The 57671-nt window shown below is 47.8% G+C and carries 61 protein-coding genes (2 of these 61 only partly in view); 20 read left to right on the top strand and 41 right to left on the bottom strand.

Going from position 1 to position 57671, the window contains the following annotated elements; genetic code table 11:
- The 3 genes in view from GL2_RS12565 to GL2_RS12555 are tightly spaced (at most 11 nt apart) and all read right to left on the bottom strand, a layout consistent with a single transcriptional unit that may run on beyond the window.
- Positions 1-407 carry the 5' portion of a murein L,D-transpeptidase family protein gene (locus GL2_RS12565; RefSeq protein WP_143730979.1) on the bottom strand. It extends 298 nt beyond the left edge of the window, so 407 of the gene's 705 nt are visible here — the first part of the coding sequence; it begins with the start codon at positions 405-407; its stop codon lies off the left edge, out of view.
- An 8-nt stretch (positions 408-415) separates the two neighbouring features.
- Positions 416-715 carry a hypothetical protein gene (locus GL2_RS12560; protein ID WP_143730978.1) on the bottom strand — a complete coding sequence of 100 codons (300 nt, stop codon included), beginning with the start codon at positions 713-715 and terminating at the stop codon, positions 416-418.
- An 11-nt stretch (positions 716-726) separates the two neighbouring features.
- On the bottom strand, positions 727-1149 hold the full coding sequence (locus GL2_RS12555; RefSeq protein WP_172621136.1) for a DUF4259 domain-containing protein: 423 nt from the start codon (positions 1147-1149) through the stop codon (positions 727-729).
- A gap of 332 nt (positions 1150-1481) precedes the next feature.
- Here GL2_RS12555 and GL2_RS12550 point away from each other — a divergent pair, with 332 nt between their 5' ends.
- Entirely contained in the window at positions 1482-1961 is a 480-nt protein-coding gene (locus GL2_RS12550) for a transposase (RefSeq protein WP_197736448.1), read from the top strand.
- A gap of 475 nt (positions 1962-2436) precedes the next feature.
- Here the strand turns inward: GL2_RS12550 and GL2_RS22355 are convergent, their stop codons facing one another.
- From GL2_RS22355 to GL2_RS12530, 4 genes are all read right to left on the bottom strand, one after another.
- Positions 2437-2634 carry a GNAT family N-acetyltransferase gene (locus tag GL2_RS22355; protein WP_143730976.1) on the bottom strand — a complete coding sequence of 66 codons (198 nt, stop codon included), beginning with the start codon at positions 2632-2634 and terminating at the stop codon, positions 2437-2439.
- 231 nt (positions 2635-2865) lie between these two features.
- Positions 2866-3069 (bottom strand): cold-shock protein, encoded by a 204-nt coding sequence (locus tag GL2_RS12540; protein WP_143730975.1) that lies wholly within the window; start codon positions 3067-3069, stop codon positions 2866-2868.
- 133 nt (positions 3070-3202) lie between these two features.
- Positions 3203-3598 carry a ribonuclease E inhibitor RraB gene (locus GL2_RS12535; protein ID WP_143730974.1) on the bottom strand — a complete coding sequence of 132 codons (396 nt, stop codon included), beginning with the start codon at positions 3596-3598 and terminating at the stop codon, positions 3203-3205.
- A gap of 342 nt (positions 3599-3940) precedes the next feature.
- Positions 3941-4270 (bottom strand): hypothetical protein, encoded by a 330-nt coding sequence (locus tag GL2_RS12530; RefSeq protein ID WP_232053610.1) that lies wholly within the window; start codon positions 4268-4270, stop codon positions 3941-3943.
- Between the two features lie 266 nt (positions 4271-4536).
- Between GL2_RS12530 and mutS the strand changes: the two genes are divergently transcribed.
- From mutS to GL2_RS12510, 4 genes are all read left to right on the top strand, one after another.
- Positions 4537-7143 (top strand): DNA mismatch repair protein MutS, encoded by a 2607-nt coding sequence (gene mutS / locus GL2_RS12525; protein ID WP_143730972.1) that lies wholly within the window; start codon positions 4537-4539, stop codon positions 7141-7143.
- 139 nt (positions 7144-7282) lie between these two features.
- Complete coding sequence (gene fdxA, locus GL2_RS12520) at positions 7283-7606, top strand: ferredoxin FdxA (protein ID WP_020411359.1); 324 nt, start codon at positions 7283-7285, stop codon at positions 7604-7606.
- 69 nt (positions 7607-7675) lie between these two features.
- Positions 7676-8344 (top strand): polysaccharide deacetylase family protein, encoded by a 669-nt coding sequence (locus tag GL2_RS12515; protein ID WP_143730971.1) that lies wholly within the window; start codon positions 7676-7678, stop codon positions 8342-8344.
- Between the two features lie 91 nt (positions 8345-8435).
- Positions 8436-8603 carry a DUF1328 domain-containing protein gene (locus GL2_RS12510; RefSeq protein WP_143730970.1) on the top strand — a complete coding sequence of 56 codons (168 nt, stop codon included), beginning with the start codon at positions 8436-8438 and terminating at the stop codon, positions 8601-8603.
- Positions 8604-8649: 46 nt separating this feature from the next.
- On the opposite strand, the gene GL2_RS12505 is transcribed toward GL2_RS12510, so the two are convergent.
- The gene (locus GL2_RS12505; protein ID WP_143730969.1) at positions 8650-9195 is read right to left on the bottom strand and encodes a carboxymuconolactone decarboxylase family protein; all 546 of its coding nucleotides are present in this window, start codon (positions 9193-9195) and stop codon (positions 8650-8652) included.
- Positions 9196-9293: 98 nt separating this feature from the next.
- Between GL2_RS12505 and dinB the strand changes: the two genes are divergently transcribed.
- The 5 genes from dinB to GL2_RS12480 all read left to right on the top strand — a co-directional run bounded on the left by dinB (position 9294) and on the right by GL2_RS12480 (position 12704).
- Complete coding sequence (gene dinB, locus GL2_RS12500) at positions 9294-10370, top strand: DNA polymerase IV (protein WP_143730968.1); 1077 nt, start codon at positions 9294-9296, stop codon at positions 10368-10370.
- 306 nt (positions 10371-10676) lie between these two features.
- Positions 10677-11204 carry an RNA polymerase sigma factor gene (locus tag GL2_RS12495; RefSeq protein ID WP_143730967.1) on the top strand — a complete coding sequence of 176 codons (528 nt, stop codon included), beginning with the start codon at positions 10677-10679 and terminating at the stop codon, positions 11202-11204.
- 13 nt (positions 11205-11217) lie between these two features.
- Positions 11218-11667 (top strand): hypothetical protein, encoded by a 450-nt coding sequence (locus GL2_RS12490; protein ID WP_143730966.1) that lies wholly within the window; start codon positions 11218-11220, stop codon positions 11665-11667.
- Between the two features lie 125 nt (positions 11668-11792).
- Positions 11793-12371 carry a hypothetical protein gene (locus tag GL2_RS12485; protein ID WP_143730965.1) on the top strand — a complete coding sequence of 193 codons (579 nt, stop codon included), beginning with the start codon at positions 11793-11795 and terminating at the stop codon, positions 12369-12371.
- A gap of 12 nt (positions 12372-12383) precedes the next feature.
- Positions 12384-12704 (top strand): hypothetical protein, encoded by a 321-nt coding sequence (locus tag GL2_RS12480; protein WP_143730964.1) that lies wholly within the window; start codon positions 12384-12386, stop codon positions 12702-12704.
- Between the two features lie 26 nt (positions 12705-12730).
- Here the strand turns inward: GL2_RS12480 and GL2_RS12475 are convergent, their stop codons facing one another.
- The 6 genes from GL2_RS12475 to GL2_RS12450 all read right to left on the bottom strand — a co-directional run bounded on the left by GL2_RS12475 (position 12731) and on the right by GL2_RS12450 (position 17870).
- Positions 12731-13189: a MaoC family dehydratase gene (locus GL2_RS12475; RefSeq protein WP_143730963.1), complete on the bottom strand. Its 459-nt coding sequence runs from the start codon at positions 13187-13189 to the stop codon at positions 12731-12733.
- A gap of 86 nt (positions 13190-13275) precedes the next feature.
- On the bottom strand, positions 13276-14052 hold the full coding sequence (locus tag GL2_RS12470; protein WP_143730962.1) for an SDR family NAD(P)-dependent oxidoreductase: 777 nt from the start codon (positions 14050-14052) through the stop codon (positions 13276-13278).
- Position 14053: 1 nt separating this feature from the next.
- The gene (locus GL2_RS12465; protein WP_143730961.1) at positions 14054-14830 is read right to left on the bottom strand and encodes an SDR family oxidoreductase; all 777 of its coding nucleotides are present in this window, start codon (positions 14828-14830) and stop codon (positions 14054-14056) included.
- Between the two features lie 52 nt (positions 14831-14882).
- On the bottom strand, positions 14883-15938 hold the full coding sequence (locus tag GL2_RS12460) for a phosphotransferase (RefSeq protein ID WP_143730960.1): 1056 nt from the start codon (positions 15936-15938) through the stop codon (positions 14883-14885).
- Positions 15931-17163 (bottom strand): acyl-CoA dehydrogenase family protein, encoded by a 1233-nt coding sequence (locus tag GL2_RS12455; RefSeq protein ID WP_143730959.1) that lies wholly within the window; start codon positions 17161-17163, stop codon positions 15931-15933. Before GL2_RS12455 ends, GL2_RS12460 begins: the two co-directional genes overlap by 8 nt.
- A gap of 29 nt (positions 17164-17192) precedes the next feature.
- A complete protein-coding gene (locus GL2_RS12450; protein ID WP_143730958.1) occupies positions 17193-17870 on the bottom strand; it encodes a histidine phosphatase family protein in 678 nt (225 codons plus the stop codon).
- Between the two features lie 108 nt (positions 17871-17978).
- On the opposite strand from GL2_RS12450, the gene GL2_RS12445 reads away from it, so the two are divergent.
- Together GL2_RS12445 and GL2_RS12440 are read left to right on the top strand one after the other, a co-directional pair.
- Positions 17979-18872 carry a LysR family transcriptional regulator gene (locus GL2_RS12445; RefSeq protein ID WP_143730957.1) on the top strand — a complete coding sequence of 298 codons (894 nt, stop codon included), beginning with the start codon at positions 17979-17981 and terminating at the stop codon, positions 18870-18872.
- A 228-nt stretch (positions 18873-19100) separates the two neighbouring features.
- The gene (locus GL2_RS12440) at positions 19101-21137 is read left to right on the top strand and encodes an NADPH-dependent 2,4-dienoyl-CoA reductase (RefSeq protein WP_143730956.1); all 2037 of its coding nucleotides are present in this window, start codon (positions 19101-19103) and stop codon (positions 21135-21137) included.
- Positions 21138-21294: 157 nt separating this feature from the next.
- Here GL2_RS12440 and GL2_RS12435 read toward each other — a convergent pair whose 3' ends face one another.
- Entirely contained in the window at positions 21295-22470 is a 1176-nt protein-coding gene (locus tag GL2_RS12435) for an MFS transporter (protein ID WP_232053609.1), read from the bottom strand.
- Between the two features lie 649 nt (positions 22471-23119).
- Between GL2_RS12435 and GL2_RS12430 the strand changes: the two genes are divergently transcribed.
- Entirely contained in the window at positions 23120-27919 is a 4800-nt protein-coding gene (locus GL2_RS12430) for a CapA family protein (RefSeq protein ID WP_143730954.1), read from the top strand.
- 8 nt (positions 27920-27927) lie between these two features.
- Here GL2_RS12430 and GL2_RS12425 read toward each other — a convergent pair whose 3' ends face one another.
- The 6 genes from GL2_RS12425 to GL2_RS12400 all read right to left on the bottom strand — a co-directional run bounded on the left by GL2_RS12425 (position 27928) and on the right by GL2_RS12400 (position 37229).
- Positions 27928-28617, bottom strand: a complete 690-nt coding sequence (locus tag GL2_RS12425) for a TIGR02466 family protein (protein ID WP_143730953.1) — start codon at positions 28615-28617, stop codon at positions 27928-27930.
- A gap of 151 nt (positions 28618-28768) precedes the next feature.
- A complete protein-coding gene (locus GL2_RS12420) occupies positions 28769-29677 on the bottom strand; it encodes a transglutaminase family protein (protein ID WP_143730952.1) in 909 nt (302 codons plus the stop codon).
- A 12-nt stretch (positions 29678-29689) separates the two neighbouring features.
- The gene (locus GL2_RS12415; protein ID WP_143730951.1) at positions 29690-30910 is read right to left on the bottom strand and encodes an HlyD family efflux transporter periplasmic adaptor subunit; all 1221 of its coding nucleotides are present in this window, start codon (positions 30908-30910) and stop codon (positions 29690-29692) included.
- Positions 30911-30962: 52 nt separating this feature from the next.
- Positions 30963-33164, bottom strand: coding sequence for a type I secretion system permease/ATPase (locus GL2_RS12410; protein WP_143730950.1), 2202 nt, complete (start codon positions 33162-33164; stop codon positions 30963-30965).
- The gene (locus GL2_RS12405) at positions 33161-34591 is read right to left on the bottom strand and encodes a TolC family outer membrane protein (RefSeq protein WP_143730949.1); all 1431 of its coding nucleotides are present in this window, start codon (positions 34589-34591) and stop codon (positions 33161-33163) included. Before GL2_RS12405 ends, GL2_RS12410 begins: the two co-directional genes overlap by 4 nt.
- Positions 34592-34742: 151 nt before the next feature.
- Entirely contained in the window at positions 34743-37229 is a 2487-nt protein-coding gene (locus tag GL2_RS12400) for a BapA prefix-like domain-containing protein (RefSeq protein WP_143730948.1), read from the bottom strand.
- 269 nt (positions 37230-37498) lie between these two features.
- Here GL2_RS12400 and GL2_RS12395 point away from each other — a divergent pair, with 269 nt between their 5' ends.
- The 3 genes from GL2_RS12395 (at position 37499) to GL2_RS12385 (ending at position 40535) form a co-directional block, all read left to right on the top strand.
- A complete protein-coding gene (locus GL2_RS12395; protein ID WP_143730947.1) occupies positions 37499-39070 on the top strand; it encodes a carboxylesterase/lipase family protein in 1572 nt (523 codons plus the stop codon).
- Between the two features lie 12 nt (positions 39071-39082).
- On the top strand, positions 39083-39631 hold the full coding sequence (locus GL2_RS12390) for a histidine phosphatase family protein (protein ID WP_143730946.1): 549 nt from the start codon (positions 39083-39085) through the stop codon (positions 39629-39631).
- A gap of 445 nt (positions 39632-40076) precedes the next feature.
- The gene (locus GL2_RS12385; protein ID WP_232053608.1) at positions 40077-40535 is read left to right on the top strand and encodes a transposase; all 459 of its coding nucleotides are present in this window, start codon (positions 40077-40079) and stop codon (positions 40533-40535) included.
- A gap of 456 nt (positions 40536-40991) precedes the next feature.
- Here GL2_RS12385 and GL2_RS12380 read toward each other — a convergent pair whose 3' ends face one another.
- The 15 genes from GL2_RS12380 to GL2_RS12310 all read right to left on the bottom strand — a co-directional run bounded on the left by GL2_RS12380 (position 40992) and on the right by GL2_RS12310 (position 49650).
- Complete coding sequence (locus GL2_RS12380; RefSeq protein WP_143730945.1) at positions 40992-41435, bottom strand: hypothetical protein; 444 nt, start codon at positions 41433-41435, stop codon at positions 40992-40994.
- A gap of 148 nt (positions 41436-41583) precedes the next feature.
- Positions 41584-42471, bottom strand: a complete 888-nt coding sequence (locus GL2_RS12375; RefSeq protein WP_143730944.1) for an IS3 family transposase — start codon at positions 42469-42471, stop codon at positions 41584-41586.
- Entirely contained in the window at positions 42423-42776 is a 354-nt protein-coding gene (locus GL2_RS12370; protein ID WP_143730943.1) for a transposase, read from the bottom strand. The genes GL2_RS12375 and GL2_RS12370 overlap by 49 nt, the downstream gene beginning before the upstream one ends.
- Before the next feature lie 96 nt (positions 42777-42872).
- A complete protein-coding gene (locus tag GL2_RS12365) occupies positions 42873-43265 on the bottom strand; it encodes a DUF6228 family protein (RefSeq protein WP_143730942.1) in 393 nt (130 codons plus the stop codon).
- A 93-nt stretch (positions 43266-43358) separates the two neighbouring features.
- The gene (locus tag GL2_RS12360; protein ID WP_197736447.1) at positions 43359-43628 is read right to left on the bottom strand and encodes a hypothetical protein; all 270 of its coding nucleotides are present in this window, start codon (positions 43626-43628) and stop codon (positions 43359-43361) included.
- Between the two features lie 571 nt (positions 43629-44199).
- Positions 44200-44535: a hypothetical protein gene (locus tag GL2_RS12355; RefSeq protein ID WP_143730941.1), complete on the bottom strand. Its 336-nt coding sequence runs from the start codon at positions 44533-44535 to the stop codon at positions 44200-44202.
- 91 nt (positions 44536-44626) lie between these two features.
- Entirely contained in the window at positions 44627-45016 is a 390-nt protein-coding gene (locus GL2_RS12350) for a tetratricopeptide repeat protein (RefSeq protein WP_143730940.1), read from the bottom strand.
- 222 nt (positions 45017-45238) lie between these two features.
- Positions 45239-45598: a hypothetical protein gene (locus GL2_RS12345; protein WP_143730939.1), complete on the bottom strand. Its 360-nt coding sequence runs from the start codon at positions 45596-45598 to the stop codon at positions 45239-45241.
- A gap of 115 nt (positions 45599-45713) precedes the next feature.
- A complete protein-coding gene (locus GL2_RS12340; RefSeq protein ID WP_143730938.1) occupies positions 45714-46196 on the bottom strand; it encodes a hypothetical protein in 483 nt (160 codons plus the stop codon).
- A 98-nt stretch (positions 46197-46294) separates the two neighbouring features.
- A complete protein-coding gene (locus tag GL2_RS12335) occupies positions 46295-46642 on the bottom strand; it encodes a hypothetical protein (RefSeq protein ID WP_143730937.1) in 348 nt (115 codons plus the stop codon).
- 554 nt (positions 46643-47196) lie between these two features.
- A complete protein-coding gene (locus GL2_RS12330) occupies positions 47197-47553 on the bottom strand; it encodes a hypothetical protein (protein WP_143730936.1) in 357 nt (118 codons plus the stop codon).
- Between the two features lie 100 nt (positions 47554-47653).
- The gene (locus tag GL2_RS12325; protein ID WP_143730935.1) at positions 47654-48067 is read right to left on the bottom strand and encodes a hypothetical protein; all 414 of its coding nucleotides are present in this window, start codon (positions 48065-48067) and stop codon (positions 47654-47656) included.
- Between the two features lie 97 nt (positions 48068-48164).
- Positions 48165-48458 carry a hypothetical protein gene (locus tag GL2_RS12320; protein ID WP_143730934.1) on the bottom strand — a complete coding sequence of 98 codons (294 nt, stop codon included), beginning with the start codon at positions 48456-48458 and terminating at the stop codon, positions 48165-48167.
- A 107-nt stretch (positions 48459-48565) separates the two neighbouring features.
- Positions 48566-49003, bottom strand: coding sequence for a hypothetical protein (locus GL2_RS12315; protein WP_143730933.1), 438 nt, complete (start codon positions 49001-49003; stop codon positions 48566-48568).
- Positions 49004-49101: 98 nt separating this feature from the next.
- Entirely contained in the window at positions 49102-49650 is a 549-nt protein-coding gene (locus GL2_RS12310; RefSeq protein WP_143730932.1) for a hypothetical protein, read from the bottom strand.
- Between the two features lie 366 nt (positions 49651-50016).
- Between GL2_RS12310 and GL2_RS12305 the strand changes: the two genes are divergently transcribed.
- Positions 50017-50958, top strand: a complete 942-nt coding sequence (locus tag GL2_RS12305) for an IS110 family transposase (protein WP_143728875.1) — start codon at positions 50017-50019, stop codon at positions 50956-50958.
- 324 nt (positions 50959-51282) lie between these two features.
- Here GL2_RS12305 and GL2_RS12300 read toward each other — a convergent pair whose 3' ends face one another.
- Complete coding sequence (locus tag GL2_RS12300) at positions 51283-51561, bottom strand: hypothetical protein (RefSeq protein ID WP_143730931.1); 279 nt, start codon at positions 51559-51561, stop codon at positions 51283-51285.
- Positions 51562-51891: 330 nt separating this feature from the next.
- Between GL2_RS12300 and GL2_RS12295 the strand changes: the two genes are divergently transcribed.
- Positions 51892-52950 (top strand): integron integrase, encoded by a 1059-nt coding sequence (locus GL2_RS12295; protein WP_143730930.1) that lies wholly within the window; start codon positions 51892-51894, stop codon positions 52948-52950.
- A 59-nt stretch (positions 52951-53009) separates the two neighbouring features.
- Here the strand turns inward: GL2_RS12295 and aroC are convergent, their stop codons facing one another.
- Both aroC and prmB read right to left on the bottom strand, forming a co-directional pair.
- Positions 53010-54086, bottom strand: coding sequence for a chorismate synthase (aroC, locus tag GL2_RS12290; protein ID WP_143730929.1), 1077 nt, complete (start codon positions 54084-54086; stop codon positions 53010-53012).
- A 174-nt stretch (positions 54087-54260) separates the two neighbouring features.
- Positions 54261-55184 carry a 50S ribosomal protein L3 N(5)-glutamine methyltransferase gene (prmB, locus tag GL2_RS12285; protein WP_143730928.1) on the bottom strand — a complete coding sequence of 308 codons (924 nt, stop codon included), beginning with the start codon at positions 55182-55184 and terminating at the stop codon, positions 54261-54263.
- 118 nt (positions 55185-55302) lie between these two features.
- Between prmB and folE the strand changes: the two genes are divergently transcribed.
- Both folE and GL2_RS12275 read left to right on the top strand, forming a co-directional pair.
- A complete protein-coding gene (folE, locus tag GL2_RS12280; protein WP_020412734.1) occupies positions 55303-55845 on the top strand; it encodes a GTP cyclohydrolase I FolE in 543 nt (180 codons plus the stop codon).
- A 62-nt stretch (positions 55846-55907) separates the two neighbouring features.
- Complete coding sequence (locus GL2_RS12275) at positions 55908-56252, top strand: 5-carboxymethyl-2-hydroxymuconate Delta-isomerase (protein WP_143730927.1); 345 nt, start codon at positions 55908-55910, stop codon at positions 56250-56252.
- Here GL2_RS12275 and GL2_RS12270 read toward each other — a convergent pair.
- Both GL2_RS12270 and sixA read right to left on the bottom strand, forming a co-directional pair.
- Positions 56249-57118, bottom strand: a complete 870-nt coding sequence (locus GL2_RS12270) for an alpha/beta fold hydrolase (RefSeq protein WP_143730926.1) — start codon at positions 57116-57118, stop codon at positions 56249-56251. The genes GL2_RS12275 and GL2_RS12270 overlap by 4 nt on opposite strands.
- 154 nt (positions 57119-57272) lie before the next feature.
- Positions 57273-57671 carry the 3' portion of a phosphohistidine phosphatase SixA gene (sixA, locus tag GL2_RS12265; RefSeq protein ID WP_143730925.1) on the bottom strand. 54 nt of this gene lie beyond the right edge of the window, so only the last 399 of its 453 coding nucleotides appear in the window; the start codon falls outside the window, past its right edge; it ends in the stop codon at positions 57273-57275.

The following is a 57671-nucleotide window of genomic DNA, read 5'->3' as shown; positions in this document are numbered from 1 at the left end:
CCATGATAGCGGTCATATTCATTTGGGAAGCCAAGATTAAAGGACAAGTGGAATTGGCTCCATGGATTCAGCCTTTCTGGCGTCACATAGTAAAACCCTTCCGGGCTTTGGAAATCCCCCTCCTTCAATTTTGGTCCAAAATCACCGGAAAATGAACAAACGCTGTAGGTATTAAATAACGTGAACGAACTATCCCCTTTTTGAACCCAAAGCTCTAAAATAGCTGGATCTTTAAAAATCCGAATAAAGATCGGAGCCCCCAGTGAAAGTCCTTTTTTCTCGAGCCTTCTATCCAAAATACCGATATTTCTATCTATAGCACTCAAAGATCGCTGACTATTTGGAAGTTCGATTGCATTTGCCGACACTCCGAAAACAAGTGCCAAAATATTCATTATTTTAATCATGACATTACTTATAAATGTGCAAATACCAAGTATACGGGCGTTCGAAGCACAACATAGGCCATCCCGCGAAGACCCGTAGGGCCAGAGAAAACCTCCTGCGATTGCTTTGTTTTATAAAACTCATTTTCTTGATGCATCGCTTCTTGAGGGATTTTTTCTTCATCTCTGACCGATCGCTCTTTCTTTTTCTGGAGTCGCTTTCTCAGTAGTTCCTGCTTCTTTTTGTAATAGCGCTTATCCAACTGCCAGATAATGAGCCACACGATGAAAGCTACACCGAGACCATAAAGGTAACCTTTACCGTACATTGACCTGCGCTTTATTTTACACTACTTAGTTTTTCGATAAGATTTCTCTGAATAGATAGCCATTTAGCAAAATCTTCCGTTTCTGCCCAGAGCTCTTTAAGTTCAGAATTGTCTATTATTTTTTGTACACATTGCCTAGCCATAGATCCATGCTCAGTTTCAATCTGTGGCTTTTTACCAAATAATCCAGGTTTTTTATTTAGCCAATCTAAGGCTTCCTTGGGTATTGAAGAAGAGTCGCCTGTTAGTCCTGCTGCAACGACCTCTGCCGCGGCAAGTGCTTCACTACAGTCCGGTGACTCAAGATACTCATCATTTAAAATGATAGTTTTGATTGGAAGCAATAGCGTATCAGTTCCTTTTGATCTTTCTAATTCGTAAATCCAATCACCAGCATCATCATTGCCAAAATTTTCTTCACTCCACGCTCCCACGTTCGATTCTCCTTTTTGTATACGCCGCTAGCAGAGGCAGATTACCTTGTATGGTTGTTCTTGTCTGATTCCGGTGCCGAAAATCCTTTTCGCTAACGGGTAAAATTAGACCCACCTTCGGTGGCCACCGAATGCCTTGTTTATCACAGTCCGCTGCCTGGCAGGTTCATTTAAGAACATAAAAAGTATGAATGTGATAAGCACTCACTAGATATAACTCAAATAGTCATGTGGACCTCGATCCCGAATAGCAAGGCGAAGATAGCTTATCTTATCGAACCTCAAGAGATCAATGTCGGTATCGATACTAGCAACACACGCTCGATATTTTTGTGAGACCAACTGACCAATTCCTTAGTATTACTAATGATAAAGATGGTATTAAACAACTACAATTTGAAAAATTCGCCAGCAGCATTGTTAAATGGCGACAAAAATGTGACCCATTCTTAAGCACTAAAGGGGCTGGAAATGTATTGGCCTACACTCTGATGAGCAAACTACCCGAATTAGGAAAACTGAACCGAAAAGAGATTGCTGCACTCGTTGGTATCGCCCCTATGAACCGCGATAGTGGGAACTTTCAAGGTAAACGCTATATTCGTGGTGGGCGGCATCGTGTGCGCACGGTCCTATTTGTTTCCATAATGTCGGCTATCCAGTGCCATCCTAAATTAAAGCCAATGTATAAACGCTTAGTCGACGCTGGCAAACCTAAAAAAGTGGCCCTCATTGCATGTATGAGAAAGCAACTTACCATCCTGAATACCATGGTGAAAAATAACACCTACTGGGATGAAAATATGGCTTAAAAGCTTGACGAGCAACCATAGTCACTTGTTATGTTTTTGTACATGCTAAGTCCTTTGCCACCGCTAACCTAACTTGATTACTTTTACTTAGCCCGTACATATAGGATTTTAATTCGCTTCTCTCCACTATTGGGGGTTGGAGTTGTCGTACTTGGCGATCTCTACGTCAACTAAGTAAGATCCAGTTATTAATACTGTGTATAAATCTTCGAGCTGCTCTGGTATCCAATGGAGAACATACGCAGTTTTAGTATCATGGCCTTCAGCAGCCAATGCCTTCCGAAGTATTGAGCCAGGTTCTTGGAGCGCATCGCTGGATTGTGTCAACTCTTTGAGAAAGTCACTTTCCATTCTACTTCCAATTAGCTTCATCTACTCGGTGCCTCGTGAAACGTAACATCGTAGTAACCGGCGACCTGCGGCGAAAGCCGCGTTTAGGCGATCCGGCGCCGATGGCATGAAGTTCACCACCTTGCTATACCTCCTCCTGCTCCCAAACTAGATAATTTAATTTGGACTCACTAAACCCCAGCTTCTTGTAGAACTCAGTCGCATCAGCCGTTGCCAATGTAAACCGTTTAATTCGCCTCAACTGTCTCGATGCGATAATGGCTTCCATAACTTTTGTGCCTACCCCGCACCCCTTTTTTGAGGGATCCACAAATACATCCATTACATAGGCAAATGATTGGATAAATAGCTGCGAACAAAGTCCACGTCTATTTTTTCTTTATCAGTGGAAAATTCTAGCCCCACCTCAATCTCCATATATAAGAAGCATAACGTCCGCAGCAGGCGGCTGTATACAGGTGATTGGTTTTTATGCCAGCATAGCGACCGGCATGAAAACAAAGCGCCGCAATACAGGTCGCCTGCCTACGTTTGTTATATGTTTTTAACTTTCTTACAGAGGCTTTACATTGTTAGCACAAGGCCCTTTTTGACCCTGCCCCACAACATATTCTACTTTTTGCCCTTCATCTAAAGATTTGAAACCACCCATTTGAATTTCTGAATGGTGAACAAATAGATCTTTGCTTCCATCATCCGGAGTAATGAAACCAAAACCTTTATCACCATTGAACCACTTTACCGTACCTGTACTCATACTAAATAGACTCTTTTTTGGTGATTGCTATTACCTGTTTTCGTTATCACCATCACGAAAAAGGTTTCTTAACTACTTTTGCACATAACGCCGCAATCAGCCGCGGCTTACTTGTTAGGTGGATCGCGGCCCCTTACCTTACAATCGGGGTTCCCCAGCCGTCGTACTCTCCACCTGCAGATGATGCCAGCTCAGTTAATTGTTGCCGTATTTGGATCATTCTTTCTTCAGTAGGAACTAAGTTTTTCTTTGAGTAGACCAGCCACGTATTACTATTCTCAGTTTTCTCAACTACTGATACAAAACCATTGCCTGTAACTTTCTCTGCTATTTTTTCTGCCGACTCTCTGGTTGGTACGTAGATGAAGAACTCAACCGGATGCTCCTTTGAAAGATCTGATCCAGCACTTTTCAATTGACTAATAACTTGGCCATCTGGTGATGTACTTTGATTTTCGGTACTGCTTGTGCAACCGAGAACAGCCGCCATGAAAGATATGATAATGAAGCAATGCAGAGTACGAATCATGGTTCCTCACCTAACAGTTTATTAAATAGCCAGTGGCTCACTAGCCATTTGGCGCCTATATTCTGACGTAGCCCCTTCACGCTATTTAAAAAAGGTCGTATTTACAGTAGGTTATAAATTTTCGTTCAAATATTAACCAAAGTTAGTAAGCCATCGGCTCAAGTTGCCTGGTTCAACGCTCTTGAACACATTTTACCCATAATTAAATCAATAAGTTAGGGGGGATTTTCTGTGGATGTCAGCCATGGCTCTATAATTCGGGCCTTCGTACCGGCGATACATCCACTCCACCACTGAAAACAACGGCCAGTATTACCCGCTCGGAATCACCATAGCCGCAATCTAACTATGCACAACCAGGCGGTTGACCACTTCGACAATACAATCAGATACCAGGCTAGGCACATGGCCGGCAAAGTTTACCGCTTCGCCGCCATCGGTCTGCCGAGTTTTGATAGTGACATAAACGCTGGACATTGGATCGCCAACACCGTCAATTTGTACCGTGTTCTGATCATCAATCACGGCGGTGGTGCATTTCAATACCGCGACTGCTGGGATTTCAGGAGTTGCCGCTTCGGCTTTCTGGGTTACCGTTGCGCGCACAATATTGCCGGCGCTGTGGCCGTCGTCGATTGTGTAGACGAATTGCCTGGCCTCCAGGCTCTGCAAGGTTTTCGGGGAATAGCTGGGTATTGTTTCAGCCTCCTATGGCTTATGGATTCCGTTATGGGTAATTACCCGGTGTAATGGATTCAGGCGAGCAGGTAAAGGTGCACAATTACTGGCGGGGCACGTTAGTCCAGCAATGACAGAGCGGTACATTCGTCTACGCGAAACTGATAATGTAGCCGGCCTCAGTCTTAGACAGCTTTTAGACAATAGGCAATAAATTGGCAAAAAACGCAACAAAATCAAAGGCTTCAGAACACACCCCCATGATGCAGCAATACATGCGCATCAAAGCCCAGCATGCACAGGAGCTGGTGTTCTATCGCATGGGGGACTTCTACGAGTTGTTTTTTGATGACGCCAAGAAGGCGGCGGAACTGCTGGATGTCACCCTCACTGCACGGGGTAAGTCCGGTGGTGAGCCAATCCCTATGGCTGGTATTCCCTATCATGCGGCTGAAGGTTATTTAGCACGGCTGATCAAGGCCGGGGTATCTGTCGCGATTTGTGAGCAAATTGGCGACCCGGCTACCAGTAAAGGGCCTGTCGAGCGGCAGGTTGTGCGTATTGTTACCCCCGGTACCGTCACCGATGAGGCACTGCTTAATGATCGCCGCGATAATCTGCTGGCAGCAGTATCCCATGTAGGTGATGTGTTTGGCCTGTCCCTGCTGGATCTGGCCACTGGTAGATTTGTGGTGCAGGAAACCGATTCCCTGGAGGCCCTGGCCGAGCAGGTTCAACGCCACAACCCGGCAGAATTACTTGCACCAGAAAACCTCACCCTGCCGATGGAAATCGAACGCCGTGCCGGTGTGCGTCGCCGCGCCCCCTGGGAATTCGAACTGGAAACCGCCCTGCGGCTACTTAACCAGCAGTTTGGCACCATGAACCTGGAAGCATTTGGATGCAGCCACATGCAGGGTGCAATAGTAGCTGCCGGTTGCCTGCTTCAATATGCGCGAGACACCCAGCGCACAGAGCTGCCCCATATTCGCGGCCTGCTAACCGAAAGCGGTGATGAAACTGTGGCTCTGGACGGTGCCAGCCGCCGCAACTTGGAAATCGATCTGAACCTGAACGGCGGTGATGACAATACCCTGTTGTCGGTTTTCGATAGCTGTAAAACCGCAATGGGTAGCCGCCTTCTGCGCCGATGGCTGAACAATCCGCTGCGTCAGCTCACTACTCTGAACAACCGTCAGGATGCCATTGCTGTATTAATTAGTGATTACGGCTTTGAGCCCCTGCGTGATGCCCTAAAGCCAGTAGGCGATATGGAGCGAATTCTGGGCCGCCTGGCACTGCGATCTGCGCGCCCGCGTGACTTGGCTCGGCTAGGCCAGTCCCTGGCACAGTTCCCCAAAATCCAGCAGCAACTGGCGGAAACAGAGGCAGCTTTATTAAAGGAGTTATGCAGCCAGGTAGGTGAGTGGCCAGAGACTGTGAGCCTGCTGCAGAATTCGATTATCGAAAACCCTCCCGTTGTAATACGCGATGGTGGAGTAATCGCCACCGGCTACGATGAGGAACTGGACGAGCTCCGCGCAATTAGTGAAAACGCCGGGGATTACCTGGTGCAATTGGAACTGCGGGAAAAAGAGCGCACCGGCATCCCCACCCTGAAGGTGGGCTACAACCGGGTACATGGTTATTTTATTGAAATCAGCCGAGGGCAAAGCGACAAGGCGCCGGCAGAGTATATCCGCCGCCAGACCCTGAAAAATGCCGAACGCTTTATCACTCCTGAACTGAAGGAGTTTGAAGACAAGGCGCTCTCCGCCAAGAGCCGCGCCCTGGCTCGAGAGAAAGCGCTTTATGAAGAGTTGATTAATCAACTGAACGAATCCCTGGCAGAACTGCAAGCTGCCGCAGCCGGTATTTCTGAACTGGACGTACTGGCCTGTTTGGCCGAACGGGCAGACGATTTACGCCTGTGTCGCCCCGAGTTGGGCACGGAACCGGGCCTGCATATCAGTGGCGGGCGCCACCCGGTAGTGGAGCAGGTATTGGATGAGCCCTTTGTGGCCAACGATATCGAGTTGCGTGATGACCGTCGCATGCTGGTCATTACCGGTCCGAATATGGGCGGTAAATCTACTTATATGCGCCAGACTGCATTGATCGCCCTGCTCGCCCATTGCGGCAGTTATGTGCCTGCAGACAGTGCCCAAATCGGCTTGCTTGACCGCATTTTTACCCGTATCGGTAGTGCGGATGACCTGGCCGGTGGCCGCTCTACCTTTATGGTAGAAATGACCGAGACCGCCAATATCCTGCGCAATGCCAGCGAGCACAGCTTAGTGCTGATGGATGAGATCGGTCGCGGCACCAGTACTTACGATGGCCTTTCCCTGGCCTGGGCCTGTGCCCACTACCTGGCCGGGGAAGTGCGCGCCTTTACCCTGTTCGCCACTCACTACTTTGAACTGACTGACCTGCCCAACCAATGCCCAGAAGCGGCCAATATTCACCTGGATGCCACTGAGCACGGTGAGGGTATTGTCTTCCTGCACCGTATCCAGGAGGGGCCGGCCTCTAAGAGTTACGGCCTGCAGGTGGCCAAGCTGGCCGGTATTCCCACAGATGTACTCACCGAGGCCCGCGTTCGCCTGGCGGCATTGGAAGCCGGTGCTCAGTCTGTTGATGTACCCGCTCAAACCTCTGTTCACACTGCTGTTCCTGCGTCAAAACAGGAACCAGAACCGGTTGCTGTACCTGTGGCCATGGCGCCCGGCTCCCCCCAGCAGGTCGATCTGTTTGGCAGCCCCAGCCACCCCGCGGTGGATGCCCTGGAAGAACTGGACCCGGACGATTTGACGCCACGCCAGGCCTTGGAAGCGCTCTATTCTTTACGCAAGTTATTGAAGTAAAAGGCTGGGCGGCCCGTGTCGCCCTATACAACTTGTTATAAATAGTGAACTAAATCGACTGAAAAGCCACTACAATTCGCGCCAGTAATTGATAAAATCCGCTGCACAAAAAATTCAGTGGCACTATCGAGGGACAAACATGACATTCGTAATTGGGGAAAACTGCATTAAGTGCAAATACACTGACTGTGTAGAGGTTTGCCCGGTAGACTGTTTTTACGAAGGCCCCAACTTCCTGGTTATTCACCCAGACGAGTGTATTGACTGCGCCCTGTGCGAGCCGGAGTGCCCCGCCAATGCTATTTTCTCGGAGGATGAAGTTCCTGATGATCAGCAGGAATATATTGAGCTGAATGCCGAACTCGCCGAGGTCTGGCCAAATATCACCGAGAAAAAAGACCCACTACCAGATGCCGAGGAGTGGGATGGTAAGAAAGGCAAGCTCGAACTTCTCGAGCGATAGCAGATTATGAAAAAAGCCGTCAATGACGGCTTTTTTCATATTTGAGTAGTAATAAAGCAGGGACAGTAAATGAGAATAATAACAACTGCGATTTCAATTATTTTTTTGGGACTATCACTGACTTTATCTGCAAACACCGATAAAGGAAAAAAGATTGCCCTGGCATTTGGTGAGGGCCCGGCCCCCGGAGCAACAGAGCCGCTATTACAGCAGCTTGATTCATTGCATATCAAAGCCACTTTTTTCCCGGTCGGGAAGAGCATGGAGCAATTTCCCGAACTAACCCGTGCCATTATCGATGCGGGACATCAGCTGGGGAATCATGGCTACTCCCATATCAATTTGGCGAACCTGCCACTGAGCAGTGCCAAAGAGGAAATTAAAAAGACCTGTAAATTGCTGCAAAGCCATGGCTACCAGGAACGGCCGATGATTTTGCCGCCTTTCGGCAACCTTTCCAGGGAGTTGAGCGATTTGCTGGCCGAACAGGAATTCCAGGTGGCTCACTGGGACCTGGAGCCCCGCCAACACGTGGATATGCGCAATCCTGAAGCCATCGCCGAGTATATTGTGGAAAACGCCAGAGACCACAGTGTGGTGATGCTACACCCCATGTATGAACACAGTGAACAGGTTATTGCCGCTCTGCCTCTAATCAGCACTCAGCTTCGGGAGCAAGGATTCCGCTTTGTCACCCTCACTCAAATGACAGAAGCCGGGGAAGATAGGGACTTGTGAACGGCGCCAAGCCACATTACCAATAAGGCCAATGGGAGCCGGGCGTTGAACTCTGCGGCCCGCTCCCTCAGTCACATTGGGAGCTACTGCCATGTTGCGCTGGGCCATTTTATTTCTGGTTATCGCCCTGATCGCCGCCTTCTTTGGCTTCAGCGGTATTGCCACCACGGCGACGGAGATCGCCAAAATCCTCTTCTTTATCTTTATCGTACTGTTTGTCCTGGCACTGATCTTTGGCAGAGGACGGCCACCCAAGTAGCTACCCTCATAGAAATGAATAAATCAAACCCCGGCTTACGCCGGGGTTATTTTTGGTGTGGCGTACGGGTGGGGACGAGACTCAGCACCTCTGCCAGGTGATTAAACCCCAACACCAGCTCCATCACCCCCAACGCTTCGAGCAACTCGTCATCCCTGGCACCCAGCTTGCGCGCCTCAGCAATCAGGTGCTGGCGATGATCGTCGGGGGCACTATTAGCATTTCGGGCAAGATCGAACAGGGCGTGTTCTTTCTCGGAGAAGTGCACATGTTTGGGGTCGGTGCGAATGCGCATAATCTCGGCAGTATCGACACCCAGCATCTGTAGCGAGGTGCTGTGATGGTAGATACCGTAATCACAATGGTTATCGGCAGAGACAGCGAGGCCAATGGCTTCCTTCAATTGGGCCGACAGGCAACCGTGTAACATAACTGCCTTGAACTTCTCCCAGTTGGCTTCGAGCAGGCCCTCATGGTGGGCGTACACGCGGAAAATACTGGGGATCCCTCCCAGTTCATCTTGAATTTCTGCAAAGACCCTCACCCCTTCATCACTATCCGGGCACTCTACTAAGGGGATGCTACTCATCATTCACCTACCTGTTAACCTACCTGTCATCCAACCGGGGCTAACTCCCGGCTGACACAAATAACTACCTGGCGCTATAGAACACTGTATATAATCACAGCATGCGAAAGATCATCCACTGCGACTGTGATTGTTTTTACGCTTCGGTCGAAATGCGTGACGACCCAAATCTGCGTGGGCGCCCACTGGCTGTGGGCGGCAGCAGCGACCGCCGCGGAGTCATCTCCACCTGTAACTATGAAGCGCGCAGCTATGGCGTGCGTTCCGCCATGCCGACTGCCCAGGCCAAGAAGCTCTGCCCTGACTTGATTGTAGTACCCGGTAACATGGCCAAATACCGCGAAGTCAGTGGGCAAATCCGCGAGATATTCCTCGACTATTGCGATGATATTGAGCCCCTCTCCCTCGATGAAGCCTTCCTGGACGTCAGCAATAGCGGCCGCTGCCAGGGCAGCGCCACATTGATTGCCGAGGAGATCCGCCAGAAAGTCAGGGATAACCTGGGCATCACCATCTCCGCAGGCGTGGCGCCAAATAAGTTCCTGGCCAAAATTGCCAGCGACTGGCGCAAGCCCGACGGCCTTACCGTAATTACCCCAGATGAGGTAGACCAGTTTGTCTTGCGCCTACCGGTAAAAAAGATCCATGGCGTGGGCCGGGTAACCGCTGAAAAAATGCACCGCCAGGGCATTCATACCTGCGCAGACCTGAGACGCTATTCACAGGTTGAACTGAGTAAACTTTTTGGTAAATTTGGTCGCCGCCTCTACGAATTAAGCCGCGGCATCGACGAGCGACCGGTCAGTGGTGATGGCTCTCGCAAGAGCGTCAGTGTTGAGCGCACTTTCAACGAAGATTTGTGCAAGTTTGATGAATGGCTGGAGCAATTGAGTACTCTTTATATGCGCCTGCTCGAACGAATGGAAAAACTCGATGATCGCTATGAAGTTAGCGGCGCCACCGTAAAAGTAAAATATGCCGATTTTTCCCAAAGCACCCACGAACGCAGTAGTCGTGCTGGAAGAATTTCTGAGTTTCGCCAGCTACTGCAAGAGTGCTGGGACAAAAGGCCCGGTCCCATTCGCCTGCTCGGAGTTGGGGTCCGACTGACTGATTTACGTGCAGGAAAGGGCCCCGAACAATTACCGCTGCCTCTACCCGATTTATTGATTCGATAATTCCCCTAGCGGAAAAATGATTATTTTTCGCTGATTTCCTCCTCCAGAAAGGCTTAAAGCGTCAATCTACCGCTCGTCAAAAACTGGCGTTGGCCGTTACCCGATGTAAAACCCGGAAAGATAGGGGGATCTATACTTCGCAAGCCCAAAGGCACTAGGCCAACCGACAAGAAACAAAGTCAAACTGTGCCCTGGAAAATAAGTACGACGCTTAAACATACTACAATCTTCATTATCAACGCCGTATAAACCCAGGCCCTAAAAGCCAGCAGAGCCCGGATTATCCGCGTACGGAGGCGCGACAATTTGCCCCGCAAAGCATTTATACATCTCTCTGATGAAGCGCTTCTCGACCACTACAAGGAAACGCGTAAAACTGCTGTGTTCCAGCAACTTTATACGCGCCATAAAGATGCCTTGTATCGGTACTCTATGCAAATGGCACCGACTTCCTCCGCACAATTGTTACAGAAGCTCTGGCAGAAAGTACTGGAGAATCCACCGCAACTACACGGCAGACTTTTTCGCAATTGGCTGTTTATTCAAATCAACAAAGCCCTGAGGGAACACTCGGCACGGGAGGAAAATGTACTGTCCCAGGATAGCTCCAAGCAAAGTGCCGTACTCAACGCTATTCAGAAGCTTCCCTCGTTACAGAGAAATATTCTGCTTCTCCATATGGAGTGCAAACTTTCACTGGCGACGGTCGCAGATATCGAACAATTATCTTTGAAGAAATGCCGGGAGTACTACCACCGGGCCCGAGAACAAATCGAGGCATTAATCTACGGATCACATCCAAAACCCTGGCAAGTGGAGGCCATAGAAGAGTGACCGAGGTAGAAGCATGAGTAACTGGGAACACCAATATCGTGAAGAGGTTTCAGGTTTTACCTCCCCGCAGCAACTGGATACCCAGGTGTTACAACAGGCAAGGGAACTTCAGCCGAAAAAGGATATTGGCCGGATGTTATCCAAGGCCTCTCTCGGCTGCGCCACTATTGCCGCTATTTTAATGCTGGTACACCCTGCACAGCATCTGGGCGCCCTGACCCCGGGAATGACACCGGATAGTGAAAACCGGCAACCCGCCCTGGAAATCGCCCAATGGCAGCCCCCCGAAATAGAGCCAGAACCACAGATTGATCCCTGGCAAGCTTTGCGGGATCAGGTCACCGCTGGTAACTTTGTCGCTCTCTGCCAGGAGTGGCGAGGGCAACAGAACACAACAGAGGAAAATTCCCTACCCCGTGAACTGCGTAGGACTGCACAAAAGCGTTGTCGAATTCTGCCCTAGCTACAACGGTCGTTGTGTATCTGTGTATAGCCTGTATGAAATACCAACACCGGCCTGGAAACTCCCAGCACATTCTAGATCAGGCAACCAAAGCAAAGTTTTCCGGCCCAGTCTGGCTTTAAAAAATGACCCTGATCAACAACCGAATTCCCACCGGTAAACCAATCAGGAGTGTGGTACCCAAAAACACTCTGGCCGTAGCCGGTTTCTATGGCGCCGGTGGCGCAAATGCAGGGGACAATCGGGCACTCAGCGCCTTGGTCGGCGAGTTGGGGGGAAGCATGTTCGGCCCAACTGAAAAACGTCGGGCGCGGAATTATCTTGTTCAGGGAGCCACACACAAAAAAAGTTTACTGCTGTTCGGTTACAGTCGAGGAGGCACTTCCGCAATCAAGCTTGCCAATATCCTTGGCCGTATGGGGATCAGCCTGAATCACTTGGTGGTATTCGATGCGCACAGTGTTTTTGACAACAGAACTTTTCAGCTAAGATATGACAATGTCCATCAGGCTCATAATTTTTTTCAAAGAAACCCGAGAAGTGGGGGGCGCTATGGATGGTGGGGCAGAAATCCCTATTGGGGAAGCCCCCTGGTTTCAACTTTTATCCAGGTACAACAGATAGACTTTACCGGCAACTACTATAAAAAAGGCATCCCGGTCTCCCATTTGAATATAGTTCGCCAAGCCCTGGCATCCCTTTGAATAACAGTTGCTGTGAATAAAGTATTGGAAGGTAAAGTTATTACAGAATTATCACGATCCCCCAAGGTAGGCCTGGATCTGTTCTTATTTAGCCAGTGTGAACCTGTATTGGCGATGCAAGGTTGGGATCGGATCGCAACCGCACGCAGCGATCAGAACGGCCACTTTTTATTCAATATCAGTGAAGCAGGCCCCTATGAGCTGCGCTGGAAACATGACGCCGATGTAATCGAACATGAAATTCACATTGGCGATTTTGATAACAGGAAATACATCGAAGTTATTTATCTCAACAAGGAAAGGAAGACCTTTCCCTGGCTTGTTGAGATTTGAACTATTCGAAATATTGCGAATACAGTTCAGGTCAACTGTAAAAAGAGGCACTCTGCCACAAACGCCGGCCTAGCCTCCCCCTCTATATCCATAGTCGCCTGCAGCCTAACCAGGTATTGCCCCTGCTTTTTCTCACTAATATCACAGATTTTTGTTCGCACACACACCCTACTGCCTACTTTAACCGGGTGAATAAAACGAACCTTTTCCAGTCCGTAATTCACGACCATCTGCATACCCTCGATTTGAATATCGAGTTTTTCTACAAAATGTGACAGCAGTGAAAGAGTCAGAAATCCGTGAGCGATGGTGCCGCCAAATGGTGTTTGCATAGCTGCCTCAGGATCGGTATGGATAAACTGTCGATCCATGGTGCACTCAGCAAAGTTATTAACGCGCTGCTGATCTATCTCCAGCCAGTGAGTGGGCTCAAGCTCAATGCCAATAAAGTCATCAATTCTCTCTGGCGGGATTAGGGTAGGCATAAAAGGCTCCTTCCTCTGGCTTATAGCCGAGTTAATAAGTTAGGCAACCACACTGCGGCTGCCCCCATATTACCGGCGTACAGGCGCTAAAATGCCGATAAGCCTCCATCCACTGCCAGTGCCTGCCCGGTAACATAGGTCATCTTGGGTGAGAGTAGCATCAGCATAGCCGCTACCACTTCTTCCGGCTCACCCAGACGTTTCATGGGACAGCCTTGGGCGAGAAACGCCTGGACTTCCTCAGGGCTGGCTCCCGGTGCTTCCACAGCAGTCACCATAGGAGTCAGGCAATAGAAGGGGCAGATAGCATTGACCCGAATACCATATTTGGCGTTCTCCATAGCCGCAGTTTTAGTCAGTCCAATTACCCCATGCTTTGCCGCTGCATAGGAGGCTATTTTCGGCGCCCCACCCAGGCCGGCCATGGAAGAAACATTGAGAACCACACCTCCGCAGTCTTTCATTAGCGGCAGCTGGTGTTTCAGTCCGAAAAAAACACCCTTCAGGTTTACATTGTACTGATGATCCATCATCGCTTCGTCAGTCTGCTTGAGGGACATCATCGGCGGGGCAATACCGGCGTTATTCACCGCCACATTCAAGCCACCGAATTCAGACTGTGCCAATTGCACCAAGGCAACACAATCCGACTCACTAGAGACATCACAGCGCTGCGCGCGGACCTGAATACCATCACTGCCCAGCGTATCGGCAAGCTGCATCAGCCCCTCTTCATTGATATCTCCGAGCACCAAGCGCGCTCCACGAGAACCCAACTCTTTGGCCAAAAGTTTGCCAAAACCACTGGCTGCGCCGGTAATTAACGCAACTTGGTCACTAAAATCCAACATTGGATCTTGCATATTAAATCCCCCCGCAGGACGTCATTCCGCCATCCACCACTACACACTCACCAGTGGTGTAACTGGAGGCATCGGAAACCAGGTAGAGTACAGTGCCCGCCATTTCTTCCGGTTCCGCATGCCGATGCATAGGGATATGGCCAATCGCGGTTTTATAAATATCCTCGTGGGAGAAAAGCGCTCCGGCAAACTTGGTTTTAGTCAGACCCGGTAACAAGGCATTAACGCGAATATTGAACTGGGCACACTCCTTGGCGAAAGCCTTGGTCATATTCACCACTGCAGCCTTGGTAATGGAGTAAATTCCCTGTCCCACGCCGGGCTGCAGAGCATTCACTGAGGCGGTATTAACGATCACACCACCGCCCTGCTCTCGCATCAATTTTCCCGCTTCTACAGACATAAAGAAATAACCGCGAATATTCACTTCGACAGTTTTTTCAAATGCTGCGAGATCAGTATCTAGGATATGTCCAAAATAGGGATTGGTGGCTGCGTTATTTACCAGAATATCCAGCTTTCCAAAACGCTCATGGATAGCGGTAAATATTTTTTGGATATCCTCCATATTGCCAATATGGCAAGGCACAGCTTCCGCTTTACCACCGGCATCGACAATCGCATCGGCAACAGCTTGGCAACCATCAATTTTCCGGCTGGATACCAGTACATGGGCACCCTGCTCAGCCAACAGCTTAGCAACCGCCTCGCCAATGCCGCGGCTCGCACCCGTTACCAAGGCAATTTTCCCTGTGAGATCAAAAAGATTATTTGTCATTTTTTATCCTTATCATTCTCTAAAACTAAATACTTTTTAACGAGTAGTGCTTCTAATCGGCCTCGCAGGCGATACTCATTGCTGTTTGCGCCAGGGGGTCCACCAGGGCGCCGAGGCTCGCCGCATTGCGGTTGGAGGCATTACCATCCTGCGCACGCTTAGCCACCCCTTGAACTATCGCCGCCAGACGGAAAAAGCTGAATGCCAGATAGAAGGGCCAGTTATCAATTCGTTCGATCCCCATATGTTCACAATACCTCGCCACATAGGCCTGTTCAGAGGGAATGCCTAGCGACGCAATATCCAATCCCAACAGGCCAGACATCTTGTCACCCCCTGCGGGCATCCGCATTTGCATACATTGGTAAGCGAGATCCGCAAAGGGGTGCCCCAGAGTAGAAAGCTCCCAATCCAGAAGGGCAATAATTTTGGGTTCTTCGGGGTGGAAGATCATATTGTCGAGACGGTAATCACCGTGCACCAGAGCTACCTGGCCATCGTCTTCGGGTAGTGTGGTACCGAGCCATTCGATCAACTCTTCCATCGCGGCGATATGCTGGGTTTCCGAAGCGCGGTACTGTCCTGTCCAGCGCTCCAGTTGCCGCTGGAAATAATTACCGGGGCGGCCATAATCGGACAGGCCCAAGGCATCGATGTCGAGGCTATGTAAAGCGGCGAGTACCCGATTCATTTCATCGTACATGGTACTGCGCGCTGAGGCATCCACTTCAGGAATTGCGGCATTCCAGAAAATCCGCCCCTCGCAATATTCCATCAGGTAAAACATAGAGCCGATTAAATCGCGGTCTTCACATAAATGTAAAACTCTGGGCACCGGTACATCGGTATTGCCCAAAGCTGACATTACCCGGTACTCACGATCCACTGCATGAGCGGATTTAAGCAGTTTTCCCGGCGGCTGCCGGCGCAATACATAAGTACTTGTGGGTGTTTCCAATTTAAAGGTGGGATTTGATTGGCCTCCAGAAAATTTACTGACATTCAGCGGCCCGGAAAAACCCTCTACGTTTGTACTGAGATATTCCTGCAGTTTCTCCAGTGGTAAAGCCTCCACCGAGCTGCGTGATTCCTTTACTGTTTCAGACATACTCCACTCCCTGTGCAGTCTCTGCGGCGTAACTGGCAGCCAGGTTGCGTCCCAACTGCATCATGTGAACCTGATCCGGCCCATCTGCTAAACGGATAGTACGCGCATAAGCGTAGTGGTGGGCCAGACTATAGTCCTGACTTAATCCGGCCGCACCGTGAATCTGAATCGCACGGTCAATCACGTTACAGGCCATTTGCGGTGCAACAATTTTAATCATGGCGATCAGGTCTTTGGCCGCCTTATTCCCGAGCCGGTCCATCTGCGCGGCAGCTTTTAAGGTTAGCAGACGTGCCTGTTCAATTTCACAGGCTGACTTGGCAATATCCTCACGCACAGAACCCTGCTTGCTCATGGGCCTGCCAAACACAACCCGGGTTTCCGCCCGGCTTGCCATCATTTCCAGCGCGCGCTGTGCCTGGCCAATCAGGCGCATACAGTGATGGATTCTACCCGGCCCCAAGCGCCCCTGGGCAATTTCAAAACCGCGCCCCTCACCGAGAATCAAGTTAGCAGCGGGCACTCGTACATTATCAAAAATAACTTCAGCATGACCTTCAGGGGCATCGTCGTAACCGAAAACCCGCATAGGCCGAATTATTTTGACTCCAGGGGTATCGGTGGGAACCAGAATTTGCGACTGCTGATGGTGGCGATTTGGGTTGCTGGGGTCGCTCTTACCCATCACAATCATAATCTTGCAGCGCTTATTCATCAGGCCACTAATATAGAACTTGTGGCCGTTAATCACATATTCATCACCGTCACGCACGATGGAGGTTTCAATATTCGTAGCATCGGAGGAGGCTACCTTGGGTTCGGTCATGGCAAATGCCGAGCGAATACTGCCCTCCAGCAATGGCCGCAGCCAGGTTTCCCGCTGTGCCTCCGATCCGTATTGGGTCAGTACTTCCATATTGCCCGTATCTGGCGCACTGCAATTAAATATTTCTGAAGCGAATAGAACCTTACCCATCTCTTCCGCCAGGGGCGCATATTCCAGGTTGGTAAGGCCGGCACCATAACGCGAGTCTGGGAGGAACAAATTCCACAGCTCTGCTTCGCGAGCCTTTTCTTTCAAGGCCTCCATAATGGGAGGCTCTCCCCAGCGATCTTCCTGCAGCTGTTGTAAGTAGATATTCTCAGCAGGGTATACATGCTCCCGCATAAAATCTTTGAGCCGCTCCAGCAGACGCTGTACCTTTTCTGAATATTCAAACTCCATGTTTTTCCACCTTTATTTAAGCTATAGATTCAGCTATAGGTAACAGATGTGTGGCGCTCATCCCTCTCAAGGTGAGGCACATGATTGAAACTGTGCAGGCTAAGACCCTGCCCGGCACTAGAGAAAAAGCGACTGGTGCCGGTATTCTGAATTTGCATATTGAGTTTGATCACCGACTCGGGAGGGCCTCCCAATACCTGTCGTACCATCATTGCAATAGCACCACCGGAACTGACCACCAAGGTTTTACCGCCTTTGGGGCTGTCACTGATAAATTCCAAAACTTCACGAATACGATTTTCAAACTCCTGCCAGCTCTCGGCCGGTGCAATTTCCCCTGCCGACCAGGCGAGCATGCCCTGCATTAAAAACCGATAAAAATCAGCACGTGAAGCATTGGGAACCGGCTTAGCGGCGGGATTTTTCTCGCTGTAGAGATGTGCCACCTCGAGAAAATCGAACTCATCCAGCTGGGGGAGCACAGTTAAGCGACTCTCTACTTCAATACCAAGGCCTTCACAAATGCCCTTGGTGGTCTGCTGGTGGCGGCGCAAGCTGCCACAGAGAATCCGATCGAATTTCTGGCCAGTCTGCCGCCAGTATTCCCCCAGCCATCGAGATTGCTGCCATCCAACTTCCGAGAGGTTGTCGTAGTCATCTGCGCCGAAGGACGCCTGACCATGGCGTACCACTATTGATTCGGCCACAACTAGCTCCTTTTTTTATCAAACCCCAACCCTAGCCCTCTCATTTGAATCATCAAAGTTTATTGTGCGAATATACAATCATTCACAACGCTTATAATTGAAGTGCTTATGCAGCTACAAAAAATGGATATGAACCTCTTCCTGGTTCTGGAAGCCATTTATATCGCGCGTAACCTCACCCGTGCAGCTGAGCAGTTGCACATCACCCAGCCAGCTGTAAGTAATGCCCTGGCGCGTTTACGCCGTACCCTGGAGGACCCACTATTTATCCGCGGGCCATCCGGCATGACCCCCACCCCCTTTACAGAGTCCATTATGCCCAAGGTACAACAGGCCCTTTCCCTGCTTGGCACCAGCCTGAACGAACACCGCCTTTTCGACCCCGCCCTGGCGCGCAAGACATTGCGATTATCCATGAACGATATGGCGGAAACCCTGCTGCTACCGCATTTACTGGAACGACTGGAAAAAGATGCGCCGGGGGTCACAGTTGAATCATTTCACGTGCCCAGGGACCAGCTGGCCAAGGAACTGGCAGCCAATACATTGGATTTCGCCCTGGATATACCACTGGCAACCGCACCCCAGCTACAACAGCAGCGTCTGCACCAGGACCGCTATCTCTGTATGTTGCGGAACGAGCACCCCCTGGCCAGCGAGTCCAGCCTGACACTTGATCAATACCTACAGCTGGAACACATCCATGTTTCCAGCAGGCGCACAGGCCCTGGCCTAGCAGATATCGCCCTGAATAAACTGGGGCGACGACGCACTATCAAGTTGCGTGTACAGCACTACCGGGTGGCGCCCTTAGTGGTCTTGCGCACCGACTTGGCCCTGACGGTGCCCGCCAGTCTGGCCAGTCAGTATTCGGCGCGTTTATTTGAACTTCCCTTCCAAATTCCACTGATGGACTGGCACCTGCTATGGCACAAAAACCAACACGATGACCCCGCCAATCGCTGGATACGTGAGCAACTCCTGGCGGTCCTGGCGAAATAAATAAACAGTGTAAAAAGCCTTTTAAAAACAAGCAGTTCTACCAAATGAGAATGGGACGCAAGTAGGTTGGGAAAGCGTCGGGAATTGATCATTGAATTCGACCGGAAAGGTCACTGTTTCGCGCCAGCGGCTCTTGTTATCCTGCTGGGTAACGATATGCAACTCTTTGCATATTAGCTCTTTGCAGATAAAGACGAACCCCAAAGGTTACAAAAAGAGAATTTTGCCATGTCCCAAGCCTACTCTAATATGCTTGCCCCCCTGGATCTGGGCTTCACCACCCTGAAAAACCGGGTGCTGATGGGCTCCATGCACACCAACCTGGAAGAACACCCCGGCGGCTTTACCCGTTTGGCGGCCTTTTATGCCGAACGAGCCCGCGGTGGCGTTGGCTTGATTGTAACCGGTGGCATCGCGCCGAACGAAGAGAGCGGTGTATTTAAGGGCGCCTCAAAGATGAACACCCCTGAAGAAGCCCAGCAACACCGGGAAGTCACCGAAGCAGTCCATGCAGAAGGCGGTAAGATCTGTATGCAGATACTGCATACCGGCCGCTACGCCTACAATGAAAACCTGATCGCCCCCTCCCCCATTCAGGCCCCAATCAACCCCTTCACTCCCCGTGAGCTGACCAGCGAGGAAATCGAAGGCCAGATCGATGACTATGTGCGCTGTGCCACCCTGGCCCGCGAGGCCGGTTACGACGGCGTGGAAATCATGGGCTCCGAGGGCTACTTCATTAATCAGTTCATCGTAAAACGCACCAACAAACGCACCGATGAGTGGGGTGGCAGCTTCGAGAACCGCATTCGCCTGCCGATCGAAGTCGTACGCCGAGTGCGCGAGGCCATTGGCGAAGACTTTATTATTATTTACCGCCTGTCCATGCTGGACCTGGTGGAAGACGGCAGTGACTTCGATGAAGTCGCCGCCCTTGGCCAGGCTATCGAAAAAGCTGGTGCCACTATTATTAATACCGGTATCGGCTGGCACGAAGCGCGCGTTCCCACTATCGCCACCAATGTTCCCCGTGCGGCATTCACCGATATTACCGCGAAAGTGAAAAAGCACCTGTCCATCCCGGTAGTCGCCAGTAATCGTATCAATGTGCCGGAAGTGGCAGAGGAAATACTCTCCTCCGGTCAGGCGGATATGATCTCCATGGCGCGCCCTTTCCTCGCTGATTCCGATTTCGTCAATAAAGCCGCGGAGGGCCGCGCCGATGAAATCAATACTTGCATCGGCTGTAACCAGGCCTGCCTGGACCACACTTTCCAGCTGAAGCTCACCTCCTGCCTGGTGAACCCGCGCGCCTGTCACGAAACGGAGCTGAACTACCTGCCCACCGGTAATGTGAAAAAGGTTGCCGTAATTGGCGCCGGCCCCGCCGGTTTGGCCGCATCCACTGTCGCCGCTGAACGCGGCCATCAGGTCACCCTGTTTGAAGGCAGCAATAAGATCGGTGGCCAATTCAATATCGCCAAACAGATCCCCGGCAAAGCGGAATTCCAGGAAACCCTACGCTATTTCAAGCGCCGCCTGGAAGTGACTGGCGTTGAGGTTAAACTCGAAACCATCGCTACTGCAGAAAACCTGCAGTCTTTTGATGAAGTGATTATTGCCACCGGCATCGAGCCGCGCACCCCGCCGATTCCAGGTATCGAAAGTGATAAAGTGATGGGTTATCTGGACGTCCTCAAGCATAAGAAGCCCGTGGGTGAAAAAGTAGCAATTATCGGCGCCGGTGGTATTGGCTTCGATGTGGCGGAATACCTGACCCACGACGGCCCGCATTCCAGCGAAGAAACCGTGCTCGCCAGCGACAAGGAAGAGTTCTTCAGCGAATGGGGTGTGGATATTGAGCTGGAACAACGCTCAGGCCTGAAACCCCGCGAAGCCGTAACCACTCCGCGCCAGGTTTACCTGCTGCAGCGGAAAACTACCAAAGTGGGTGCCGGCCTGGGTAAAACCACTGGCTGGATTCACCGTGGCAGCCTGCAACACCGTAAAGTAGAAATGATTGCAGGCGCTCTTTACGACAAAATTGACGATAAGGGGCTGCACATTCGTGTAGGTGACGAGGAGCGGCTGCTGGAGGTAGATAACATTATTGTCTGCGCCGGTCAGGAGCCTGCTCGCAAGCTGTATGAAGCCTTGCTGGAGCGCGGTGTGAAAACCCACCTGATTGGTGGTGCCGACGAAGCCGCAGAACTAGACGCCAAGCGCGCTATCGACCAGGGCTCACGCCTCGCTGCAGAGATTTAAACAAATCCCCTGACATACCCCTGTCAGGGAATCTTGTTAACCCACCCAGATCGGGAAGCCTCAGCTTACAATTGCTGGGCTTCCCGTTTTTATGTCTCAAAAGCCCTTTTTTATTTATACATCTGTAGTACATCATCCCAATTAGCGACTTCATTAATCAAATGGGTTTAGCGCTTTCACTAGAAGTAAGCACCTGTTCTTCCAGTTCCGGCCACTGTGGGCGGGAAAGGTAAGCCGTGATGCGATAGAGTACAAACACCAATCCACAAAGCGCCAACAGCATCCAATAGAGTACTGACCCACCCCACCATTCAAGAATCACGCCACCCGCCAAGGGTGCCATGGCCCAACCCAATGCATAGAAAGAAGCGGCACCAAAATAAGTGCCTCGTAAATGCTCGGGCGCCAAGCGGTCAATCTGTACACTCATGGTAGGGAAGAGAATCGCCTCCGCCAGACTGAGGACAAAAGTCGCCCCCATCCAACCCCAAAACCAATGTACCGGATTCAGGGCAAACCACATTTGGGCAACGGCTAATATAATTAATCCTGTCATGATTCGTTCTTTTATATCCAGACTGTGCATTAGCTGCATCAGCGGAAACTGCAATAGCACAATCGTTATCGCGTTGATAAAGATCATGCTGGAAATCAGCTCAACTAGTCGCACCGTCCCTGAACGAGTCAGGTACTGCACCAGGCTGGAATCCATATGAGCATAGATAAACATTGTCAGGATATTGGCGATAATCACCACCATGAACACATGGTCCTTGCGCAATACTGAAAGGGTATTACCCAGGGCCACAGTGCTATCTCCCCGCACATTTGCCAGATGTCCCGTCCCTGTTTTTGCAAAGCCCCAGACAAAGGCCAGTGCCAACAACAGATAACTTAGCGAGGTTAAACCGAAGGTAGACTGCTGCGCACTGAGTCCGGCCCAAACACCAACTATTGGTCCCAGTGCCGCACCCGCATTAATCAGGAAATAACGCAACTGTAGAGCCAGCTCGCGGTTTGACTGGTTATCAATCAAATCACCAATCAGCGCACTAGCCGGTGGCTCCCAAACCGCTCGACCAATGGAACAGAGTGTCATTACCAGAATAAACCCCGGTAATGTGTGGGTTATCGCTAATAGAGCAAAAGAAAATAGGTTAATTACTGAACCCAGTAACAAGATATTACGGCGACCATAGCGATCTGAAAGAGCACCTACATAGAACCCAAAAAGGGCTGCGCCAATTGCAGATGCACTGAGGATCAAACCAATCTCGGTTGTATCCAATTCAAATTTTTTAAATAGGAGGATGGCCAGGAAAGGCCAAACCATAAAGTAAGTACCACGGCTAAAAAAGCTCCCAATTAATATTATCCAGACCAGAGGAGGAAAGCTCCTTATGCTCTGCCACCAGTTCCTACGCATTACCTACTACTCCACATCTCTATCTTCCATGTTTTCAAACCGCCAATAAGGCCATTTGAACTTCACGCCAGATATTGGAAAATTTACACATGTCAGGGAGGATATATCTCACACACAGACCCAAAGCTCATACACGACCTGAATATCGACAGGATAATCAACCGAGAAGGCGCAATATTAAATGAGCCGGTTAACCAATTTCAGACAAAAAACCCGAAAGGGTCGCCTTTCGGATTTTAGGGATTGGCAGATCTTTAACCTACAAAATCACTCAACCTGAGATTAATCCCTCAATAGCACTCTTGAACTAATTGAGAGAGTCTTCGACACTTTGCGTGTATTCCATTCATTAGCGCGGTACACCCAATACTATCCAAGTGGATAAGTTTTGAAAACCCAATCTTACTGAAAGAAATTTTATTCCCTGAGTTGTATTCATCGCCAGCAGGATCTGTACACAAGTCTATACTCCAGCAGGACAGTCCTCCTGTAGTTATCAAAGAAATAAATACTGAAAATTCTGCCAACTCAGAAATCCAGAGAGAACATTAGCGACATGTCCCTATCCAGCATGCTTATGCGGGCGCGCCCCATGGTAGAGCGGGCACTGCGCGAGCTTAGCCCTCCTTTTACACTTTTTTTTTCAATTAGTGACGCCAAACAACGTGCTGAAGTTCGGCATATTAACGCGCAAGACTTTCCCAATGCTTGGCAGGAACTTGCTGGAGATATTCGTAAAGCAGCAAACCAGGCGAGGATAGAACCCTGCTGGTTAAGGATAGATTGGGTAACCAGAAAGAGCACAATGACCTTGGCCGGCCTTTATGAACTTTTGCAGGAAACCAAGCGTTCCTATTTCCGCTATGGTTTGGCCTTGGACGTCGACTGTAAAATAGCCTTTCTTGAGCAGGAGCTGAATGCCAATGCCATGCTCTATGGCGGCAACAAAATCGACCATGCCTTTCTCAATGAAAAGAACTTCCTTTCCTATAGTAAGAAACGCTTTGGCCAGCTAGGAGAACTGGTATTCTCTGATGAAATGAGCGTTGTACTCCTATCTACTGAAGGAATATTCTGTGAAGTGGATCAGGAGCCTGTAGCCTTACATGGTGCGGGGCTGGACGCCGGTCGCCGGCTTGTTGAGAGCCTGGACACCCAACAAGCCACCGAGCTTATTGAAAATGGCAGCCGTTACCTGGCTAACCAGGTAAAACCCAGCGGGCTTTTCCACTACGGATGGCATGCCTGCTTTGATCGGGAGATCAATACCTACAACAACCTGCGTCACGCCAGCAGCACCTATGCGATGATTGAGGCATGGGAGGTCACGAATGACGCCCTTCTTCTGGAAGCTATCCGGCGCTCACTCAACTTCCTCACAAAAAAACTGATTAAAACCATCCCTCTCCACTCCGGAGAATTAGGCGCTTTTCTGGTAGAACCAAATGACGAGATCAAACTCGGAGGCAATGCCGTAAGCTTGTTGGCGCTAGTGAAGTACTCAGAAGTAATGCAAACCCAGGAGTATGCAGAACTGATTGAGCAGTTGGCCCTGGGTATTGAATTTATGCAAAACCCGGAAAGTGGCCAGTTTTGCCATGTCCTCGAATACCCTACTCTCGAAATCAAGGACTTGCATCGTGTGATTTACTACGACGGCGAAGCAGCATTTGGTCTAATGCGCCTGTATGGATGGAGCAAGGATGCGCGCTGGTTGGCACTAGTGGAAAAAGCATTTCACTACTTTATTATATCCGGCCATTGGCGTGCTCACGATCACTGGTTAAGCTATTGCGTCAATGAACTCACCATTTATCGACCTGAAGAAAAGTACTACCAGTTTGGCATTCGCAATTTCGTCAATTACTTGGACTTCGTCGAAAACCGTATCACCACTTTTCCCACCTTGCTTGAGTTGATGATGGCCGCAGAAAAAATGATTGTGCGGCTGCGCCAGCAAAGCGAATTCCAATATTTACTTGATCAAGTTGATCTTGAACACTTCTATCGGGCCTTACACAAGCGAGCTGCATATCTATTGAATGGATACTTCTGGCCCGAGTTCGCTATGTTCTTCAAAAGCCCGGAAAAAATCCTGGGTAGTTTCTTTATTCGCCATCATGCGTTCAGGATAAGGATCGATGATGTTGAGCACTACTTGTCAGGATTTGTTGCCTATAGGAAATTTCTGCTCGCGCAAAGCACTTTAAACCAGCCCAATCAAAAAAACTTCGCCAATGAAGTACCGAACACAACTGAAGAAGAGCAGCTACAACCCGGGGCAGAAACACTGCCCGTGCTCGCATGGGGTGGTGATGTAAACCTCGGCAGACGCCAACACTACCGCACAGCACAACTGGGGGTCGAAGAGGTACTAGGGAAGATACCCGCCCTAAAAAATGCAGATATCAGTGTAATAAATCTTGAATGCGTTGTTGCTACCAAGGGGGAACAGGGCGTCTCCAAAGGAGAAAGCTCACCTTACTATTATCGCGCCCGCCCTGAAATGTTATCGGTACTAATTGCCGCGGGTGTTGATATTGTAGCCACTGCCAATAATCACAGCGGTGACTATGGACCTGCCGCCCTACTGGAACAGAAGCAATGGCTGGATGCCGCAGGTATAGGTTGTACCGGTTCTGGGGAAAACCTGGATGAAGCCCTGAAGCCGGTCTTCAGGGCCGCCGGTACGATTAATGTAGCATTATTTTCTATAGATGCGACTCAACCACGATTTGCCGCCGGCCCCACCACCGCCGGCTGTGCCTATCTACCCCCCACCATACCTGAGCTTTGGGAAGAAACACTGAGACCCCGTATTTTATCCGCTCGCAAAAAGGCCCAGGTGGTATTGGTTGCGGTTCACTGGGGGGCTAACCATGAAGCCCATCCAACTCCAGAGCAACGCGCCTTAGGTCACGCTATCGTCAATGCCGGAGCGGACGGGATCCTCGGTAGCAGCGCACATAACCTGCAAGGTATTGAGATATATCGCAACCGGCCTATTATCCACGACGCTGGAGACTTACTATTTGATGCAGTCCGTAACAGCCTCGCAGATAGTGGTATTTTCTGTTTGCAACTCAGTACGCAAGGCATTGAACAAGTCACCTTTGTACCTGTGGGTTCTGGCTTTGGTTTCAGTAAACAGTTGAGTGGCGAGGAGGCGGTGAATCGTAGCCAGCAATTTGCCAACCAATGCCTTCCACTGGGGACAAACTTGCGCTTGCACGAGAACGGTACAGCAACCGTAAAGCTGACGCCTCCCCAACGTGACACAGTAAATCTCCCAACGCTCCCTAAACCCCCTAAACTCCCGCACCAAGTTACTGCCCTTCAGGAAAAATCTTTTGTTATACCATGTTGCCAAGCTGAATCCGTACCTGCAGATGCAAAGATTACTTCAATGAAAGTGGGCCCCATGGAGTTACTCGGCGTGCGCTTTTACCCAAGAGAAATTAAATCCCGACAGATATTATGGGTAGAATCCTTCTGGCGTATAGCAGACGAAATTAATGAAGACTTTCGCCTGGATTTTCGTGCAGAACCAGTTCGGCAAACCACTATGCCTTACTGGGGAAAATCCATGGACCACGACCCCTGTGACTGGCAAATGCCTACCAGCCGCTGGAAACCAGGAGTCATTTACCGGGACCTATATGGTCTGAGGGCACCTGCCAACAGGGATATTACTGAGGTAAACCTACAGCTATATATTGGCTTGGTCTCCAACAGTACCCAGATCAAACCTGTACCTGTTGCCGGTATGATCACCCAGTTGAATTTATCCAACAAAAGTGACAACCGAAAACGGAAAGTCCCCCAATACAGATCTGAGTTCCCCTCAATCATCTACGATCATCCCCCTGGACAAACCTGGAATGCCGAGCAAATTACAGCAATCACTGGCGGAACCTGGTTAGTTACGCCACCGGAGGGATGGTATGTCCGCAGTGTTATTTCCGGTAGTGCATTTATTGAAGAATCACTGGATCCGATTCTTTTTGTCGCTCACACTAATCTCGACCGTCTATACCATGAGCAAAGCTCAAAAACATCAGCGAAATTCTGGGACTTTCACCAGAAGTTACCTTCCTTTGCTAACCGTATCGCCGGCGCTATTGTTGCGCGTCCCGTAGATGGATTACCTGAACAGTTACCGGTCTTACAAGTCGATGATCCGATTAAAGCCATTATTGAATTAGGTTTCGCCGCACGGGAAAGATTTGATGGAGAGGTCATCGCACTGACAGGAACAGCAGGAAAATCTACCACACTGAAAATGATTGGGCAGATGCTTGGGCCAAGGGAAAAAGTACTAACCAGCCTGGGTAATTACAATTCCCGTGTGGGTGCACCTTCAATGCTGGCGAGCCTGAATAAAGATCATGAAATCGCGGTGATCGAGGTGGCCCAAAGTGCCTTGTGGATGAAACGAGGCCCAATCACTCATCGAATCAAACCCACTATTGCTCTGATTACTGAAATTGGTATGTCCCAGACCAATCGAAAAATAAAAAATGTCGAGGACACAGCCAAATGGAAATCACGAATTTATGAGGGCCTGGTCGGATCTGCAATTGCCATTGTTGGTGAACACCTGCAGTGTTTTGACTATGTATTAAACAAAGCCAGAAGGCACGCACGAAGAGTCATTATTTTTGGCGAAAGCTCCAAAGCTGAGATCAGGGTAGTCAAGATTCGAGCAGATGAATTTGGTAGCTGGGTACAATTACAATTTCCAAATCGTGAGCTCGAACTAAGGGTTCCCGCTCCCAGCATCGGCATGATGCACAATGCCATAGCCGCAATTAGTGTGGCCTATGCTCTTAATACGGATCTAGATGAGGCCGCCTTGCGACTACAAGAACTTCACTTGGCTGAAAGCCATCTGCAAAGATTAGATCTAAACCTGCAGGGACATTCTGTTAGTTTGATTGATGACAGCTGGAACGCCACCGTAAGCTCTATGTTAAATGCCTTCTCTGTATTTTCACAAAGTGAGGTGAAAAGTGGTGGCCGAAGAATTGCTATATTAGGACGAATCGTGCATCTTGGCGATAAATCCAAGGAAATGCATGAAAGTCTGGCCGGTCCTTTAATACAAAGCAAAGTAGACTGGGTAATTACTCACGGGGAAGACATGCTCTATCTGCGCGAATGTCTCCCCACCCATATTTTAGGCCCGCATTTTTCCGACGCTCCTGCCCTCGCAGGCTATCTTACAGAGTTCTGCAAAAATGCCGATTTAATTCTTGTTAAAGGTTCCAGAAGGGATTCCGATTTCGGTAAAATTCCTGGTCTGCTTCAGAAGGAATCTGCGGAAAAAATAGATGAGATATCTGTGGAAAAATAAATAGCCATTTAGCCTTGATCTACTATGTGATCTTCCGAGAATTTTACATCACCGAGGGAAAGCATGCTCGCACTGCGTCGTTTAAGAGTATTGGTTTCCAACTTTACATTAAAGGCGATACAAATTCTCAGTGATTTATCCTCCACCGGATTGACATAGTGCAACAACCAGTTTGGAAACAATATCATCCTTCCACTTTTGGGCATCACCCTGACACGCCCACCAAAGTTACTATTTGGTAACTCAGTAGAGATACAAAGCATCCTCGGATCCAAAAACTCAATTATGCCACTACTTTTACTCTTTTCCTGTGATAACACAGAGTGCACATAATACACACCAGACCAAGTACATGACTCATGATTATGTATTTTCAGGTAACTATCCGCACGTGAAACATTGGCCCAGGCATTAGCATACATATCTTGAGAGGCCGGGCTGTACTTTCCCCGGGTCACTTTCATTGTCATTTCACGCGTAACTGATACTATACGCTGCTTTATAATAGCTATTTCCTTACATGGCCATTCAAGAAGATCTTTTTGGGAGTTCCAACTACCCATACAAGAATCTTTAGCAACAGAAACGGAAGACTCCCTATTGAGGATAATATCCGTTAAGTGATTATCTACCTCCTCAGAATCCGGCCAGTCCTTCACTAGAATTGGAGTCCCAAAAGCCGATTTAATTTTGTACATAACACTAATCCTCCCATGTGACTGCGCCTTTCCAGCAATACTTCACACTCTCCAACCTCAATAGTACCTTAGTGTGCATTGCAGGTTGTCCTGATTCAGGTCAATTACACCTCCTTACTCGAACAATATGTAAATATATACACGCCCAGAATCATTCTAACCTCCAATGAGTAGTGACTTTTGGGAGCTCCTCTTCTGGGGAAAATTTTTTAGGCCACATATTGGACCAAACCCAGGTAAAATCCCTGGTCAGGGTAATCTTGTTTACACTCCCAACACCAAAGCCATATCCAAATTTTTTATCAGTAGCCAAATTTGGATCTACCGGTATCCACCTACCATTCAAATATACTTCTGCGGCATGATGATTTGGCTGAGAAAATTCATTCCTGCTTGTAAAGAGAAATTCAGAAGTCACTCTGGCTGGATACCCCATTGACCTAGCCAGGGCAACAAATAGCGCTGCATATTCGGTACAATCGCCCACTCTATTGACAGCTGCATAAAGAGCTCCCCTGGTTTTTTGAACCTGATAATCAAGAATATCCTGGGGCACCTGAAAGGCTGCCAATAGTCTTTCCTCATCCCCTGCCCATTGAGATCGAATTCTTTGGGAAAGCAGTATCACTGGATCAGAGTTTGATTCAATATACTTCCTCGGCTTTATATAAATATCTTTAGGAGAAGGAATTTCTCCCTCAGGCAACTTACTGTAATCGTAGCTGAACAGATCCAAGTTAAATTTAAGTTGCCTGGTTAGTTTGGATTGTGCAGGGATATCCACTTTAAATTCGACATACTTTGTTTCGCCCCTAGTGTGTTTTCTATAAATTAGTGATTCTGGGTAATCAAAATGAATAGACGTTAACTTCTGATTTATAGCTGTTTCTACGGGTATTGATATACGATGTAAATATCCAGAAATATCTCTATTTAAATGATTTTCTATAGTCACAGAAGCAACCAGAGTTACAGATCTGGATTCGGAGGCAAAAATTGCAACAGAATACAAAATCCCACAAGAGAAAAAATATAGCGTTACTAAAGTCCTAACGATCACTACATATACCTCTTACCGCTCTCGCATAGCCTCCTTGGCCCGGCTTATCGGCTTAACCAAGTAATCAAAGATTGTTTTGGATCCAGTTTTAATATCAACAGATGCAATCATTCCCGGCACTATCGGAAATTCCTTTCCGACTTTATTTTTAAGAGCATCTGCATTAGCCAAGATAAATACTTTGTAGTAATATTCATTTGGAACAATTTCATCTTGTATCGTATCGGGAGAAATCATCATAACCTCTCCAGATAAACCACCATAAATTGCATAGTCGTACGCAGTAATTTTTACTTTGGCAAGCTGCCCAGGATGAATAAACGCAATGTCTCTTGGTGAAATTTTTGCTTCAATAAGAAGCTGATCATCCAGTGGGACTATCTCCATCAGCTTACCATTAGGAGGTATAACACCTCCTATAGTTGTAACTTCAATTGCCTTAACAATACCGTGAACCGGAGAACGATGGGTGAGTCTGACCAGGGTGTCGGATCGCCCTTCGAGTACAGAGGCCAAGACTTCTACCTCAGCGCTGACATTTGCCAGTTCTTCACGCGCCCTGACCATATATTGAGAATTTAATTCCCGGATTTTTGTTTCCAGTTCTGATTTTTGTCTACGTAACTTGAGCACATCAACGCTGCTGGCAGCCCCAGAATCTACAAGATTGCTCGTCATAGCCAATTCTTTCTTAATGAGACCTAAAGATTCATTCAGACCCCGAACAGACTCTAACAACCCCTGTTGTCGAATATCGAACAACTTCCGCTCTTTAACCTGCAGTTCTTCATGCCCGACTAGTTCTTCAGGGAATTGCAAGGGACTCTGGTTCACTTCAGCACTTAACCTGGCAACGCTTGCAAGTGCCGCACGGTATCTCGCCGAACTCTCCTCCATATTTGAACGTACTTTCGTCGGATCTAGCTGTGCCAATACCTGCCCTTTCTCTACAATATCCCCCTCTGAAACTTTTAACTCAGCCAGGATACCGCCATCAAGAGACTGAATAATTTGTGCACGAGAGGTTGGAATTACTTTGCCAATGCCCGATGATACCTCGTCAACTTGCGCGAGATATGACCAGGAAAATAGGGCAGAAATTAAGAAAAAAAATACCCATACCACTTGTCCAGATCGGATAATGGAGGATTCATCTATATCATCCCCGTATTGCTGCTCATGAGCCTGATGCTCAACATCCAGCAATGCGATTTGCCGTTGCTCAACAGTCAAAGATCTGTCCTGCCATAGTTAGGTAATACCTTTCACTTCTAGCTGTTAAACATTATGAGATTTTCTCTCCTTGGAATGATCCCTGTTTTGGTGACTTGGTCAGTATCTCCAATGCCTTATCCTTTGTTTCATCAAGTACAATGTGGCCGTTACTGAGGACGATAATTCTTCTTGCAAGAGCTAAAATATTGGTTCTATGCGTGGCAACAATGACTGTACGATCAGCACACCAATCTTGCAGACTTTGAATAAACTTTCTTTCCGTCGGTTCATCAAGGGCAGCCGTGGGCTCATCCAGCAGTAAGACATTTGGTTGCCGAATCAACATTCTCGACAAAAGTAGTGACTGCTTTTGACCACCAGACAACCCAAAACCGCCCTCCTGTATCAAATACCCTAGCCCTGTGGGTAACTTACTAACAAAACTGCTTGCACCACTCATCTGCAATGCCCAAAGGACCTCTTCATCACTGGCACTGGGAGCGCCTAATGTAATGTTTTCATGGATAGTGCCATGAAACAGGCTAGCTTCTTGCCCGAGAATACCAATATCCCGCCTGACATCAGCAGGATCTATATGATTGATACTCACATTATCCAGTTGCAATTGTCCTCTCTGTGCTAGCAGAGTGCCTGCCAATGCATTAAGTAAGGTAGATTTACCTGAACCGTTTTTTCCGAGTATCGCCACACGCTCACCCGCATATATCTTCAACTCCGGGATGATAAGGGCCGGCTCTTGTCCATCGCCTCCATACTGAAATACTGCATGTTTGAATTGAAAATTTCCGGTTATTATTGGCTTTGCTACGCGCTTTTCTGACGTGGGATTATCCACCGGCAATTGCATAAGGTGATCAATACCCTGCTTTGCTGACTTTGCCTGCTGCCAACGAGTTAAGACCCTCGTGATATTCGCCATAGGCGTCATCATCCTGGAGCCGAGAATTGAAGCTGCCACCAGGGTTCCTGTTGTTATAGCCCCCTCCATTACCATAGGTGCACCAAATAATACTATAACGGCAAACACTGAAGATTGTACGTTATGAGTCCAGGTCAGTAACATTCCGACGAGAGATCTCAATTTCAGACTGGCGTCTGCAGTTATTGTATTAAAGTGGTTCCACTGTCCTTGAAATCGCTCCTCGGCTTGCAGTGATTTTATATCGTCCGCTCCCTGTATGGTCTCTATCAATATTGCATTACGTAGTGATGATTCTTTAATTGAGTCCTGTGAAAGTTTGGCCAATTTTGGTTGTAATAGCAGCCCCGGTATCAGCAATAAAAAAACAGCCAATAATGGCACCAAAGCTAATGGTCCGGCTATCCACCACATGACAAACAAGAACAGAAAAAAGAAAGGTAAGTCTGCGATAGCAAGTACCGTTGTAGAAGTAAATATTTCCCTTATTCTTTCCAATTCACGAATTTGAGAAATAAAAGTTCCAGTAGACTTTGGTCTTGCTTGGCCTTGTATTCTCATTGCATGGCCAAAAACCAAGTCTGACATACGAATATCAGCTCGCTTACCAAGAAGATCTGTGATCTTAACTCGCATAGAGCGCATAATAAAATCAAATACAATAGCGACCAGTACACCACTGAAAAGCACATAGAGAGTAGGTATAGATTCCGCAGGAATAACCCTGTCATAAACTTGCTTTGAAAAAATAATACCGGCCAATGCAAGTGTATTGGCTACAGTAGTAGCCAGCATAATGTGTCCGTAAGGCCGTATATCTCTCAGAACAATTCTTCGCAACCATTTTTTATTATCTGTTTTAATATAATCATCTACCCTGGCATCGGTAGCTGTTTTCCTTGGCCTAAATATCGCAAGGGAAATTATCTCCTTAAGTAATTTTTCTAGTGGAAGCGTGCTCTTTAAACCTTGATCACCACATAAAGCAAAACCAACCTCATGGTCACTGGAAATAGACTCTATAACTGCTACCTGGCCGCCTTTAAATTGGGCTACGATCGGTAAACGCCAAGGGTTAATATCCGTTTCGTCAATAGAGCAAAATCTAACAGTTAAGCCTGCCTGGCGGGCCATACGTCTCAGAGTATGGTCGACTGATCCAGCCTGATTCCATTGTCCTGCAATGCGAATGCTTTCGGGGGAGCAATCCACTCGGTAATGATGTGCTACTTGAATTATCGCCTCAGACCATGGTTTAAAATCCACAGGGCTATTTTCTGTATTTTCACACTCGTAAACAGTGCCTGATTCGCTACTACTATTTTCACTCAAGGAAGGACCTCCACACCTTGTATTTGCCTTCCATCAAGACTAAATGCATTACGTAAACCACCACGACTATACAAACAATCTATCTTTAGGAGGTGGAGATCATAAATTGTATTATTTTTTTCAATTCGCGCCAGGTGCAGTTCCTGCTCCGCGTTGAGCAGGTCAATTAGTGTACGAGTGCCCAGCACCGAATATTGCTGTTTGTATAAGTCTCGAGTCTCGGCAATAGCGCTCTCTCTATAGTTCAGGGTAGTAAGGCTTCTCATAAGCCCAGCAGCTTCTTCCTGGGCCTCTTGGTATTTTTGTATAGTCAGCAGCTGAGCTGTATCTTTTGCTGCATCTGCGGACAACAATGCATAACCTGCTCCCTCTTTTCCGGCTGAAACCCTACCGCCCTGATAGATAGGCATGGATACATTAAAGAAAATGGCACTTTCCTGCTCGTCAAATGCATTGGCATCAACGTAGTCCTGGTCAAGGTACTGATTGACATTGGCATCTAAAGAAAATGTTGGCCAGGCATTTGCCTTGGACTGATCTAGACGAGCCATTGCCTCTGCTCTATATGCTTCAGCAATAAGCACACCCGGAACTGAGAGTAAATCAAAGGACTGCACATCACAGGCTTGGGCGACATCCTCTGGAACCGACATAGAAACCCTGAACTTGGACTGTAAGCCAGTCAAATTCTGTAGTGTGCTCCTCCACCTTTGCAAAAGGGCTTCCACCTGGTGCTTGGAGGCTTGAGCTGCATTAATACGAGACTGTGCCTGTAAAACATCTGACCTTGAACTAGCCCCCCGCTCTTTTCGGATTTGTACAAGGTTGGCGATAGCTGATACTCCTTCTATCTGCTCTTCAGAGCTTTCCAGTAAAGCCTGATAGCGCTGCACTTCAATAGTGGCTTTTGCCGTTTGCTTGGCCACTTCATCAATCGACTGCAATACCTGAGCCTGTGATCGCCGGACATTCGCTTTAGCTTGTCTGACGCCACTGGAAACCTTGCCAAAATCAAATAGCATTTGAGACACATTCAACTGAATTGCATGCCCATCACCTTCCCGTTTGTACTCAGTATCTTCGCCAGCAACAATTCCTGCACTCAGCTGAGGGAAGTAGGCAGATCGAGCAGCCTTTACTCCCTGTCTTTGCTGATACAGGCTACCGATAGATTCAGCTATTAGTGGATGCCAACCAACGGCTCTGTGTACCGCATCAAACATGCTGAGCTCACTTTGAGCAATCTCATCTTCATAGTCACGATATGAGATTTGTCGAGGACGTTTTTTAGTCCCAGACTCTATGCTCCCTGTATTTATTGCTTTAACAGGCTTGGAATTGATAAATACTTCTTCGCCAATTACCTGAGAGCAAAAGCTGATAGGAAGAAGAAGTGTAAAAAATGCCAATCGCTTGAATACGTCCATGTTCTCACATTTTTCATAAAAGGCTTTATTGACCTTGCGTTTAAATAAGTAACTCCGTATACGCAAGACTTTTAGGGCGTCTAACTAGAGTTTAGCCCAAAAAAAACCGGGCCTTTTGGCCCGGTTTTTCTGTTGATTTTAGATTTTAGCCTCAAGTATCACTAAAGCCATTTTGCTGCCACAGATCTCCCATTGGATCTTCAATGACGGCAGAGTTATCCAAATCAGAGTGTGAATCCTCATCAGTTATCGAGATTTGGCTCATCGACACTCCAGATATATCGTCTGCAAGGTTAAGTTCAAACAACTGAATGTCACGCTCACCCGATTCAATTAACTCCTCAAGTGTTGGATTTTCCACTGTGTCGAACTGTTGATAGTCATTGGCAAACTCTGCCAAGCCCTCCGCGGTAAGGAACTCCTGGTAGTAGTTGTCAACGCCACTATCAATGAAGTCCAACTCGAGCTCAGCCAATTGGCTCGTACTGAGTTCTGCAGAGGTATCGGATAAATCTGAAGTGCTCATAACCTCACTACTATCTGGATCGCCACCAAAACCAACTGTGTTCAGATAATCTTCAAACACACTGGGAATCTCGATCGCCTCCAAGGAAATGATCTCATCAATGTCGATATCTATCTCCAAATCCGGGAACCCCGGCGGTAGCTGACCACCGACATCATCATCACAATCGGCATCGGCGTCCGCATCAGCATCAGCATCAGCATCAGCATCCGCATCGGCATCCGCATCGGCATCGGCATCGGCGTCCGCATCAGCATCAGCATCAGCATCAGCATCGCAATCAGCATCCGCATCCGCATCGGCATCCGCATCCGCATCCGCATCCGCATCCGCATCGGCATCGGCATCGGCATCGGCATCGGCATCGGCATCGGCATCGGCATCGGCATCGGCATCAGCATCAGCATCAGCATCAGCATCCGCATCGGCGTCCGCATCGGCATCGGCGTCCGCATCAGCATCAGCGTCCGCATCGGCGTCCGCATCGGCATCGGCATCGGCATCGGCATCGGCATCAGCATCGGCATCGGCATCAGCATCGGCGTCCGCATCAGCATCAGCATCAGCGTCCGCATCGGCATCAGCATCGGCATCCGCATCCGCATCGGCATCCGCATCGGCATCCGCATCGGCGTCCGCATCGGCATCGGCGTCCGCATCGGCATCGGCATCGGCATCCGCATCCGCATCCGCATCCGCATCCGCATCAGCATCAGCATCAGCATCAGCATCAGCATCAGCATCAGCATCAGCATCAGCATCAGCGTCCGCATCGGCATCGGCATCGGCATCGGCGTCCGCATCGGCGTCCGCATCGGCGTCCGCATCGGCATCGGCATCCGCATCAGCGTCCGCATCGGCATCCGCGTCCGCATCGGCATCCGCGTCAGCGTCCGCATCCGCATCGGCATCGGCATCCGCATCAGCGTCCGCATCGGCGTCCGCATCGGCATCGGCATCGGCATCGGCATCGGCATCGGCATCCGCATCAGCATCAGCATCGGCATCCGCATCCGCATCGGCATCGGCATCGGCATCCGCATCCGCGTCAGCGTCCGCATCGGCATCCGCATCGGCATCGGCATCGGCATCGGCATCGGCATCGGCATCGGCATCCGCGTCAGCGTCAGCGTCAGCGTCCGCATCCGCATCGGCATCAGCGTCCGCATCGGCGTCCGCATCCGCATCGGCATCCGCATCCGCATCCGCATCCGCATCCGCATCCGCATCCGCATCCGCATCCGCATCAGCATCGGCATCAGCATCGGCATCGGCATCGGCATCGGCATCGGCATCGGCATCGGCATCAGCATCGGCATCGGCATCGGCATCCGCGTCAGCGTCCGCATCGGCATCGGCATCCGCGTCAGCGTCCGCATCGGCATCAGCGTCCGCATCGGCATCCGCATCGGCGTCCGCATCCGCATCCGCATCGGCGTCCGCATCGGCATCGGCATCGGCATCAGCGTCCGCATCGGCATCCGCATCGGCGTCCGCATCCGCATCCGCATCCGCATCCGCATCCGCATCCGCATCGGCATCGGCATCGGCGTCCGCATCCGCATCCGCATCGGCATCGGCATCCGCGTCGGCATCCGCATCCGCGTCGGCATCCGCATCCGCATCCGCGTCAGCATCTGCGTCCGCATCCGAATCTGCGTCAGCATCTGAATCTGGCGGCACAAATCCTCCCCCACCATTGCTGTCATCATTTGAAGATATTGCGATAGCAACAACACCAAGAGCAATCAGCGCAGGTACAAACCAGGGAAATGTCGAGGCGGGAGGTGGAGGAGGTGCACCGGCAGGACCACCAGCAACTGTGAAAGCTGGTATCAGTCCCCCTGATGCAGCAAGGAATAAAGGCTCAGCACCTCCAGTGACGGCCAATTCACTGTGGTCTCCATCTGAGTCTTCAAGATAGAAACCAGAAAAAGTAAGAATTTGACCTGACTTTAGGACAATTACAAGGTCACTCCCTTCTTGGGAGAATGAGGCTATCTCATCTGGATCTACGGGTAATTCAATTAGACCGGTACTGGTTAACTGCAAGCTATCCAGCGGTTCCTCAGTTATCAAGCCTGTAGACTTATCAAAGGTTTTTACATTCATGCTCTCACCAACTTCAAACGGTGTAACTTCCTAAATACACTGTTCATGGCCTGAGCTAAAAGACGGCAAATACCACACCTTGAGCTCATCCGTGACTAGATTCACCAATGCATTTCCTTACCAGGATCCCTCCAGAAAATAACTGCGCCAAATTTTTTCGACAGACTCTTTTTGTATGGACGTAAATTAAAATGATTTCAAGCCTGCTCCCAGTAACAATTTTCATCGAACCCGTATTTTCATAACTTTCTGAGTAGGAAAATATACCTATGGATACAGCCCCAGGCATCGGAAAGCACAGAAATGAAAAAATAACGCCAGTTATTGATACTCCTGCCGGGCCTATTTTTGGAGAAATAGATTCAGAATCCGGTACTTACAAATTTCTGGGAATTCCGTATGCTCGTCCGCCAATTGGTGAACTCCGTTGGAAGCCGCCTGAAGAGACTCCAGCCTGGAGCTCACCATTTTTTGCAGATAAATTTGGAATGCCTGCTGCACAAAATTCATCCGCATTAATGGAGGTCAGAGGACAAAATGGAGAAGTACCAGATCGTGAAGAATGTCTTTATTTAAATATATTCTCACCACCTATCACCCCAAACCATAAGCTGCCGGTAATGCTGTGGATACATGGTGGCGCCTTTTACATGGGTTCAGGTTGCCAGGATATCTACAATGGTCGCCACCTTGCATCAAGCAATAGGGCCATAATTGTGACATTCAATTATCGGCTAGGTGCTCTAGGTTTTTTAAGGCTTAAAGATGTATCTGATTTACCCTCGACAGGCAATGAGGGGTTACTGGATCAAATTGCTGCACTCAAGTGGGTAAAGAAAAATATTTCCGCTTTCGGTGGCAATGCAGAAAACATTACACTTTTTGGAGAATCAGCAGGGGCAATGAGCATTATTTCTCTTTTGGAGATGTCTGATTATCGTACTTTATATTCTAGAGCCATCATACAAAGCGGCCACCCCGGCGCAACTCACTCTATCCCTCGGGCTAACAATATGGCATTAGCCTTCCTTGAGCACTTGGATAAGATTTGCAAAGGAAAACCAATTAAAAATTGCCCAACAAAATCCTTATTGCAAGCTCAAAAAGAAATAATTAATGATCCGAGAATGTCCAAAACCTGGGGACAACTACCATTCAAGCCAGTAATTGATAATAAAATACTGAAAAATAAGAGTTCAACCTCATCGAGACCACATATAGAAATAAAACATAAACTGCTTTTAGGCAGCAATCTGGAAGAATGGAATTTATTTAGCGTCACAAACCCTGAAAGCTATGATTTAAACTATCAAAAAATTTGTAAAAATTTAGAGTGGTTACTACAAGAAAACACTCTAAAACCAATCATTAAATTTTATTACCACAAAGCATCAAAATACAAAAGCAGCCCATGGTCTGAATGGAGCAAAACCTGGAATTTAATGCTGACTGACATGGTTTTTACCTTGCCCGGACTGAGGTATCTGGAAAAGTATCAAGGGGAAAGCTACCATTATCATTTTACGCAACCACTAGCGTCGCAACCTTTACTTGGTGCATGTCATGCTGCTGAAGTTGCCTACGTTTTTGGAACCCATGGGGAAGCATCATTAAAGGAACTCTATCGCAGTGAAAAGGAACCTCATACGCTAAGCAAAAGCATGCAGGAAGCTTGGTTAAATTTTGCTGAAGATGGAAACCCCGGTCACACCTGGACAATCTTTGCAGAGAAATATAGCCAGTGTATAGGCTCCCATCCACACCTCACAAATTTCAATGCAGAAGAACTTTTATCTTTATGGCAAGATATACCAAATCAAGTACTAAATCAGTACCTTTAACACGGAATTAAAATGACAAAAATTTTACTCGCCCGTCATGGAGAAGCAGCCAAAGGAGAACACTTTCTTGACCCACCCCTCACCAAACTGGGGAGAAGGCAAGCCCAAGACCTTGCATACAAATTATCACAAAAAGAGAAGCTTAAAATTATTAGCAGTCCGAAATTACGCGCCAAACAAACAGCTGAGCCTCTAGCGCTTAACTGGGGCTCTCATATCGAAATTATAAATTGCGTCACTGAAATTCCAACCCCAAAGGGAATACCATCTAATCAACGACCCTCATGGATACGTTCACTTTTGAATCAAGAGTGGAGTTTAAATGATAGCCCACAAGTAGAATGGCGCAATCGTATTTTTAATTACTTACTAAATATAAATGAGGACACTATCATCTATTGCCACTTCATGGTAATCAACTCAATAGTGGCTCAACTGCGCGAAAATAATAGAGTTCAGCAGTTTCATCCAGATTACGCCTCCATCACTGAACTAAAGAATGATGGCACCAAGTTGCATTTGGTACAACTTGGTAGTGAAAAAAGAAGCCACATTCTATAAAAGCACTCAGTGCACACTAGACATAAAAACCTTCAGGTCACTTATGCACCTAAATATATCTAATTAAAAATCTTAATTTTATTCATTACAATCCACTTCGAAAACAGACCCTACCCCACCATTAGCAAATAAAATCACGAGGTTTAAATTTTTAATGGGATACCCCTAAATAATTTCACCCCAAAAAACCAGCAAATAAAATTTGAAACCCTTATAGTGAAATAAGATTACATATCATAAATCAACTCTTCATTGATCAAGTTAACTATTAATTGCGTCATACATATGCCTAATTGCCTCACCTATAGAACTAGAGTAAATACCGGCATTACCACCTAGTTTTCTTTCCTCCATGAAAGATCACCGAATGAATTATTTATGGGGCTGCAAGATGATCTGCTAGCAGCATAAAGGGGTTGCAGTTATTACTTGAAACCAAGCCATATTGAAAGCCATCAAAAAAGAGTTAGAAGTAATCGACAAGCAACTGGATAAACTCGTTAGCAATATTGCCGAGTGGCGACAAAAACGTGACCTATTGTTAGGTGCTAAAGGGGTCGGAAATGTATTGACCTACACCCTAATGAGCGAACTACCTGAATTGGGAAAACTGAACAGAAAAGAGATTGCTGCACTCGTTGGTATCGCCCCAATGAACCGCGATAGCGGCAGCTTCCAGGGCAAGAGATATATTCGAGGCGGAAGGCATCGCGTACGCACAGTTCTGTTTGTTTCCATCATGTCGGCCATCCAGTGCCATCCTAAATTAAAGCCAATGTATAAACGCTTAGTCGACGCTGGCAAGCCTAAGAAAGTGGCCCTCATTGCATGTATGAGAAAGCAACTTACCATTCTGAATACGATGGTAAAAAACAACACATACTGGGATGAAAATATGGCTTAAAAGCTTGACGAAGAACCATAGTCACTTGTTATGCATTAGACCGTGCTCGAAGTACTCTGTACAAAAACCAAACTATACAACTGGCAATACTAAGCACAAATGTAATCACACCAAAGTAGATAATGCCACCAAACAAGCCTGCCTCAAACTCTAAGTTCAGTGCAAAAGTGGCTGCTACGCCAATAATGAAGCAGCCCAATGTAGCAAGATATGGGTTAACCCCAAATTGATTTGGTCGGAACCACTTAAATAACGACCACACCAACAACGCAGGACCTAAGAAGACTATCTGAATCAGTAAAGCGAAGACTAAAAGCACTTATGAGTCCTTGGTTCACTTAGATGCATAACGCCGCGCTCAGCCGCAGCTTACTTTGTGCGCCTTTTGCGCGAAAATGGGAGCGACAGCGACCGCGCAAAAGGTGCACAAAGTAAGCTGTCGGCTGCAGTGCCTTGTTATGTTGTCGAGGTACCAAAGAACGCTATGATTGCCTCATTTTTTATGCTTTCGAACTCTTCTTTGGTAATTCTACCCGATTCGAGATCTGATTTTGCTTCAGACATTTTTCGACGATACTCCATTTCTAGCATCCCTAAAATATACCCATATTTTTCTCTTGTTATACTACCTGAATGCAACTCTTTGAGTGCTGTAGCTTCACTCCACCTTACTCCTAAAGGTGCCTCTGGTATTGCAAAATCCTTAGAAGCAAAATCCGAATCATTTAACACATAGCCTTGCTTCATTGCCCTTTCTGCACACTTATAATTGTAGTAATCAACCATATGAGATGCTGCATGCCAATCAATAAAAGCATTACGGCATACTTTTGTTAGATCCGGGTCTTTAGCGTGCGTCAATTTTACTGTTTTCATCGAGCAAGCTACGAGAATACTCATAACAAACCCGAAAAATACACTTTTAATTATCTTCATTTTTTGTACGAACCAGCAAACAACATAACGCCGCAAACAGCGGCAGATTTGTAGCGGCGAAGCCGCGGAAAGAAGCCTCCCCCCTTAAAGTAGACGCCACCTTATATTCATCTTATGCGGCCATTCTTTCATATTCATCTGGGCTTTTGAACCCAAGTGAACCATGTCTTCTTTTAAAATTATAGTACCTATCAAGATACCAAGTTAAGTTAGCTCTTAGCTCCTCAACGGACTCAAAATTAAATCCTTTAAAACTCTCAGTTTTCAGTGTTTGAAAAAATGATTCTACATACACATTGTCATTCATAAACCCTGGACGATTCATGCTCGGCTCAATACCCAGTTCTTTGAGTCGGTTTTGGTATGCATAAGCACCGTACTCAGACCCACGGTCGCTGTGAAATATTAGATCTGATTCTATATTTCTGCGACGGACAGCTTTATTTAGCGCTGACAGTGTTAGTTCAACGGTTCGAGTATCCGATAGCTCCCAACCCAACACTTTCCGGGAGTAAAGATCAATAATCACTGCTAAATATTGCCATTGCCCATTGATCTTCAGATAGGTTACATCACCAGCCCATTGAGAGTCTGGCTTACTCGGCATACCATGCTCTCTTTGTAAATTTTCAACCTTAATGCAAGGATTTCCAGGCAAAGGGCGTCGACGATAGATCCTTCCAGCTTTCCCCACGATTCCAGCCTCTCTCATAAGGCGTTCAACGCGTTTGTGATTTATTCGTTCACCATTAGCTTTCAGTTCTGCGCTAATTCTTGGACTTCCATAATTACCATCATGCTGCGTATAGATAGCTTCGATACACCCTAGAATTCGCCTATTTTCTATGTCACGAGTGCTCTCATCGCGGTTGAGCCACTTATAAAACCCTTGGGGTGAAACATTCAAGTATCTACATAAGTACCTGACACCAAAGTCTGATCGATTAAGAGCTATGAACGAGAATCTTTCAGCTTTGGATCTTTCAGGTACATTTCCCACTTTTTTAGGAAATCATTCTCCTTTTGCAATTTCTCGACCTGCTTTTTTAGACGTCTTATCTCTTTATCATCGGTTTGAGACAGATTTTTCGTTGTTTTTGTCATACTTATTCTACGGCTGGGCTTCTCGACCAGCTTGCCTTCTCTACTTTCCTGTCGCCATCTATACACCATTACTGGATGCAAACCAATAATGGTGGCGATAGTAGTCGTATCTACTTTCAGTTGATTAGTGAGAGCTACCACTCTAACTTTGAACTCTGTTGAATATTCAACAACTCGCTCTTCACTCAGTATTTTCGGCATTTTTTCCTACCCTATTCAAAAGGTAGGCGTCTACTCAATGGGGGAAGGTTTCAAAAGCTGTCCAGCCCACGTAGTGAGCGGTGCTGCTTTGCTTTGTTAAGCACTGAAGAACGCACGAGCTTCACCCGCTACCTTCTGGAGCTGACCCAGCTCAGTATTTAAGTGTACGATGATGTGCCAGTCTTCGCTGCCTCCATTCCATTGAGTAAGTTTAACCTGAATAGTGACATGGCCAGTGGAGTTGCATGTGAGGGTGATTTCAAATTCGCCCTCTAGGGACTTCCAACTCTCAGCGCCATCCCAGGTAGATTCAAGCTCACTGACCTTGGTGAATAAATTAGCTATGCCGAATTCATCTGTGTATGTAGAGACTTTACCAGTTGCCCGTATGGCTTCGCCTACTACCTCAAACCTGAAGAACTCACCATCTCTTTGAGAGAAAATGAATTGCTCATTTGAAGATGACGACGTGATTAAGAATTTATCCATATCTATGATGCTTAACGCCCCGCACAGGGGCAGACAAATAAGCGCAGCGTTTTGGCTGTCCCAGCGACCAACGGAAGCGATTGCTGCGGTTTGTTATGTGTATTCACTTGGAACGATTGCATATTTTTTGTACTTAACCACAAATTCCTTCGCTTGTTCCAATGTTTCAGGATAGGGCACAACGTCATGATGACCGGAACCGATACGTATTTTCTGAAACCTAAAGCCATGCTCAAATAGAAACGCGACCTTTTTCCATTGCCTTAAGTCAGTTTTCTTGGGTGCTTTGAAGTGCCTGCCAAAATTATGGGATGGCCCACCACAATCTGGACAGGTAAGCTCACTAGGGCATTCTTTAGACAAGTTGAATTCTCGCTTGAATGACTTACGACAATCCAAGCAAGCGAATGCCATATTATATGGAGTTAGCACAACTTCCTCTTTTACACATAACGCCCATAGCAACGGCGGCTGGAACGGAGCAAAGCGTAGTGTAAGCCGTCCAGCCCGCGTTTTTCGCGGGCAATGTTGCCTATGTTTGTTAAGTGTTTGGCACTTATGCCGTTTGTATTGCCCATAAATATGCCAACCCTAGGGAAATCATACTAACCAAAGATACCTTTAGTAGCTGCTTTTTATGCCTGGCAGCTACGTAGGTAATTAATCCCAGATTACCGACTACGAGATACGGTATGACCAAACCGAAATAGTAGGGCATTGGGAAAAGCCCTATTAACACTGCTACAAATGAAAAAATCACAAGCAGTGCTAGCACCAACGGTAAAAGCCACATTTTCTCGATAACTTTGCTCATTCTTGATTAGACACTTAACGCCGTGGTTTGGGGCAGCCGAAACAGAGCGAAGCGGCGTGTAGGCTGTCCCAGCCGCGCGTCTTCTGCGCGGCGAACAACACCACCTTGTTAGAAGTGAAGCTATTTTCTACGAAGCTCAATATTACGCTCCTCAGCTATAACGGTTATGGTGTCTTTCTCTTGATCGTAAGTAAGTGGTAAATAATCACCTTCCTCTGTATTTCCCACTTCATCCAGGAACCACAATTCGTAAGAATTCGCCCCTATTTTTTGATACTTACACTCGGAAGCCATACCATCGACAGGCCCACCCACAAAGATGAAACAATCACCTCCATTTTCAAATCTTATCAGAGTGCGGTTTTGATCACTTGCATGGTGCCATTCACCTTTGATTATATTCCCTGTGCAGGCAACTAAAAGAAACAAAGCCAGAATAGTGATTACAGTCTTCATACCTATGCACTTCTAACGCCTCTGCCAGCGGCAGCCGCTTGCGGCTGTCCAGCCCACGCAGTGGGCGGTGCTGCGCAGGCTTGTTAAGTTCTCAATGTTCATTGCTTCGCAAGAACTCTTTATATTGATCTGTAGCTCGCATTTCTTTGAAATCATCAATGCCAGCAATCATATCTATTATTCCAGGGGTTTTCTTGGCTTCGATACTGACAAATTTTACAAATCTATCTGTGTCTTTAGCTAACGCCAAATTTCGAAATATTCTGTATTGTGCACGATAATCATCAGGTTGAAGTTGATAGGCATTAAAGAAGGCCTGGACTGCTTCTGAATGCTTCCCAAGATTTTCAAGGGTGATGCCGTAGTTGAACCAGCTTGTTGGGATTTTAGGTGATCGATCAATGATCTCTCGAATTACTGGTAGAGCCTTTTCCCATTCATTGTTTTCTGAATAGTACTGATACTTCTCGACAATATTCATTTCCTTTCCATAGACAAAGGGGCTTAAAAGAAGCACTAAAAATAGAGATAGATTTTTCAACGTCGGATTTCCGTATCTAGGTGAACTTAACGCCGCCGGCAGGGGCAGCTTACCTTGTGTGCTTTTTGCGCAATAATGGGAGCAAAGCGACCTGCGCAAAAGGTGCACAAGGTAAGCTGTCCCGCGGAGGGCCATAGGCCCGGAGCAAATTGCCCGGCCTTGTTAAGCATTTGGCCCTGCCTCCATAGGGCGCAGATCAGATGGCTCGGGTAATATTGAAGGTGCCTCAACTGCTAAGCCATATACTTCAAGACCGCTAAGCACACCGCGACTTGAGAATATGAATACACCTGCTAGAGAGTCCTCATCTCCGAATAGATAATCACTCAAAATGTGAACTCCCGGCTCCGCCTCAGGCTTGCCTTTGATCTTGAAATTGAAGCTAGCGCAACCACAATCGCATATCCAATCGGTAGCCTCTGCTTGCTCCAATTGATCTATGTATTCTCGAGCATCTTCATTTCCGTTCTCAAGGAGCCACCTTGCCAGGGTGTATTCCTTTTTTGAAAGTTCTCTAGTCATATAACTTGATGCTTAACGCCTTTAGCAACGGCAGCCAGCGCGAAACGCGTTGCAGGCTGTCCAGCCCGAAGGGCGAGGTTGCCTAAATTTGTTAGGTATTATTAGCTGCAGGTGACTATCTGGCCTCATTATAAAATCTCTGCCAATCTTTACTTGTAATATCAATCCATTGATCTATGGGGCTTAACGTGCATGATGAATAGTCAACTATTATTGGTGGACCACCACAGTCTGCAATAATTACAATTGGCCCTGTAAACTTAGAAACTGCATAAGTAATTGCAATATTTAATTCAGTTGATCCCTTTTCAAACCAAAATGCGGATTCTTGACCTTTTTCATCTTTATTCTCAATATTTATTAATGCATATAGCCTATCTTTTGGTTCTTCCACAAAATCCATTACGACCTGATGGGGAATACCATTTTTATTTTCATTATATTTAATTTTAAATCCTGTAAATTGCTCTACTACGGATTTTAATTCTTCTACAGTCGGCCAGCGGGAAGGACCATGTGGAAATTTAAGATTGAATTCGGTTTCAACCCATTCTTTAAGATCTGCTTCAGGGCAGTGTACATGATATAGAATCCCCATATTCTTTAGATACCTAACGCCGTGATATGCGGCAGACCACGCGTAGCGTGGGCTGTCCGGTGGAGGCCCGCAGGGCCGGAACGAACATCATCACCTTGTTATACCTGACTTACGTTTATATAGTATTGCTTAACCGTGAACACAAAATTGTCTTTCTGTTCAATAGCATCAACACGTTCATCGTACGGATCCAATGATAAAGTGATTCTATCATTTTGACTCAAAGCTTTTATGTGAGATACGCAAACACCTGAGTAATCATCGCAAAAGTCGGCCTCCAAAACATTGAGCAACTGAAATTCAATTATCTCTTCATCAAAGCGAATAAACTTCATATTAACTGAGTTGCCTTGTTTCAAAAGCTCAGAGTAATACTCATATTCTATCGAGAGAGAAACTAGTATCGAATCCCTTAATGCTATTTCTATTTCACGTACTCTCTTCATCTAAACCGCCAAGATGTATAACGCCGCCGGCAGGGGCAGCTTATCTTGTGCGCGTTTTGCGCAATAATGGGAGCACAGCGACCTGCGCAAAAGGTGCAGAAGGTAAGCTGTCCCGCGGAGGGCCGCAGGCCCGGAGCAAATTGCCCGGCCTTGTTATGAGTTTTACTTCCGAATTTTGGACACATTATTTGGATCTCTGTCACAGGCCAACAACCAACCAGACATTTCCTCTAACGAAAATGATTCCTTGGTATGTGTCCCCTCTCCTGTTTCATCAACAGTGTACCAAGTAGAAGAATGTAACTCTTCTATACCACTTATGACTTGGCAATCTCGTTCAAACGATTTCCTAAACTCATCAGCTGACAAATCACTCTGATATTGATGTGACGTACAGGCAGAAATCTGTACCCCCAGAACAAGTAAGGCCAACCTTACGTTTAACAATGCGATTTTCCTATATGGACTCATAACGCCTTGCTAAGGGGCAGCCGAAACGCAGTGTAGGCTGTCCCGCGGAGGGCCGAAGGCCCGGAGTGAACTTAAGCAACTTGTTAAGCTTGATGCTCATTTAAAACCAGCCACTCTGCCCACTGTAACCCTGAAATACCAATGTGATTACCCACACTTTTGCTAAGAACAGCATTTGACTCGCTACTTATGTTGCCTAGCATGCTCCAACCGCCACCTAATCTTTGGCCAAACTCGATAACCTCAACCACAACCTCTGACCAAGAATATTTATCATTGTGAAGCAGATCTAAGGTAGCCATGTAACCACCTTTAGAATACTTTTCTATTGTAGATTCAGATGGTGGACAACCGAATGCCTTTATACATCGATTCACTATTTTTCTAGCTGAATCTTCTGACGAAGAATCTAAATGTAACTTCCAAATTGATCTAGGCATGATTCCTCGTGGAGCTTAACGACTACAACAGGGGCGGCCGGAGCGTAGCGTAGGCTGTCCCGCGAAGGGCCAAAGGCCCGCAGCAACCTGTTTGTACTTGTTAAATTTTTTGCTCATAGTACAGCGCTACAGGTGAGTAATACATTAATGCCAGTAGCACGCCAGACAGCAGCATAGATATGTCATAGAGCACTTGGCTAAAACCGCTGTAAACCATGATACCCATGAATGGATACACTGCAAATGTAGTAACAAATCCAGCAGCATAAACATGCCTTGCCCATGACTTGAATAAAAGCAGGCCGATCAGTGAAACCAGCACCATAATGATGGCAACAACAGCCAATACGCCAGCCGCAACAAGTTTTGTGCCTTCAATCTCTGGCTCAATCTCAACAACATAATCAAAAACCTGATCAGTTATTGGGTCAGGCCAGATATAGTCATATACGCCAGAAAGTAAGCCTATGGCTAGCGATAATACAATTAGTGTTCGGTATTGATTCTTACTCATAGAAATTTAACGCCAAGCTTTGGGGCGCGCTGCGTAGCAGGGCGTCCCAGCAACCATAGGTTGCGACAACAGCGCCTTGTTATGTGTAGTGTGCCTGTTAACCGAAAACATCTTTATGCCAGAATGCCAACTTATTATCATAAAACCAATCTCTATTCTCGTCTGTTTGTAATTGGCTTAATTGAGACATGTTAACATCGTAACGAGTAAATATTGCGATTAAATCACGCAGATTATCATAAGAGATTTCCGAGTCAGTTAGATGTAACTGTATCTCATTGTTGACACCTTTAATTTGAGAAATACATTCCAGTGAATTAAGCCAATTAAAGAAAGCTATTTCATCACCTTCAGATAAAAAACTTAAGCTTTCACAGACTAATACAGTCAATTTCCCTGCTCCTTATGACACATAACGACTACAACAGGGGCGGCCGGATCGTAGCGTAGGCTGTCCCGCGAAGGGCCAAAAGGCCCGCAGCAACCTGCTTGTACTTGTTATGAGTATTTGTGTTCATAGCCACGAATTGTGCCTCGCTCTTTAAGGTCTTGGAGAAAACCTTCGCTCAAGCCTTTATATGCAACAGTGCACTCTTTATCGAAATTATCATAACCACCAAATACTAGCTCTCCCTCTATAGCTATCTGCACATGAATGATGCCTTCTCTAACCAGATGATCCTTTTCTGTTAGCTCTTTCCACATGCCTTTGGAACTTTCTTCATCTAAGGGGAGAATCACGAAATCTAGTTTTGGGGATATAGTTTGTCGTTTAAGCACTGGCGTTTCTTCATAGGAAGCATTCGGCCATTTATAAAATGACAAATGCTCCAATGAGCCCTCAAATGAAATAAGGGAGGCTCCTGCGCATTGTTCCATAACTGCATGGAGCAGGCCCGATTTATCCCTAGGATCAATCCACGTTACTCTTTTCATATCCCTGATACTCATAACGCCCGCATAATCGGCAAGCGGCGCATAGCGCCGATTGTCCGGTGGAAGCCCGTAGGGCTGGAACGAAATTCATGCGCTTGTTATGGATTGCAGACCTCGCTGAACTGTTTGCTAAATGCTGATTGCACATTAGGGAAGTAGCTACTTTTTGACACAAAACTATTTAGAACCTCTCTAGCAGCGAAAAACTGCTTTTTCTCTTCACTGGACATGCCTTTTAGGAATAGATAGTAATCTTCATCAGCGCTCATCGCCGCCTTTTCCGATGTATAGAAGGAATCATTGGCCATAGCTAAATCCACTCTATTTTCCAATGAACCACTTGAAGTTACTTTTAACGAAAATCTAGGCACCAATTTCGAAATCGTACTACCAGTATTAAGTAGACTTGGATCTATAATATTCAATTTTTCTGCTACATAGATATCTAATTTGTTGTAGCGTACCTGAAATTTTACAAATGGCTTTATGATTTTGAAAGCCACCTTATCCTCTTCGAAAATAGTTTTTGTGGCTTCTAGCATCGATACACTTTGAGAATTTAAATATTTTTTGTATTGCTCGATTTCACATGATGCATTTGCAAGACTGCAATACATAAGGGACATCAGAAAAACTACATTCTTCACTTAGATCTCCATGATCCATAACGCCGTGCACACAGGCAGACAAAGTGCGGTGCCTTTTGTGTGAAATGGCGTAGCCTACACAAAAGGCGACGTGCTTTTGCTGTCCAGCGCAACAAAGTGAAGCGTTTGTGCTGCACCTTGTATGGTTGTTCTTGTCCGATTCTGATGTTGAAAACCCTTTTCGCTAACGGGTAAATTGAGACCCACCTTCGGCGGCCACCGAAGGCCTTGTTTATCACAGTTCGCTGCAGCGCCGGTTCGTAAAAGACCGATAACAAGTATGAACGTGATAAGCACTCACTAGGCATAACTCGAATAGTCATGTGGGCCTCGAGCCCGAATAGCAAGGCGGAGATAGCTTATCTTATGGAACCTCAAGAGATCAATGTCGGTATCGATACTAGCAGCAAACAGCTCGATATCTTTGTGAGACCAACTGGCCAATTCTTTAGTGTTACCAATGATAAGGATGGTATTAAGGACGCCATTAAACAACTACAACCCCTTAAACCCAAAAGAGTACTTATCGAGTCCACAGGAAGGCTTGAACTGGAGTTTGTCTGTGCTGCCCACAAAGCAGGATTGCCGATAGTTGTTTGCAATCCTTCGCAGGTAAGAAACTTTGCAAAGTCAGCGGGGCGACTCGCCAAAACTGACAAGCTGGATGCTGTCGACATTGCTCACTTTGGGGAGGCAATGAAGCCGAGGCTATCGTCGATAAAACCTGAAAAATTGAGAAATATCAGTGACTTACTGGCTGTAAGAAGCCAGTGCTTGGAGATGGGCACCATGCAAAAGAACCGCCTTAAGCGAATGCCTAAATCTGTACACAAACCTATTCAAGCCATATTGAAAGCCATTAAAAAAGAGTTAGAAGTAATCGACAAGCAGCTGGATAAACTCGTTAGCAGTATTGCCGAGTGGCGACAAAAACGTGACCTATTGTTAAGTGCTAAAGGGGTCGGGAATGTGTTGGCCTACACCCTGATGAGCGAACTACCGGAATTGGGAAAACTGAACCGAAAAGAGATTGCTGCACTCGTTGGTATCGCCCCAATGAACCGAGATAGCGGCAGCTTCCAGGGTAAGAGATATATTCGAGGCGGAAGACATCGCGTACGCACAGTTCTGTTTGTTTCCATCATGTCGGCCATCCAGTGCCATCCTAAATTAAAGCCAATGTATAAACGCTTAGTCGACGCTGGCAAGCCTAAGAAAGTGGCCCTCATTGCATGTATGAGAAAGCAACTTACCATTCTGAATACGATGGTAAAAAACAACACATACTGGGATGAAAATATGGCTTAAAAGCTTGACGAAGAACCATAGTCACTTGTTATGTACTTTTTAATGCTATTCACGGATTGCGCCTGAAAATTTATTTTCTGGAATTGTTTTGTATTTCTCAATCAGTTTTATAGCTGTGTCATATAATTCCGAAAGCTTAAGCTCTGTGCCTTTTCCAGTGACTTGAATCTCAGTTGTTCGGCCATTTTCAACTGAATACCTTACAAACACTACTGTTTTTGACCATGATACAGCCCGCAGAACAAAACAATAATTGCTGCCACCATTTATGAAAAACTCTTCAGCCCCTAGATTGATCTGGAATAGTTCGGTGGGAGTGGTTTTTCAAATCACGTCAACAGATGGCATTATTTGAAGCCGCTGCGATTGTGTAATTGTACTTTGCGCTACATCGAATACATCAGTCTCAAAGGAAACTTCAACAGAAGCAAAATATTCTGCCTTATTTAAATCACCAGTACCATCTTCTATTACTCCTCTAGAATCTATTTCAGCATGATATAGATACTCACCAAGAGCTTCCCTTCCCCAGCTGAAAACTTCGCAAAGTGTTTTAACATTTTTTGACTCTGGCTCTATTGAGTGAAGCTCAACTACTTGCATGATATTTCCGTGGTACATAACAGTGTATTCAAAAGCAGCTGCATTATATCACCTAACAGCATATCCTTAGTGCAAGAACTCATTCATCCATAAAAAATATATATAAATCATAGAGTTAACCAACGCCAGCATAAAAACACTCAAGTGGATATATTGCAGCTGCATTATATTTTGATATTTTACTCCTTTTGATCACAAGTATAAATCATTGAAAATCAATAAGTTAACGCCCATCTTGGTAGGGATATGTGCACTTGCTTTTGATCTTCGATATTGACAATATAGGGAAACAGCAAATACTGTATATAAAAACAGTAAAAAGAGAGCGTCATGGATGATATTCGCCCTAAGTTACCCCCTAAACCCGAGCGTTTTATGGATACTTTGCGTCTACATATTCGCAAACAGGGACTGTCGTACCGAACAGAGCAAACATACACCCATTGGATAAAGCGATTCATTCACTTTCATCGATTGAAGCACCCTGCTGATATGGGGGCGGCTGAAGTTGAGGCGTTCCTTACCCACCTTTCAGTTCAGGGGCTCTGCGCAACGAATACACAAAGAGTAGCATTGAATGCCGTTGCTTATCTCTACAAGCAGTTCTTAGGCAGAGAAATCCCAGATTTGGATTTTAAGCTTGCCAAGAAGCACCGGCGGCTACCTATTGTTTATGGCCGTGAAGAAGTCTTCGCGGTTCTTGGTCATTTACAGGGAGTTTTCAGATTACAAGTTGAGTTGATGTATGGCTCAGGACTTCGTAGTGCCGAACTGCTATCTCTCCGAATAAAGGATGTAGACTTTGGTAGCAACAACATTTTTGTCCGTGGAGGAAAGGGAAATAAAGATCGCACTACCCTTCTCCCCAAAGGGATGGTTGAAGATATACAACGTCAAATTAAGCACGTATCTCTTCTTCACCAGCAGGATTTACTGGCCGGTTATGGCTCGGTTTATTTACCAGATGCTCTCGACCGCAAATACCCCAATGCGGCCAAACAGCTCGCTTGGCAATATTTGTTTCCCGCCAACGCTATCAGCAAATGCCCACGCTCAGGCATATACCGAAGACACCATATGCATTCATCTACTTTGACGCGCCAGGTAAATAGCGCTGTAAGAAAGGCAGGAATTAACAAACCAGCTCGCTGCCATGCATTTCGCCATAGTTTTGCCACTCACTTGCGTACGATTCAGGAGCTGCTAGGTCATTCGGATGTGAGCACTACTGAAATTTACACCCATGTCGTAAACCGGGGAGATAAAGGCGTTTTAAGTCCCTCAGATCGCCTGCGCAATTTTCATAAAATTGAGGAGGCTGGAGCTAACTATTTTGTTGGGAGCAAGATAGAGGAAGTTCAGGCGCTTAGCTTATTGGCCTCATCTTAGCAGCGAGGAGACCGGATACCGGCTGTCACCGGTATCGCTATAGAAAAAGGCCGATCCAATTATCCTGGTGTTACATCACCATTCTGTGCGCGGTGGCGCAGTGCGTGATCGATCAGAACCAAGGCCATCATCGCTTCGGCGATGGGTGTTGCTCGAATACCAACACAGGGGTCGTGACGTCCCTTTGTGACTACTTCGATGGCATTGCCGGAGCGGTCAACACTGCGGCCGGGAATACGCAAGCTGGAAGTCGGTTTAAGGGCGATATGGGCAATAATGTCCTGCCCACTGGAAATACCTCCCAGCACACCACCAGCATTATTCGAAAGGAAGCCGTCTTCCGGGGTAATTTCATCTCGGTGCTCGGTGCCCTTCTGCTCTACGCAGCCAAAACCCGCTCCAATTTCCACCCCTTTTACTGCGTTGATACTCATCAGACCATGAGCCAGGTCTGCATCAAGGCGATCAAAAATCGGCTCACCTAGACCTGCGGGAACGCCCCTGGCGTGTACTGAAATTCGGGCGCCGATAGAGTTTCCCTCCTTAATCAGCTCCTGCATATAGGTTTCCATTTCTGGCACACGCTCGGCATCCGGGCAAAAGAATGGATTCTGTTCGACCTGCTCCCAATCCAACTTTTGCGTTTTGATCGGTCCCAGTTGAGAAAGATAACCTCGCACCTCGATGCCGTATTTCTGCTTAAGCCATTTTTTCGCAATAGCCCCGGCAGCGACCCGCATGGCGGTTTCCCGCGCGGACGAGCGGCCACCGCCGCGATAGTCGCGGATACCGTACTTTTGCCAATAGGTATAATCGGCGTGGGCCGGACGGACCTGCTCGGCTATATTGCCGTAGTCCTTGGATCGCTGGTCGGTATTTTCTATCAGGAGGCCGATGGGCGTGCCGGTGGTTTTCCCCTCGAAGACGCCAGAGAGAATTTTTACTTGATCCGGTTCGCGGCGCTGGGTGGTATAGCGGGAGGTACCCGGCTTGCGGCGATCCAACTCCAGCTGGATTTCCTCTTCACTGATTTCCAGCCCAGGGGGGCAACCATCAACGATACAGCCCAGGGCGGGGCCATGGCTTTCGCCAAAAGTAGTGACGCAAAACAACTTGCCAAAGGTATTGCCCGACATATACGACGTTTCCAGCTAATAGGTAGTTGAACAGAGATCGGCCTCAAGGAAGCCGCATATTATAAAGTAACCACATGCCCAGACGCGTCAACATAGGCAAAAAGCACAATTGCTCCACGCATCCGGCTTCGTTGGTTATCCCGGCAATGTAGATTGCCGGGTTAGCAAAAGAAATTACTCTTTTTCAAAGTAAGGTTGGTAAGCGAGCAACTCTTCGCGGCTGATGACGAAGACTCCGTGGCCTCCATCTTCAAACTCAGGCCACATAAAAGGTACTTCCGGGAAGGCTTGCTCCAGCGCTTCCCAGCTATTACCCACTTCACAAATTAGCAGACCTTCCGGTTGCAGGTGATTGGCAGCTTCACACAGCAGACGGCGGGTAAAGTCGAGACCATCATCCCCCGAGCCCAGGGCAATATCGGGCTCAGCCCGGTACTCTTCAGGCATCTCTGCTAAATCACGGGCATCCACATAAGGTGGGTTGCAGACAATCAGCTCATAGCTAAACCCCTGGAGTCCAGCGAAGAGATCCGACTGTACCGCGCGCACCCGCTCATTGAGGTCGTGGCGGTTGATATTGATTTGCGCCACTTCAATGGCACCCTCGGAGATATCACTGAGGTCCACGCGTGCCTCGGGAAAGGCCTCGGCGCAGGCAATACCGATACAACCACTGCCGCAACACAGGTCCAGGATCGCCAGGGGCTCCACATTGAGCCAGGGCTGGAAATTATGACGAATCATTTCTCCAATAGGTGATCGGGGGACCAGTACCCGATCATCCACATAGAATGTCATATCGCAGAAATGCGCCTCATTGGTCAGGTAGGCAGCCGGTACCCGCTCGGTAAACCGCCGCTCCAGTAAGGTGAGTACGTCGCGACGCTCCTCCATGGTCAGGCGGGCCTGTAATATCTCAGGCTTGCTGTAGGGCGGCAGGTGCAGCGCATGGGTAACAAGCAGTACCGCCTCGTCCCAGGCATTGTCGGTGCCATGGCCGTACCAGAGGCCAGCCTCGTGGAACCGGCTGGTTCCCCAGCGAATGTAGTCCAAAACCGTGGTCAGCTCGTGCAGGCTGGATTCACGCCTTTCTATCATCGAATCTATCCTTAAGTACTATGGATCTCATTAGGGTCCGCGCGGATCTTTACTCTCGGGTTACAAACGCTTAGGGTAGCGCACCCGCCCTTCGGGCTGAGATGTTGGAAAGAGCAGCATGAACGAACACTACGCGCGAATTATTGAAGCAATCGGCGAAGATCCGCAACGCCCAGGACTCAAAGATACCCCTGAGCGCGCCGCCAAAGCCATGGAATACCTGACACGCGGTTACAGGCAGACCGTGGAAGACGTGGTCAACGATGCGCTCTTCCCCTCCGACTGCAGCGAGATGGTCCTGGTTAAGGATATCGAACTCTACTCCCTGTGCGAGCATCACCTGCTGCCATTTATCGGCCGCGCCCATGTAGCCTATATTCCCAATGGCAAGGTTGTTGGCCTGTCCAAGGTAGCGCGCATTGTCGATATGTTTGCGCGCCGCCTGCAGATCCAGGAGCAGCTCACTGTCGAGATCGCCGAGACCTTGCTAAACGTCACTGGAGCCGCTGGGGTAGGCGTTATCATTGAAGCCAAACACATGTGTATGATGATGCGCGGCGTGGAAAAGCAAAACTCAGTGATGAAGACTTCGGCCATGCTCGGCACCTTCCGCAGCAACCAGGCCACGCGCAACGAGTTCCTTTCCCTGCTTCGCCAGTAACAGGGGCTCCTCACCAGTACAGTGCGGCCCCAGGGCCGCCAATGTTCAAGGAGTGAATTGCCATGCCTCACCTGATCATAGAGTATGCAAAAAACCTGGAAGACAGGATCTCCGTTGCAGCGCTGGTCAGCTCGGCGCAGGAAGCGATGAACCGCTCCGGGCTGTTCGCCTCGCACAACATTAAGACCCGGGCCAAAGCCTACGAACAGTTTATTGCCGGCGACAAAGGCAGCAGCTTTATCCACGCTGAAATCCGCTTGCTGGAAGGCCGCAGTTCCAGGGAGCGGGAAGCGCTAAGTTCGGCGGTATTCAACTGCCTATGCCAGTTTGCCGACGGCGTACCCGCTGTCTCGGTAGAGGTACGGGAAATGGACGCCAGCTGCTACTCCAAGCGAGTGCCCTTCTAGCAGGCCTCACCGCGCAGGAAAGGGCCAAACCACTCCGCAATTCCCTCGGCCCCGTCCTCCATGTGCAAATGGTGACCTCCCGGCATTTCCCGCACTTCAATATTTTCAAATCCCGCCAGGATTGGGCGCAGCTTCTTAATCATGTTGGTAATTCCCCCCTCTGCCAGAACCAGTCGCACTGGCATGTTGAGGCGCGACAGAAAAGCCCGGATCTGCACCTCATTGAGTTTGGCGGTGGAGGCTGCCATCAGTTGCGGGTCATTGCTCCAGGTAAAGCCCCCCTCTGCCGGATTGGTACCCCGCTCGGTTAATACCCGCGCAGCCCATTCAGACAGGGGAAAGAGACCGTTCATACGGGCCTCTACGGCCCCTTCAAAAGTGGGATATATCTTTGCCTTGCGATACCTGTAACGAGCGCGCTGAGCTATGGCCTTGGCGAGAATATCCGGGGAGTCTGCGTCCTTTGTGGCCGGAGGTACCAGGCCATCAATCAGTGCTAGACGTTTCACCCTGTTAGGGAAAGCGCCGGCGGTAATCACACTCGCAATAGCACCTCGGGAATGCGCGAGCAGGGAGAAATTCCGCCAACCCAGAGCTTCCGAAACACCGATAATATCCTCCGCCTCCTCCCAAATATTGTAATTCGCATGAGAAGAACGGTGGTAACTGCGGCCGTGGCCCGCCATATCCAGGGCAACCAGATTAATACCTTCAAGCAGCGGCGCCAGACGATCGAAACTGGCACAGTTATCCAACCAACCGTGCAAGGCCAGTACCGGCTCACCAGAGGCATCCCCCCACTGCCGCGCGGCAATGCTTTTACTGTCAAATTCGAGAACAATCTCGTTGGGGTCACTTTGCTTCATGGTCGGCAATTCCATTGAATAACTTTTATAGCAGTGAGAGATGGTGCAACCGCTCAGGGCCTCCGGCAATGACGCTTGTCACCAGAGGGGTAGTGATTTAGGTGCAATAATTTTTTTAGAGGAGGTGTAGAGGTGGCGAAGAAGTCAAGATTGATTACTCGGGGTGCTGCAGCCAGTCCAGATCCGCGCAGCCCTTGGCCCAAACTTCAGAACTGACACAGGCAAGGCTCGAAGTGCCCATAGGGTGCGCATTACCACTACCGCACAGTCCATTCAGCAGACTGCCTACCAGTGGCTGGTGACTTACCAGCAAAATGGGGAAGTTATCCTGCTGCTGCAGAAGATCAAGTAATTGCTGGGGGTCACTGTCCCCGATTAACAACGGTTCGGTCACTATGGGCAGGCCCAGGTGAGCAGAGACAATATCGGCTGTTTGTTGGGTGCGCACAAAGGGGCTGGCCCATATGGCACGCACAGCCGACAACTCTTTCGAACGCTTTCTGCATACCTGCGCCACCTGTCTGCGCCCACGCTCTGTGAGGGCGCGGGCCGC

The organism is Microbulbifer sp. GL-2, from assembly GCF_007183175.1.
Lineage (GTDB): Bacteria > Pseudomonadota > Gammaproteobacteria > Pseudomonadales > Cellvibrionaceae > Microbulbifer.
This window is presented reverse-complemented; position numbering and strand designations above follow the sequence as displayed.

Coding starts and splice junctions, on each gene's coding strand:
- GL2_RS12490 (WP_143730966.1), top strand. CDS start 11,218: ATGAGTAACTGGGAACACCAATATCGTGAAGAGGTTTCAGGTTTTACC.
- GL2_RS12350 (WP_143730940.1), bottom strand. CDS start 45,016: ATGAATATTGTCGAGAAGTATCAGTACTATTCAGAAAACAATGAATGG.
- GL2_RS12295 (WP_143730930.1), top strand. CDS start 51,892: ATGGATGATATTCGCCCTAAGTTACCCCCTAAACCCGAGCGTTTTATG.
- mutS (WP_143730972.1), top strand. CDS start 4,537: ATGATGCAGCAATACATGCGCATCAAAGCCCAGCATGCACAGGAGCTG.
- GL2_RS22355 (WP_143730976.1), bottom strand. CDS start 2,634: ATGGATGTATTTGTGGATCCCTCAAAAAAGGGGTGCGGGGTAGGCACA.
- GL2_RS12380 (WP_143730945.1), bottom strand. CDS start 41,435: ATGAGTATTCTCGTAGCTTGCTCGATGAAAACAGTAAAATTGACGCAC.
- GL2_RS12540 (WP_143730975.1), bottom strand. CDS start 3,069: ATGAGTACAGGTACGGTAAAGTGGTTCAATGGTGATAAAGGTTTTGGT.
- GL2_RS12445 (WP_143730957.1), top strand. CDS start 17,979: ATGCAGCTACAAAAAATGGATATGAACCTCTTCCTGGTTCTGGAAGCC.
- prmB (WP_143730928.1), bottom strand. CDS start 55,184: ATGATAGAAAGGCGTGAATCCAGCCTGCACGAGCTGACCACGGTTTTG.
- GL2_RS12400 (WP_143730948.1), bottom strand. CDS start 37,229: ATGAATGTAAAAACCTTTGATAAGTCTACAGGCTTGATAACTGAGGAA.
- GL2_RS12270 (WP_143730926.1), bottom strand. CDS start 57,118: ATGAAGCAAAGTGACCCCAACGAGATTGTTCTCGAATTTGACAGTAAA.
- GL2_RS12330 (WP_143730936.1), bottom strand. CDS start 47,553: ATGCCTAGATCAATTTGGAAGTTACATTTAGATTCTTCGTCAGAAGAT.
- GL2_RS12390 (WP_143730946.1), top strand. CDS start 39,083: ATGACAAAAATTTTACTCGCCCGTCATGGAGAAGCAGCCAAAGGAGAA.
- GL2_RS12340 (WP_143730938.1), bottom strand. CDS start 46,196: ATGGGGATTCTATATCATGTACACTGCCCTGAAGCAGATCTTAAAGAA.
- GL2_RS12515 (WP_143730971.1), top strand. CDS start 7,676: ATGAGAATAATAACAACTGCGATTTCAATTATTTTTTTGGGACTATCA.
- GL2_RS12275 (WP_143730927.1), top strand. CDS start 55,908: ATGCCTCACCTGATCATAGAGTATGCAAAAAACCTGGAAGACAGGATC.
- folE (WP_020412734.1), top strand. CDS start 55,303: ATGAACGAACACTACGCGCGAATTATTGAAGCAATCGGCGAAGATCCG.
- GL2_RS12505 (WP_143730969.1), bottom strand. CDS start 9,195: ATGATGAGTAGCATCCCCTTAGTAGAGTGCCCGGATAGTGATGAAGGG.
- GL2_RS12510 (WP_143730970.1), top strand. CDS start 8,436: ATGTTGCGCTGGGCCATTTTATTTCTGGTTATCGCCCTGATCGCCGCC.
- GL2_RS12440 (WP_143730956.1), top strand. CDS start 19,101: ATGTCCCAAGCCTACTCTAATATGCTTGCCCCCCTGGATCTGGGCTTC.
- aroC (WP_143730929.1), bottom strand. CDS start 54,086: ATGTCGGGCAATACCTTTGGCAAGTTGTTTTGCGTCACTACTTTTGGC.
- GL2_RS12305 (WP_143728875.1), top strand. CDS start 50,017: ATGGAACCTCAAGAGATCAATGTCGGTATCGATACTAGCAGCAAACAG.
- fdxA (WP_020411359.1), top strand. CDS start 7,283: ATGACATTCGTAATTGGGGAAAACTGCATTAAGTGCAAATACACTGAC.
- GL2_RS12455 (WP_143730959.1), bottom strand. CDS start 17,163: ATGGAGTTTGAATATTCAGAAAAGGTACAGCGTCTGCTGGAGCGGCTC.
- GL2_RS12405 (WP_143730949.1), bottom strand. CDS start 34,591: ATGGACGTATTCAAGCGATTGGCATTTTTTACACTTCTTCTTCCTATC.
- GL2_RS12535 (WP_143730974.1), bottom strand. CDS start 3,598: ATGATTCGTACTCTGCATTGCTTCATTATCATATCTTTCATGGCGGCT.
- GL2_RS12485 (WP_143730965.1), top strand. CDS start 11,793: ATGACCCTGATCAACAACCGAATTCCCACCGGTAAACCAATCAGGAGT.
- GL2_RS12370 (WP_143730943.1), bottom strand. CDS start 42,776: ATGCCGAAAATACTGAGTGAAGAGCGAGTTGTTGAATATTCAACAGAG.
- dinB (WP_143730968.1), top strand. CDS start 9,294: ATGCGAAAGATCATCCACTGCGACTGTGATTGTTTTTACGCTTCGGTC.
- GL2_RS12430 (WP_143730954.1), top strand. CDS start 23,120: ATGTCCCTATCCAGCATGCTTATGCGGGCGCGCCCCATGGTAGAGCGG.
- GL2_RS12365 (WP_143730942.1), bottom strand. CDS start 43,265: ATGGATAAATTCTTAATCACGTCGTCATCTTCAAATGAGCAATTCATT.
- GL2_RS12425 (WP_143730953.1), bottom strand. CDS start 28,617: ATGTACAAAATTAAATCGGCTTTTGGGACTCCAATTCTAGTGAAGGAC.
- GL2_RS12470 (WP_143730962.1), bottom strand. CDS start 14,052: ATGCAAGATCCAATGTTGGATTTTAGTGACCAAGTTGCGTTAATTACC.
- GL2_RS12315 (WP_143730933.1), bottom strand. CDS start 49,003: ATGAAAAGAGTAACGTGGATTGATCCTAGGGATAAATCGGGCCTGCTC.
- GL2_RS12460 (WP_143730960.1), bottom strand. CDS start 15,938: ATGTCTGAAACAGTAAAGGAATCACGCAGCTCGGTGGAGGCTTTACCA.
- GL2_RS12355 (WP_143730941.1), bottom strand. CDS start 44,535: ATGAAGACTGTAATCACTATTCTGGCTTTGTTTCTTTTAGTTGCCTGC.
- GL2_RS12560 (WP_143730978.1), bottom strand. CDS start 715: ATGTACGGTAAAGGTTACCTTTATGGTCTCGGTGTAGCTTTCATCGTG.
- GL2_RS12335 (WP_143730937.1), bottom strand. CDS start 46,642: ATGAAGAGAGTACGTGAAATAGAAATAGCATTAAGGGATTCGATACTA.
- GL2_RS12300 (WP_143730931.1), bottom strand. CDS start 51,561: ATGCAAGTAGTTGAGCTTCACTCAATAGAGCCAGAGTCAAAAAATGTT.
- GL2_RS12465 (WP_143730961.1), bottom strand. CDS start 14,830: ATGACAAATAATCTTTTTGATCTCACAGGGAAAATTGCCTTGGTAACG.
- GL2_RS12325 (WP_143730935.1), bottom strand. CDS start 48,067: ATGAGTAAGAATCAATACCGAACACTAATTGTATTATCGCTAGCCATA.
- GL2_RS12475 (WP_143730963.1), bottom strand. CDS start 13,189: ATGCCTACCCTAATCCCGCCAGAGAGAATTGATGACTTTATTGGCATT.
- GL2_RS12345 (WP_143730939.1), bottom strand. CDS start 45,598: ATGACTAGAGAACTTTCAAAAAAGGAATACACCCTGGCAAGGTGGCTC.
- GL2_RS12395 (WP_143730947.1), top strand. CDS start 37,499: ATGGATACAGCCCCAGGCATCGGAAAGCACAGAAATGAAAAAATAACG.
- GL2_RS12435 (WP_232053609.1), bottom strand. CDS start 22,470: ATGGTTTGGCCTTTCCTGGCCATCCTCCTATTTAAAAAATTTGAATTG.